The organism is Candidatus Venteria ishoeyi (assembly GCF_030378065.1).
Classification (GTDB): domain Bacteria; phylum Pseudomonadota; class Gammaproteobacteria; order Beggiatoales; family Beggiatoaceae; genus Venteria; species Venteria ishoeyi.
Genome location: NZ_JAUCGJ010000004.1, coordinates 57672 through 115342, shown reverse-complemented (window position 1 = coordinate 115342; position 57671 = coordinate 57672). Strand labels below are relative to the sequence as shown.

The following is a 57671-nucleotide window of genomic DNA, read 5'->3' as shown; positions in this document are numbered from 1 at the left end:
TAATATTGTCTTTTTTAACCCCCAGATGAACCACGGACAAAGGTGCGTATTGAATCCCTGTTAACAACTCAGATAAGGGTTTATCAAAATATTTTAATAACTGAGCAGTGGCAGGTGCGGGGGTGGTTAAAATCAGATTTCTAACCCATAGCGATTTTTCACCTGTTGGGGTTTGCGCCACTACCGACCAACCGTTATGCTCAGGACTCACCGCCACCAGCTTATGCTGCAAATGAATCTTTGAAGCAATGCCAACGGCTAATTTTTCAACCAGGGCACTCATACCGCCTTGAAAAGAAAATCCCTCCGTTTCACTGGCCTGTTTCTTATTTAAAACCTTATGCGCAAAAACCCCGGCGGTTAAACTGCCGTAACGCTGCTCCAAAGCCGTCAGACGTGGCAAAATTGCCTGCGCGCTGGCCTGTTCAGGGTCTGAAGCCAGGGTGCCGGAAATATAAGCGCCTAGCGCCTTATCCAATATTTCCGATCCTAAACGTCGGCGTACAAATTCAGCCACCGTTTCGTTGGCATGGCCCTGTTGCATAATAAAAGGCTCAAGCAACAATCTTAATTTTGCAGGCCATGACCATAGGGGCGTCAACAGTAAACCACTTAAAGTCATCGGCACTTCACGCAACTGCCCTTGATGGATTAAATAACGTTTGGTGGTGGGGCTGCGAATTAATTTACAGGATTCCAGACCCGTTTCCTGTAAAAAGCGTGATACTTCAGGGCGAAAATTCAGCACCATGGAAGCGGCCTGCTCCGTGGTATAACCCGATACCGGATCATAATCTGTGGCGATTTTACCCCCTAAACGCGCACCACTCTCCCAGACTGCTACGGAACAACCCGCTTGCGCCAACTGCCAGGCAGTGCTTAAACCGGAAATACCCGCGCCGATGATAAGCGTTTCAACTGTCATGATTACCCGGCTTGCCACCAAAACGGCGTGCGGATAAAATGCTTAAATGCGTAGTGGTTACTTCCGTTTCCCCCTGCTCTGCCACATACGCTTCGGCCCGTTTTTTAACCATTTTGCGTAAAAACTTCGGCACATGCTGTAAACGGCTGTGCGCCTGCTCACTCCAGGTGACTTTATAAGCATCGTCGCTTAATGCCTGAATCATGCTGCCACCTTGCGGCACGTAAGCACAAAAATTATCTTCATCCATTAAGCTTTTACCCACCGCCACCGGACGGGCGCGGCAACCGCCACAAAGCTGCTGGTATTCACAGACACCACAACGCCCGCTTAATTTGGGCTGTCTTAATTGTTGGAAGTCCTGTGCCTGCTGCCAGATTGTGGAAAATTTCTGCTGGCGAATATGCCCGACTTCATTTTCAATATAAGGGCAAGCCGTCACCCCGCCATCCGCTTTAACTCTGGCGTAATGAATTCCGGCAATACAGCCATCGCCTTCACGCCCACTGATTTGATTCAGGGGGCTATCCGGGTTTTGTTGCCAGGCGACGCGCTTAAAATGTGGTGCACAGCGCGGACGAATAATCAAATCAGGAAAATCAGCCTGTGCCTGAATAATTTGTTTTAAGCTTTGCTCATAACGGGTAGGGTTAATGTTAGAAAACGACTCGCCACGTCCGGTGCAAACCAGAAAAAAGATATTCATCACCCGCGCCCCGCTGAGCTGGGCAAACTCAATCATCGCCGGCAGTTCATCGGCATTATCATCGGTGATGGAAAAATGTATTTGAAAAGACAAACCAATGCGGCGGCAGTTTTCTATGCCGCTCATGGTCTGCTGCCAGGTACCGTTTTGTCCGCGAAACTTATCATGGTATTCCGGGTTCAGCGAGTCCACGCTGATACCCACGCCCATCAACCCCGCCTGTTGCAGGCTTTTTGCCCGTTGCCGGGTTAATAAAGCACCGTTAGTGCCCAGCACAATCGCCAGTTCCTGTTTCGTACCATGTTCTACAATGGCTTCCAAATCCCGCCGCAGCAAAGGCTCACCACCAGTTAAAACTACCATCGTGCCATGATTTAAGGTGGCAACATCATCCAGCAAATCGCACACGGCTTGAGTGCTTAATTCATCGGGGTTATGCTTGCGCAGGGTATCGGCATCCAGGTAACAGTGCGCGCAGGCAAGATTACAGCGGCGGGTTAAATTGATGGCGAGTAGGGATAGCTCAGCATGTTTTTGATTCATAGCTTTTACACTCACACATTTCTCATTGCCGCTCCAGCGGCAATAAACAACAGGTATACACTACCACGCTGGAGCGTGGGAGCGAGAAATTATTCTGCTGGGCTAGATTGAATGAGAGCCATCAATTCTTTTCCAATTGTCTTCCTCTCGTATCACTTGATGCTTTGCCCAGCGTAAAAAATCATTTCGTGAGGAATAAGCAGAACTACGCCTGCCATGACCCGCAACAATTTTGTATATCACAATATCATCGGCTTGCCGCTTATTTTCCGGGCTGTCAACAATTTGCCGCACTGCCCAGTCATTACCATATTGACCATTGCTATAGTACCCCCCAACAAACAGATTTTCTGGTTTTAAGGCGTGTGCTTGTGGCTTCCCCATAACCAATTCATAGATGTGTAACAAGTCCTGTTCATTGACATCAATGAATGAATCAATTTCAGTCAGCGCGTAAACAAAATCCTCATGTGTAATATTGGCTCGGACTTTGTTGCTGGCCTCTTTTTCTGTTTTTTTATCAAACCAAAAAGCCGGATAGCGTCGCCAGTGAAAAAAAGCATTAAACAGTACGCCAAAAAAAAGAATAATCAATACATTTAATAAAACAGGCGTTACTGCATATTGATAGCCAAGGGCATGTATTGATTCTCCCCCCATGACAGCCGATAAAGCGGTAGCACCACCTGGAGGATGGATACATTGCAAATAATACATGGCAGCAATGGCAATACCAACCGCCAGACTGGCTGCAAAAATTTCATTGCTAATAAATTGAGCGCAAGTAATCCCAATAAGCGCTGAAATGACATGTCCTCCCAGCACCGGCCAGGGTTGCGACAAGGGGCCATGCGGCACTGCGAATAATAAAACAGCGGATGCACCCATAGAGGCAACAATGATTGCAGCAGCATAAGCACCCACTAACCATTGGCTGATGATCAATATACTCAGAATGGCTAAAAAACCGCCGATAGCCGAAATTATTTTTTCTATATGGCTGACTGGTGTATTTGATAGACCAATAATTTTGTATAAAATTTTCATATTAAAATTTATACGGACAACGCATCATACTCAAATTGTTTATCGCCTAATAAAAATAACATAATAATTGACCATTAGAATCCCTAACCCAACTCTAAACCGCAAACTACTCTCATTTTTTCAACCTGGGATTCCCTAGCATAACATCTAAAAATCGTTTGCCACCGACAATAGCAGTGATTTTTGGTTTAGCCCAGGGGCCGATAAGGATGGACCAGAGTAAACTGCCAATAATAAGCAATAACAGCACGGGTAGTATGATGATAAGTGTGATAAACCAGTTGGAGTTCAAATAATCGTCTTTGCTCAGAATCAGCTTGAAATCAACCGGTAGTTGTTTAACATCATGGAGATTGGTGTTTAGAAAACCGGCATTAAGCGGATTGTTGGCATAGGCATGACAATCGCTTTGACCGCAGCTTGTGGCTAACTGATTTGGATGGGTGCTGGACTGGTGGTTTTGTGCGGACAGATGATTGTGATGTAAACCTTGAGGTGCGTGGCAGTCGTTGCAGCTTGCGCCTTCTGCATTGTCTTTGGCGATTAAACGACCGTGCAAGGTCATGTCGTAGGTTTGGCTGGCATGGATGAAATCAGCTGATGGTTTTTTCTCCTCACCGGTTTGGGCATCCTTGCGGGTCAGGTTTTGCATTTTTTTAATGTCACCATGACAATTTTGACAAACCTGATTGGTTTCGGCCTTACTCCAACGCGCGCCGATAAAACGCCGCAAGATATGCCCCCCGATACGATCCCGCCAGGCAATACCCTGGTGACAAGTACCGCAAGCCTGGTCATGGTGATCCAGAGCGTGCTGGAACTGGGTGATTTTATCCGGCTCAATGTAAAGGCTGTTATTGTGACACCAGCGGCAGGAAGGGCTGGTTTCCTGCTCGACTTCTTCAAGGCGGTTTTCAGCGGTAAGATTTTTGCTCCAGCCCTGAGCGTGGGCGGAATGTTGAAATTCTTTAATAACATCCTCGTGACTATAGGCTTTTTGGTCAGAAGGCTCTTCAAGATGGCAACTGGCACCACAATCCACAGCACCATTTTTTGGGTCATGGGGATATTGGGTGATTTTACGATGACAATCACGGCAAGGCACGCTACCGTGCAGGGAGGCGTAATAGTGTTCATTATCGATACTGGCATTGCGCAATAATCCTTGTTTATCCCGATAGGCTAGATTGGGCAGGGCATGGCAGGTTTGGCAGCCATCCGGGTCCGGGTAGCGTTGCGCGGCAATGGCTTCGGTGATAATAATAAAGCCCAGCATTGTGAGCATAATAATGCTGAATATAACCCGTTGCCAGTTGATTTTCAGGCGGCTTGGCGGCGTATGTTTATGAACGCTGATCCAGGTGGGCTGAGGATGGAAGTCTATACCTTTTTTCTTACGTTTTGGGGTTTTATCAATGGGATTGTGGCGCCAGTCGATAGCACTCCAGTCACAGACATCCACACATTCATGACAAGACATGCAGGAAAGCTGATCCACCACCGCAATCTTGTCCACCATTTTAATCGCCCCACACATACAATTTTTAGCGCACTGATTACAGCCGGTGCAGCGATTGCGCTCCACCCGGATACGGCGGGTAAAATGAAATTTGGCAGCAACGCGATTGACCAGCGCGTCAATCGCGCCGATAGGACAAAGAAACTGGCAATAAGCGCGGCCTTTGCTGGCAAAAACCCCCAGCAATAAAAACAAGCCCAGATTGGTCAGCCCGATAGCAGAGAGAATATAGAGAAAACCGCGAATTTCACCACTGAACGCTTCAAACATGCGCGGCACGGTCATGAAGTTACACAGGGTGCAGGCGCTGACGCCCAGCATGGGAAACAGCACCAGATAAACGCTGAAATAACCATAGCGAATAGGGACTTGCGGCAAAGACCGGTATTCAATTTTCCAGCGATCATTGAGCATCCGGCTGAGCAGTTCTGGCAAGCCACCCACCGGGCAGATATAGCTGCACCAGATACGCCCAAAAAACAAGGTGCTGACAAGAATAATCCCCAGAAATCCCGCGCCGATAAAGGCCACTCTGATGTGTTGCCACAAGTCTGCCAGATCCATGCCGGGGAAATAGAGATAAAAACGTCTCAGGCACAATGGGCCGCACAAATCGTCATTGCCAACGAGTTGCGGGATAAACAGCCAGGGGGAGAAGAATACGCCGATAGATAACACTATCAGCGCATAACGGAATTTTTGCGCGTTGGGGATTTGGCGTAATTTCTTAAACATAATGGGTTATGGTTGGTGGTTGGCGGTTTACGGTCTTCTTTTGCTCCCACACAGGAGTGATGGAAATGAGAAAATCAAGCAAACCAATTTTCCACAGTCAAACCTTCAAATTTATCAAAGTCACTTACATTACGGGTGACTAAGATTAGATTATTCACTTTAGCAATGGCTGCAATCTGTCCATCGGTAAAAGGTGGTGTTTTGCCCTGTGCTGTCAAGCGGGCACGTTCCTGGGAATGCCATAATGCGGCAGCCGTATCATAGGGATAAATCGGTAAACCAGTTAATACAATCCGGTGGATATAATCATGGAGTTTGGCACGGCGTTTAGATTCGAGCGGCAGGCGTAAACAACCAAATAAGAGTTCATGCACAACCACACTGGTTGTTGCCAGTTCAGCTTTATAGTGGTTTATACGCTCAAGCACCGGTGATGATGGCTGAGGTTTAATGACTTCTGAAAGAATATTAGTGTCTAATAAATAATATGAGGTCATAGTTCTACCGTTCTACCCACATCTTTGTCACGTACATTGGCAAAAATCTCATCTATATCCCCCAGTTCTGATAAATCAACCGTACTGCGAAAGTGTTGTAAGTGTTCCCAAAAATCAATTTCTGATGCTGTAGAATCAGCTTTTGAAGTCGCCTGAGATTGCTGTACTTGCAGCAATGAACGTAATGCATATTCCAGCAATATGCGCTTATCTGTCATCCCGGTTATATGGACAGCTTGCTGAAAAAGCTGATCGTCTATTACAGTGTGAATATTCATAATTTATGACCTCAATATAGGTTGTTGCTTGCTCGTTAGAATTAGCATAGGTTGTTTCTAATAGGGTAGCAAGTTACCTCACTCCTGCTCATATGCCGCTGGAGCAACACAGTATGCATTCTCACGCTGTAGCGATGAGAATGAGAAAGCATCAGCCATTTTCTAGTCCTTAAAACTGTGACAGACACGACACAAGCTCCCATCCTTAGCTGTTAAGCGCAGTAACACTTCGGTGCTTAAACGTTGATAAGTCAATTCATGAACCGACCTGCCAGCTTCTTCCAGGCGTTTTTGTTTATCCTGCTGGTAAACTTCATTCCAGGCATGAGGTTGGTAACTGATACCTGTGTCCAAATCCGTATTGGCAATCTGTTTGCCTGCTTCCGAATCAGCATCCAAAACCCCGTATTGATGGCTGTTGTGGCAGGTAATGCAAATCACTTGCTTATCCTCACCCAGAGGAAAACGAATCTGCTGCTGGTCTTGCGTTTTTTGTAATTGTTCCAGCATTTTGTCAGACAGCTTTTGCTGGTGGGTTATGGCGTTCAAATGCGGGGTTTTGAGGTGACAACCCCAGCAGAGCTTGGCTTTGGGCAAGCGAAATTTAAGCACTTCTTTACCGGGTGGCTCAGCGGGATCGGGGATTTCAAGGTGACAAAAATCACAATGATCCTGGTTCACTTGCTGTTGTTTATTCAGCATTTTATGGATATTCAGCTTCTGATTGTCCTGTTTGTCATGACAGGCATAACAAAAATTTGTCAGTTTTTGATAAGGGCCACCGTTGAGAAAATCTGTTGCCTGGGGATCAATTTCTTCTAAGGGGATATTTTCAATATCCGCTATGCCATGACAAGTTGCGCATTGCAGTTGTTTGTTTTTATCCAGTTTAAAGTTTTCAGGAATCTGCATGTCTGCGGGAATAGTCACAGCAACCTGATGATGTACGGCTGGCAGTTTATATTCTTGTGCCATGACCGGGCTGATACTGAAGCTGAGGAGAATTATAAAAACCAACACCGCTATAACCCCGCCTGCACCGCTTCGCCGTGAGTATGGCAAGGTCGGCAGTCACCATTTACCAGATGTACCCCGGATAAGCCATTACCCGCGTCCATGTCACCCTGTACGATGCTGGTTTCCATCTGGTGACAGAGCACACATAATTGAGCGTAGTTACCCTCATGAATGCTGACTGGGTAGGTACTGAAATCAGGGCTTAAACGGCTCGCGCCCTTGCTCGCCTGGTCAATAATCAGATGTTGATTGGTGGTGCCGTGCATGGCGTGGCAATCAGTGCAGGCGACCAGGGTTTGATAGGTATAACCCGGCCTTAATCCGCTGTAAGTGCGTTGACCAATCCCATCAACCCAGCCGTGTTTATCAATAAAATGATAATTATCTGCCATTGCGATCAAGGGTGAATCATAATCCTGCTGATTAAACTCAAATCCGGCCTGATGATTATCCCGGTTATGACAGCGCAGGCAGAACTCACTGCTGTTGTTATAGGCATTTCCACCAGCATAGTGGGTAAGATCAACCTGGGGTTCAAATACCCCATCCATATCTGAGGCTTGATGGCAAGTAACGCAATCTGCATCACTCAGGTTGCCATGATCTTGAAATAAATGGGCATATTGACCAGATAATTGAGGCGATTGCGGTAAATCAGTGGCATTGTGACAAATCAAACAGGCGCGGGGTTCGTCCGTGCCATTGTCGCCGTGACAGCCCGTGCAACTGTTAAACCCCTTGGCAGCAACCATGCCGCGTATCTGTGGCGCTTGTTTGTGGATAACGGTGAGCGCATGACAAGCCCCGCAATCACTCAGGCCATAAGCCGCGCCATCAACGCCGTGCTCAGCTTGCAAAATAAGATTACCTGTCGTTGTGGAAATGGGCACTTGTCCGGTTTCACCGCCGCCGCAGCCGTAAAGCATAAAAGCCATGAGGCTATAAATAAAAATTCTCATCGTCCGCCTCCCAGGTGACAACGCTGGCAATAAGAACCGCTGTGACATTTGCCGCAAGCAAACGCCGAGCCGCGCACATCCAGTCCGTGCCAACTGAGATAACCCAGAGGGTGAATCTGATGGCTCAGATTGCTGGACTTAAAATGGCAGTCGGTGCAAAAACTGAGTTCAATATGACACTCACGACAGCCGCTTTCATCGGCCCTGGCATCTGCGGCATGGTTATAAACATAATCAATATTGTGATCTTCAGGCCAGATTGTGGTTTTGTCCGGGTGACAGGTTTTGCAATCCCAGGGTGCGGCAATATTTTCCTTATGGCATTCATGGCAAATCGCCGCCAGGGGTTCATTGGCAATCAGGGTTAATGGTTTTAATGCTTTGGGATCGGTGAGCTGGGTTTTAGCAAAACTGTGACACAACAAACAGGAATCCCCCAGGTCTTGCATCACCTGATCGTGCTTGTCATGGGGATAATAAATATCCTCGCGTTGCTGGCGTTGTTCCCACCATTTTTCCTTTTTTTGTGCTTCAGCCAAAGCATTGCTCATAAAAAGCAGCAGAAACATTAATATGTAAAACCCTCTCATGGTCGATACCGCTTGGCATAAAAGTCATACTGGATTTGAATACCCAGTTGATATTGGTTATCCATTTGGGTTTGAGCAATATACTCGGCAAAAAAATTAATAAACATATCGCGTTGATATTTATATTTAAGATTCACAGATGCCCCGGTCGCCCAGTTGGGTTTGAGTAATTGGCTGTGTTTCCATTGGATAACGCTGCTGAAAGTTGCCAAATGGCGAGAACTTAACGGTTTTTCCAAGGCGACAAACCAATTGATGGCTTTTTCATCAGCCAGGGTCAAGCAATCAAGGCGGCTTTGCCAACGTTGGGGTTTGTGGGATTGCCAGTCGATGCTAACGGCATAACCGCTGTCACCAAAATCACGCCACAACTTACGCCCTTCAACCCGCCACAAGTCATCCTTTTGGGTTTTGTATTGAGCGCGCGCGCTCAACCCGGATTGTCGTCCACGGGCATAGAGGCGATAAAAACGCTGGCGAAAACTGAGTAAAGGATTCAAGGGTTGATAAGTTTCATAACTGAATGTGAAATGAACCGGACGTTCCGCCCAATCCATCGCACTTTGGGTGCGGATCAAAAAATGCTCAATCTGGTGATGATGCACATCCAGACTCGCTGCGGTAGATAAATGCAGCTTGTCAAATTGACGATTGATATCAAGATTAAATAAATCACCGGAAGGATTAGTGGCATGATGCTCAAAGCCCAATCTAGCACTTAAGCGTTTATGTTTATATTCAGTTTCCAGCCCCAATAAAGCATGGCTTGGTTCATCGGGCTTTTCTGTCTGTGCCACAAAATATTCAATTTGACGGCGCACACCCGCATAAGCGCGCCATGACCACTGCTCACGCTGATGCTCAAGCCGTGCGCCATCCAAAGCATAAAAACCGCTCAAGTCCGCTTGTTCAAAGCGTCCTGCCAGCAGGCTGTATTTTCGATGAGGCCAGGTTTTGCGCAACCAGGCTTGTTGTAACTGGCCTTCAATGCCTGCAATACCCACTCTGGCGGCAGCAGCAATACCCAGTTGGAGATTATCGTTATGTTCATAACTGAACTCCCCCCAATGCTGGATAAACTGATCATGCTCACCATAGTGATTATCGGCTTGAACCCGGCTTTCCAGATGCCCCAGCCAGCCTGCGGCCTGTACCGATTCCAGCAGACAAACCAGACATAAAGCAGCCAGCCAGCCACTATTTTTCCACAAAAAAATGTTCCTTATCCTGCTGCTGATTTTTGTACCAGGCCCAACCTGAAAGCGTTGCCAAGGCAATGACGCAACTGCCGCAAGCGGTGCAAGCCCCCTGCTTAGGCAGAGAGCAATTGCTGGATAAGGCGATATGACTGCCGGCAATGCCAGCACCTATGGCCCAGGGGAGTATTTTGGTTATTTTTGGAGACATGGTTATATCAGTTATCAGTTGTCAGTTGTCAGTTGTCAGTTGTCAGTTGTCAGTTGTCAGTTGTCAGTTTTTTTCTCACTCCTACGCTTCTGCGTGGGAGTGTATATCGCCTGGTTCAGCAGCCGCAAAAATGGCGGTTGTTTTGCCGGCTTTTTGGCAAAACAAGTGACAGTTTCCGCGGTCGGTTGCAGCCACTTGTTTACACGGCTATATTCAGAATATATGTATTTGTTGTGTCATCAAATACTAAACCATCAAGATATTTTATAATATTTAGCAAACCTTGATACTCTTGATTGAAGTTATCCATTGTCTTTCGATTCGTATTGTACCAATCTCTTGGATCTTCGTTTGCATGAACATTTCGATGCCTGTTTTTACAAATTTCATTTAAGAATGTAATGTCTCTTGGTAAATAACCAGTATTAAGATTACTTGATATATCATACCCAAGCTCGTCCTCTACCAACTGCTTAATATTCGTAAATTCAGGGTTATTAAATCTCTTTAGCCGACTTGATAAGTCATCTAAATCTTGCTGACTTGCTCCTCTCATAACCATACAGTTGTATACAATATGTTTTACCGAAGCCTCTAGAAACCTGCAAGCCATTACATATACGGTTATATCTAGCAGAGCTTGAACCTTTATAGCTGCGTATGAATTAGGCTGATGCTGAACCGCTGAACTAATACTACCATCCAAATTACTTTTTAAAGTTTGGATTTCAGGTGAGTTAAAATTCATTTTTACTCCCTGAAGATATCAAGAGCTAATTGAATTCTTTCTCGTATTACAGCAGTTGAAGTAGTTGCTGTTCGTAAATTTCTATTCTCCTCAATAACCTGAGAGAATTGTTCTATTCCAGATTTAACGTCACCAACTCTATAATTATTCCTTACGCATACCCCCAAAGCTACGAATACTGTCTCAAGTAAATTTCGCTTTACAACTCCTTTATTTTTAAAGGGAGTACCATCTATGTCTATTGTGAGAAGATCAGAAACTTTTTCAAATAATGAAGCGTACTCGCTCATTGTATTGTCCCGATGTTCAGATTGAAATCTACTGAGGAATCTATGCATTGGGGGACGATACTGTTCATGAGCATCGATTAAAGACATGATTCGTAAAACAAGTTCAATGTCAGCTAATCGAGCATGGGGCTGAGATGTCCCCAACAACCGTCTCCAAGCTGGATAAGTATTTACATAGTGGAGAGTCCGATTAAACTCACCAATATACACACAATTTCTGACCTCTTGATTAGTCAGTGGAATGCCACCGGTATTAATTCTATAGAAAAGCTCATGAACAATATCTGGGTTGAAATCAATATCGTCAATAACAGTTGCATTTTGAACAGAATTTTTTAGCCTTCGCTGTAAATTTAGAGGAAGTTCACTAAAGCTACATCCATCCCATGACCGTCCATCAAGCTCAACAAGTCGAAATCCTTCGCCTGTTGAGAATTGTTCGGTAATAAAAAAATATATAGTTTTAAGACGTTGTAAGCCATCAATTACAATAAAATCTTCTCTCGATGAATTTCTACCAAAAAATAGATTTGGTGTAGGAAAACCAATAAGTAATGAATCAATAAATAGACTAGCCATTCGTTTGTCCCAAACAAAATTCCTTTGGAACTCTGGCTCCAATTCTAACTCTTGGTGCTGAATTAGATCTATTAGAGTCCAGATGCTATATGAAATTGAATATGATGTTATTTTTGAAAATGCATCTTCCGAAGAAAGTACAAACTCTTCGTCATAGTCATTGTCAAACTTAAAGCTATCTTTCATTCTAAATTAATCCCTTTTTTAGAATCCATGAGATTGTGCATACTAGTTTTGCCGTGTAACGCCCGAATTCAGCGGCGTGCACTTTTTGCGTGTCCGCTGGATTTGATTGTTAGACCTTTTTGGATAGTTGCAACTGCTTGAATTTTTTCAGCTCATCAAATGCTTTAAGATTTGCTGAATTTCTTTTTATGTTCGACTGATACCCCGGGAATGGGTTAAGACCATTTGACATTATCACGGAGGTTAGCTGGTGATACCATTTATCAAGTGTCATTTCTTCACCATTAATGACTTTCATCTCAACGAATGACAGCAATTGGTCATAAAGTATATCGAACCTTCTGAATGCTTTCTCATCCAGGTAATTTTTACCGACCTTTACATCTGCCTGTGTAATGTGATTCGAGTCTCCAGCGTATGATTTCATTCCTGCATTTGACTCATTGCAATCAACATTGTGAAACACAAGCTCTGCCGCTGTGTAGCCAGAAACTGCGAAGTGGAAGCTATCTTGTAGTTTTGAAAAGAACTTTCCAAGCTCTTTCCTGTCCTTGGATTTATAGTCTACGCATGTTGCTGATATTGCATCTGTCAATTTTCGATATAAATCTACATCGGAAACACGTAGTTTACGAAGATCGGCAGATAATTTGTCACGTTTCTCTTGATCCGTTTCTAGTAGTTTGTTATTTAGACTGTATCCATAATTAAAGTAGTCGTGTAGTGCAGTAAAGCATTCTTCTTGGTACAAGATTACTTTTGTTTTTATTTCTGACTTGACTTTGTCGGGGTTTATTGAGAATAGATATCCATTTAGCTTTTTCAGAGGAAGACATAAAGATGGTTGAAGCCCACCTTTTGAAGGGGTTGCGATATCGCAACACCTAAATTTCTCCTGATTATTCCGTAACTTGACAGACTGAGAAGCCCAGTTAAGCCCTATTCCCTCAACAATCTGGCGCATAGCAACATATTCAGCACCATCTTTCTTGACTGTCGATATTGGTTGCCCATAAAAATCTATGGTTGCTATATTTGTGTTTTCTGTCATAAATCTGACCTATGAAGATATGAATAAGGTTGTTGTTTGGAGCCTGACTTATGTATAAGGATGAGTGCTAGGAGCCTGTCGGACTCAGGATAATCTACTGCGAAAAACCGGATATTGGTCGGATTTTCCGCTCATTGTACTGGAGGTTCATCCCAATTATCAGTTTCTCGTTCCCACGCTGGAGTGGTGGGAACGAGAATCAACTGTCTATTTACTTACTGATAACCGCCCACGAAAGCGCCATCCCAGCAATAACAGAATTGGCAATAAGAACACGGAGCCACCGCCCCCACCGCCACTGCTGGTGGTTTCTGTGCTGGAATCCGTATCCACTGCCACAGGCTGGGCACTGGCATTCTGACTGGCAACGCTGAAATAGCCGAAGTGTTCGGTCAGGAACAGGGCAAAGCCTGTTTCACCATCAGTTTGAGCTTGAACAAAAACCAGTTTGGCATTCAAATCATTCCAGTCATTACCATTATCACTGTGAATCAATTTAATCTTGCTTTCATCGGTAATATCGCTGTAATAAGGCAGTTTAAGCAACATTTGACCACCCGTGGTCAACTGACTCATGTTTTGACCGTTATCATAAGCCGCTTGCAAGTTGATGACGCTGCTGATCAAACCACCAAAACCCGCATTCTGGGCGCGATTGAACTGCTCATTGCTTGCCAGACTTGCCTGAATTTGAGCGGTGGAGAAAATGGCATCGGTGGCGGAATTGGCTTCCAGCAACAGCGCCAGATGGCGTAGTGCATCGTCCCCATAATCGCCCTTAAAGACATAAGCTTGCGGGGTGAAGATTTGCTCGCCCAGGCGACTGCTGTAAGCACCCAATTGCGCCTGGTTAGCAGCATTATCCAAAGCATATTTGTGCATGGAACCCGTCATCACCCTGGCTTGTTCCGCGTTGAGAATAGACATGGAAGGATTGATTTTGCTGTCATACAAAATATCTGCAATATTTTCCGTTACCACGCCGCTGTCATCAACCTGCATATAAGGTTTATCAAAAATAACCAGCCCCTCATCCACCAAACGTTTATCTGGCAGGGTTGTGACCTGTTTGATATTTTCTTTGCCTAATACGCCTTGTTCTGAAACCAGAGCGCTGAAAGAACCGTTTTGTTTGCGTTCATGACATTGTTCACACTGTAACGAATCAACCGCCAGCCGGGTATTGTGCGACATGATGTAATAATTGGATTCTGTCCACACCATAACGGCATCGGGGTTAGCCAACCCCTTTTCAGCCAATACGCTGTCATAAGCCTGTTTCAATGCCTTAAAGCTATTGTAATCAGCGGGATCGCTGAAACGCCAGCTACCATGAGACATGCGCGCCCCTACTGTGCCGAGTTGCTCGCCACTCACCGGATTGATCAAAGCACCGTATTTGTTGCCATCGGCATCGGTTTCCAGGCGGAAAGCGCGGTTGCGTTCGGTTTGGTTCATTACATAACCGCTGGTTTTGTCTTTCCAGTAATAACGCAGGCGCGGGTTATAAGGAATAATTTTAAGTTTGTTATCTTCGCCGCGACGATAGCGATACAGAATCTGCAAGGGTCGGCCCCGAGATTTTTTATTTGTAATATGACAGGCCTGACAGGAAATTACATCCAGATGAGTCTGGGTAATACGATCCAGACTGCCTGCGGTATAACCCTGTAAATCACTGCTGGCTTTCCAGCGTTCTCTATGCGCATCTAACATAGTGTCATGCCCGGAAGGAATGGCGCGATTCGGTGAGGTTTCGTGACAATATTCACAGCTCTTGGGCGCAGGATTGAAATCCAGATCATTACGCACGTCCATATCTGAATTCCCCTTCAAAAACTGATGGGGACTGTCCAAATCCACATTGCTGTAACTTGGTTTGAAATAGGTTCCAGAGTGGCAACTGTTACAATTTTCAATGGCGCGGGATTCACCGTTGGTTTCCGTCCAGACTTTGCCATAATGCACATCATCCTGATAATCTTCCTCAATGATCCCTTCAGCATCGGCTTCCATCGCCGTATCTTCGCCAAAACCATAAAAACCCCGGCGGGAATTACTGGTACGGTGACACATCATGCAGTTGTCATTATTTGGATAACGCAACATGGGAATCACCACCTTGCCATTTTCATCAAAGGCATCGGGATTCCAGTTTAACAGTGGGTTGCCATTGTCATCCAGATTCAAATGACCATCAGTGCGGCTGAAATTAAGCAGCGATTTATCGCTGGTGACACCATCGGGATGGTTTAAGTTCATGACTTCGAGAATAGCGCTATCCACATAACGGAAAAAACCTTTTTTGGCTAAATCAGTGCCGCGTACGCTGCGGAAATGATCATAACCCGATGTATCCGCAGATACTTGATCATCAAAGACTTTTAAGTCATCAAATTTGAAATGACATAAAAAACAGTCGTTTTCGACCACGCCACTTTTTTGCCAGTTCCATTGACTGACCACGGAACTGTCTGCTGATTGGTTATTTTCATCCGTGCCGCGATTAAAATAATCTCCATCCAAAGGATTCACCGTATCAGGATTCACTTCATCATAACGGCGGTTATTGCGGTCTTTCTCCATCCAGCCGCCACCGGAATGGCAACTGATACAGCGTTTAATCAAGCCCGCAGAGCCGTGATCAGCAAAGTCGCTGACTTGTGCATTGTTCTTTTTGGCGAGGTTATCCGGATTACTGCCACCCATGCAGTTATAACCCCCAAAATAACCGGGGGAAACCAATTGCGGCAATTGACGCAAGGCACCAAAATCATCCCGCGCTTCATCACGCCCGGTTTCAAAATGGAAGGAATGGGTGATCTGCTCATAATCATGACAGCCGCCCGTGCCACAGGTTGTTTTGGGGCTGTAAGGCTGACCGGAGTTTAAAACATGAGCGCCGCTTTCATCGAGAACAGGAATGGCAGGGTGGGCAACGGGTTCATCCAAGGCTCCAGCCCAACTTAATGAACTGAAAACAATGAAACAACAACAAACAAGATGGTGAAGTAAGTGTCGATGGGCATGGCTTATTATCATGGTTTCTCCTGCGATTCCCTTTGCCAATTAAAAAAATATTAAAGAGCTAAGCAACAGCAAAATTCACACCATAATTATTTCTTATTAAAAACAAATAATTAGTTATTTTTCAGCAAAAAATAAGTGTGTGATATAACGCAGATATAGGTGATATACCTCGATCAATATCTGATAAACCCCTGTGATGGGGCTATCGTTTGGATTTGATGACAGGAAAAAGCAGCACAAGCAGCCAACCCGTAATGGCACCATACAAATGGGCATCAGTCACCACTGTGCCGCTGATAAGCTGAGCCGTCATCCCTAATCCACCCCATAACCATTCCCCAAGCAACTTAAATGCTAAGAATGCCAGCAAGCCCAAGCCCAGCATGGTATTTTTTTGCAGCCAGGCAATTGCCATCCACAAAGCGTGCAAAATACCGGACAAACCGACATACCAACTGATGTGAGGTGAAAACAGGCTTAATCCGGTGCTGATGCCAAAGGCGGACAATATCAACAAAGCGATTAAGGCATAACAGTTAAAGCCAACGGGCCTGAATGCCCAAAGCAAAAATAAGCCAAGCAGGTTAAATAAGAGATGAAGCCAGTTTAAATGCAGCAGATGCCCACTTAAAAAACGCCAATATTCCCCCTCAGCAATAGGGTTACGTTCATAACGCAGGATTGGAAATAACTCAGTATTATTGAATTGTATGAGCAGACAAAGACTGGCAATGAGAGTGAGTACAATAACGGAACAGGATAAATTTCGGTAAGGCATGGTTTACGCAATTATTCAATTTATTTCAAGCCATGTGAATACCCATGTTAATACACGGCTGAATTTTTACAAAATCTGGAAACAGTTTTTGGAGATTGACTAAGTGTTACAATAAGGCAACTCGCAAGAAATAAGGTAACTCGCAAGAAATAACGCCCCCGTAGCGCGCAGGATTTTTATCCGTTTTCAAGGCGTGAAAACCGGCGCATAGTGAGCTATGTAACGGTTTTTACAACGCAGAAAACGGGGGAAAAGACCAGCGAAATGGGGGGTATTATTCGCTGCGAGTTACCTAATATACATGGAAAATAAAAACCGTATGAGTCAAACACAAACAACTGCAACAACGCCAGAATTTAAAAAATATCTGTCATCGCCCTTATTCCATCTGTTATTGATTGCCATTGCAATTGTCGCGGTTTATTTCCATACCCTGGATGTACCGTTTTATATGGATGATTTTTCTTCCATTAGGGAGAACCCGGTGATTTACCTGGGTCAGGGATTGGAGACAATCTGGCATTACGCACCGCCGCGCGTGGTGGGTTATCTCAGTTTTGCCTTGAATTATCAGGTGCATCAGTTTGGTTTAACTGGCTATCATCTGGTAAATATTTTTATTCATCTGTTGGTCAGTCTGGCTATTTATGGTTTTTTACACCGTCTGCTGCGCACGCCGCGCCTGCAAGATAAGCTGCCACCACTGGCGCTGATTGGCATCCCTGTGTTTGCCGCCCTGCTGTTTGCCTTGCACCCTTTGCATACGCAGGCTGTCACCTATATCGTGCAGCGTCTGGCGGCGATGGCGGCTTTATTTTATATCCTGACCATGCTGGCTTTTGTGCAGGCGCGACTGGCAAATAGCATCACCCAGCGCAGTTTATGGATAGGGTTTTGTCTGCTATTTGCCGCACTGGCATTTTTTACCAAACAAAATACCGCCACCTTGCCCTTTGCCTTGTTATTGATTGAAGGTATTTTTTTCCGGGAAACCCTGAAACGCTTTCTAATTGAAATCGCTCTGGTGTTACTGGCTTTACTGAGTCTCTGGCTGATTCTGGCTTATGGCTTTGAATATCGTCCATTTTCCCTGGAAGCCATGCAGGCAATGAGCCGGGAGACCACCAGTATTTCACGTATGGAATATCTGGCAACCCAAACTACGGTAATCTGGCATTATGTCAAATTATTTTTTATCCCGGTGGGGCTGCACATTGATTATGATCTGATTGCGCTGACAGGGTTTGCCAATGCTAAGGTGGTCGCCGCTTTGCTTGGGCATGTTGCCATGATAGGCATGGCATTATGGTTAATGCGCAAAATGCCGTTGCTGGCTTTTGCGATTTTATTTTATTATCTGGCGCACAGTGTTGAGTCCAGTCTAATTCCCATCCGTGATGTGGTGTTTGAACATCGCACTTATTTACCGGATTTAGGTCTAAGTTTATTAGTGGCAATCGTCTTATTATTATGGCTGCCGCGTTTACTGGATAGACAGGCTATCACGATTCTGGGGCTGGTATTATTAGTGTTGTTTGCCATGCAAACCTGGCAACGTAATGAAACCTGGCGTAACCCGGTGGCCTTGTGGCATGATAATGTGAAACACGCGCCTAATAAGGCGCGTGGCTGGTCTATCCTGGGCAAGCATTATTTACAAACTCAACAGCCCAAACTCGCCATGCAGTCTTTGCAGCGTTCCATGCAGATACAACAAGCCAGTGGCAAAGGCATTATTAATACGGTGGATGTCATTAATCTGATTGTTGCCTTAAAACACCTGGAACGTTATGACGAAGCGCTGAAATTGACCAAAGATGTCATGGCCTATCCCATGCCGCCTTTACTGCGCTCCAAATTTTTAATTAACCGTGCCAATATTTATTTTGCACGTAAAGATTACCCAAGAGCTGAAAACAATCTGAGGCATGCCATTAAAACCTATCCTAACAGCATCACTGCGCGCGCCAACCTTGCCAGCTTGATGGGATCAACCGGGCGTTTTGATGAAGCTGAAAAACTCTATAATGAGGTGCTGGTATTAGATCCCGATAATGCGGTGACTCAGGATAATTTAAAAAAGGTACGGGCATTGCGTCAGCAATCACAATAGTACATCATCAGCTTTATAATAGTGAGTGCATTTTTTAGAGGAGTAACAAGACAGTATTGAAGCAAAAGCTGGGAAGTTTATTGTGATTGGTATTACAATCCACCACTACTCTCATGTGCTAAAATTCAAAGTTTACTCAAAACCTCAGAAGTCTTGAATATGTGTGATTATCTTTCGCTTGCCACGCCTGGCGTACAAAAACTGACACCTTATCAACCCGGTAAACCGCTGGAAGAACTGGAGCGTGAATACGGTATTCAGGAAGCCATTAAACTGGCTTCCAATGAAAACCCGAGCGGGCCTGCGCCCAAAGTTTTACAAGTGCTAAGCCAACAGCTATCAGCAGACACGATTGCGCGTTATCCTGATGGCAGTGGTTTTGCGCTGAAAGCCGCGCTGGCAAAACACTATGCTGTCATGGATACACAAGTGACCTTAGGTAATGGTTCTAATGATGTGTTAGAGCTGATTGCACGTTGTTTTGTCCAGGCAGGTCAGGGTATTTTATTTTCACAACATGCATTTGCAGTTTATTCACTGGCAGCGCAAGCCCTGAGCGCAGAAATCCAGAAAGTACCCGCAACCGCCTATGGTCATGACTTAGAGGCGATGGCTGCCGCCATTACCGACAATACCCGGGTGATTTTTATTGCCAATCCCAACAACCCCACTGGTACCTGGCTGAAAGCTGGCGCGCTGGAAAATTTTCTCAAACAAGTACCCAAGAAAGTTGTTGTGGTGCTGGATGAAGCCTATTTTGAATATCTGCAAGCCGATACCGGGCATGACAGTATTCAATGGCTGCCACATTATTCCAATTTAATTATCACCCGTACTTTTTCCAAAGCCTACGGTCTAGCGGGTTTGCGCGTGGGTTACAGCCTGTCTTCCCCGGAAATTGCAGACTTACTCAACCGTATTCGCCAGCCATTTAATGTCAATAGTTTGGCCTTGCTCGCCGCAGAACATGCCTTGCAAGAGCAGACTTATCTGCAACAGGTTGCACAAGACAACCAGGCCGGTATGCAGCAATATGAAACAGCCTTCAAACAAATGGGGCTGAACTTTATCCCTTCTAAAGGTAATTTTATTGCAGTGGACACCGGCAAGGCCGCAGCGCATGTTTATGAAGCATTGTTGCGGCTTGGTGTGATTGTGCGCCCGATAGAAAACTATGAATTACCCGGTTTTTTACGCATCAGTATTGGCTCACCTGCTGAAAATGTGCGCTGTATTCAGGCATTGCAACAAATCCTGGCATAGACTGCATGGTCTTAACTTCCAGCTTGTTATTTTATATGTCGCCATTATTGTTAGTATAATTTAGTTAATCTGAATTTGACGTAAGCTTCTTTCATCCGCTATGCGGCTGAAAACCGCTTCCGCCTCACGTTGTTTATTGATAGTGTGTGCTGAATTTAAGTGGTTTTCATTAAAAAACCTTACGTCGAGTCCAGATTAACGACTTACCTCTCGTTCCCACGCAAAGCGTGGGAATGCATATTCATATAAATCCTCACCTTTTTTATTTAGAGAGACACAGCCATGAGTGCGATCCCCAAGGACGTGATTAACCAGACTGACCTGCTGAGCCATGAGGCGTTGGAGCCTTTTCCAAATTCCAGAAAAATTTATGTCGAAGGCAGTCGCCCGGATATTCGCGTGCCCATGCGGGAAATTCGTCTAAGCGATACGCACACGGATGCGGGTATTGAGCACAATCCGGCAGTCACCGTTTATGATCCTTCCGGGCCTTACAGCGACCCTGATGCCAAGCTGGATTTACACAAGGGCCTGGATGCGATACGCGAAAGTTGGATTACAGAACGTGATGATACCGAACAACTCGGTGGCCTGACTTCCGATTATGGCGCGCAGCGTTTAGCAGATGAGCAATTGGATGAATTGCGCTTTCAGCATTTACGCCAGCCACGCCGCGCTAAAGCAGGAAAAAATGTCTCCCAGATGCATTATGCGCGTGCTGGCATTATCACCCCGGAAATGGAATATGTTGCCATTCGTGAAAATCAGCGGCGTGCGGCATTAAAAGACACCGGTCAAGATGAGATTTTATTACAGCAACATCCCGGTGAGTCTTTTGGTGCCAACATTCCCGATGTGATCACCCCGGAATTTGTTCGTGAAGAAATTGCCATAGGTCGCGCAATTATCCCCGCTAATATCAATCACCCTGAAGTGGAGCCGATGATTATCGGGCGCAACTTTCTGGTGAAAATCAATGCCAATATCGGTAACTCCGCACTGGGTTCTTCTATTGCCGAAGAAGTGGAAAAAATGATCTGGTCACTGCGTTGGGGTGGCGATACTGTGATGGATTTATCCACCGGTAAAAACATTCACGAAACCCGCGAATGGATTATTCGTAACTCTCCCGCGCCCATTGGCACAGTGCCGATTTATCAGGCGCTGGAAAAAGTCAACGGTAAGTCCGAAGACCTGACCTGGGAATTGTTCCGCGATACCCTGATTGAACAAGCTGAACAAGGCGTGGATTATTTCACCATCCATGCTGGTGTACGCCTGGCTTACGTGCCCATGACCGCAAAACGGACTACCGGCATTGTCTCGCGCGGCGGTTCTATCATGGCAAAATGGTGTCTGGCGCATCACCAGGAAAGCTTCCTCTACACCCATTTTGAAGAAATCTGCGAAATCATGAAAGCCTATGATGTTGCTTTCAGCCTAGGTGATGGTTTGCGCCCTGGCTCCATTGCTGATGCCAATGACGAAGCACAGTTTTCAGAGCTGGAGACACTGGGTGAGTTGACTCAGATAGCCTGGAAACACGATGTACAGGTGATGATCGAAGGCCCCGGTCATGTGCCCATGCAAATGATTAAAGAAAACATGGATAAGCAACTGCGGGAATGTGGTGAAGCACCATTTTATACCCTCGGCCCGCTGACCACCGACATCGCACCGGGTTATGATCACATCACTTCCGGCATTGGCGCGGCGATGATAGGCTGGTATGGCTGCGCCATGTTGTGTTATGTCACGCCCAAAGAACATCTGGGCCTGCCCAATAAACATGATGTACGTGAAGGCATTGTCACTTACAAGCTGGCAGCACACGCAGCAGATTTAGCCAAAGGGCATCCAGGGTCGCAAATCCGCGATAACGCACTGTCCAAGGCACGCTTTGAGTTCCGCTGGGAAGATCAATTCAACCTTAGCCTTGACCCCTTAAAGGCGCGGGAATTCCACGACGAAACCCTGCCCAAAGATTCTGCCAAAGTCGCCCATTTCTGCTCCATGTGCGGCCCACATTTCTGCTCCATGAAAATCAGCCGGGATGTGCAGGAATATGCTAAAAATAAAGGCATTAAGGACATTGAAGTGGCAGTAGAAAGCGGAATGCAGGAAAAATCTGAGGAATTTAAGCAAAAGGGCAGTGAAATTTACCAATAAATAATCATGCCTGTTCCGGGAGTCTTAAGGTTTTCCCGGAACGCTGAGCTGAGAAACTTGTTGTGATTTTTATTTTCCATGCACAAGGTTAAAACCTTCGCCTTTCAGGCGAACAGATTTATCTCTAATGTTTAACGGTAAAACTTAAAATATGGGTTTTAGCGCTAACACCCCCAAAGGGGTATTTTAATATAGCTTGGGGCAGCGCCCCACTGCCATTAACTTAAGAAAGTATTCAAGCCCCAAAGGGGCAAAACATACTAGCCCAGGGCAACGCCCTGGGTGTGTAATGTGATGATACCAGAGCCCTGAAAGGGCGATACATAAATGATGCGCCCTCTGATGTATCACCCTTTCAGGACTCTAATTCAACAAAATAACCTGCCTGGGGCGCTGCCCCAGGCTAGTATGTTTATCCCTTTCAGGGATATACTTGCTCACCCAATGAGAATAAAGCAATAATTTTTAACCAAAAGTCTAAACTTAATACTGGCACAAAAGTTTAAAGGAGGTCAAGCCTTGGCTTGGGTGTGCTTTTTAGGCTCCCAATCCGAGGATTGGGCTCTTTAAGTTAATGGTAGTGGGGCGTTGCCCTTGGCTATATTAATGCGCCCCGTTGGGGCTAAACAACAGGGCTTGTCTGCCCTGTATCTCGGCTTTCAGCCGCCAAACGCTCTAACCCACCCGTCTTTTAGCGAGTGGTTGTTTATTCAGCTTTTAAGGAAATTCATGCAATGGCAGCGGGCCAATATCGCCGGGCCAATATCACCGGAAAAACTTAAATTAGACAATATACGCAATTCCCATTAACAAGCCATACAACAATTGCAGCTTGCCTGTTGATGCAAGTAATGAGTTCAGATTTGGCCCTACTGGTTCAATAAAAAGGCGGCGAATCAGATACAGTGCCATAGGCAGCAATAGCATAATAATCACGGTTTCAACAGGTAACAGCGCAGGCACTGAAAAAGGCAATAATAATAGCGCACTATACAGCCAGCGACTGTATTTTCTGCCCAGATAATAAACCAGTGTTAAACGACCAGAATCTTGATCTGTTTCCAGATCACGATAATTATTAACCAGTAACACGGCGGCGGCAAAAAATCCCAGCGCAGCACCTGACCAGACTATATCCACTGATAATTGTGAGGTTTGCAGATAATAAAAACTGCCTGTGGCAATCAGCCCAAAAAAACTAAAAACAGTTACTTCGCCAAACGGTGTGTTGGAGATAGGTCGCGGCCCGCCGGTATAGCTGTAAGCAACAAATACCGTAAACAATGCCATGGGAATAAATAACCAACCACCGATCCAAACCAGATAAGTCATCGGCAACCAAAATGCTGCAAAACAAAACCGGGCTGCATTTTTGATCTGATGCGCACTGAACCAGCCTTGAGCCGCAGCCCTGGCAGGCCCGATACGCGCTGCGGAATCAGTGCCACGTTCAAAATCAGCGGCATCATTATGGATATTGGTCGCTATCTGGATTAATAAAGCGGCTAATGCCAGCGCCAGTATCACGCCCCCCTTAAGTTGCCCGGTATCAGACCAGGCTATGCTCGTTGCAACCAACAACGGCGTGATTGCCAGAGTTAATGTTTTCGGGCGAATCATTAGCCAGGCATAATTTAACCAGGCAGGGATCATGACTCATCCCGAAATTTAGTAAAATCAACCGGGCGTTTTTCCAGAAAGGCATCCCGCCCTTCCTGCGCTTCTGCGGTTGTGTAAAACAAGCCTGTGGCATGGCCTGCCAGTTCCTGAATACCTGCCATGCCATCAGTATCAGCATTAAAAGAGGCTTTCAGCAAGGCCAATGAGGTAGGGGAATGGGATAATATCTCATGGCACCAGCGTACTGTTTCCTGCTCCAGTTCTGCCAGTGGTACTACGGTGTTCACCAATCCCATATCCAGTGCTTGCTGCGCATCGTATTGGCGGCATAGAAACCAGATTTCCTTGGCTTTTTTCAAACCCACAGTGCGTGCCAGTATGCCCGCACCAAAACCACCGTCAAAACTGCCAACCCGTGGCCCGGTTTGACCAAAGCGGGCATTATCTGCGGCAATACTCAGATCACAAATCAAATGCAGTACCTGACCGCCACCAATTGCGTAACCCGCCACCATTGCAATTACTGGCTTGGGCAGGCTGCGGATTTGTTTTTGCAATTCCAGAACATTCAGGTATTGATGCCCCTGCTCATCCCGGTAGCCTGCATCGCCACGCACTTTTTGATCACCACCTGCACAAAATGCCAAATCACCGGCCCCTGTTAAAATAATGACACCAATGTGATGGTCATGTTGTGCGCGTCTGAAAGCATCACACAATTCCATAATGGTTTCAGGGCGAAACGCATTACGCACCTGAGGTCGGTTGATGGTGATTTTTGCAATACCATCCGCCTGCTGATAGAGGATGTCTTGATAGTCAACGCTTGATGGCGTTTGCCAGTTTATGCCGGGCATTTTAAAGTCCTGAATGTTGCGTAGTGAACAAATAATTGCTTATTTGAGATAAGATATTTTATCCAAAAATACTGAAATCCTGCGCATACTATCAAGAATTTAATGTGAGACGTAAGCAGTTTTTTGTGCCATTAGCACAAAAAGAAGCTTACGCTGAACTCAGGATATTACGGTGAGAATCGATATGAAAATGGTGGCAAAGGCTTAAAATAACAATAAAGAGAATGAAAATGACTGGATCAGGTATTTGAATCCTGAGCGCTAATCAAACGCAGTTGCTGCTGAACTTCTGCCAGTAAATCATCACGTTTATAAGTGCCTTTCTGAAAAATGGTATGCACTTGACGTTGCAGGCGGGAGCGGTCTTCCAGCGTGATATCTTTTGCCGTCAGGACAATGATCGGGATGTTGGCCCAGGTATGATTCTTATTGGCTTCTTCAACGAATTCAAAACCATCCATTTCCGGCATCATCAAATCCAGTAAAATTAAATCAGGATGCGGAATATGCTGCGCGTCGCGCGCGGCTAATACCTGAAGTGCTTTTTTACCATTTTCCGCACTGCACACCTGCCAGCCTGCACGATTGAGCATGACTTCCATCATGCCACGGGTGATGGCATCATCTTCAACGATCATCACCAGGTGTTCGTTGCTGTTTGGTTTGCGGTAACGTGCCAGGACGGTGCGCAGTTGTTCCTGATTGACCGGTTTAATCAGATAATCCGCAGCACCCAGAGAATAGCCTAAGGCCTTGTCTTCTATCATGGAAATCATGATCACTGGCGTGTTGGCAAGCTGAGGATCGGTTTTCAGCGCAGATAGCACCATCCAGCCATCCATCCCCGGCATCATCACATCCAGTGTAATTAAAGCGGGTTTGCTTTCCCGCGCCAGTTGCAGACCTTCATCACCGCCTGAGGCGGTCACCACATGATAGCCCAGACGTTCAATATAGGACTTGAGCAACTCACGAATACTGGCGTTATCATCAATAACCAGTACCGTGCTGTCAGTATCGAGCGAAGCAAAAGTGGCTTCGTTGAGCATCATGCGTTTTTGCAGACGTACTTGATCGGCTTCTGTCAGATGCTGGCTGGGCAGTTTAATGGTAAAACAAGTACCCTGACCATATTCGCTGCTAACATCGATATGACCATGCATCATTTCTGTAAAACGCTTGGTAATCACCAGCCCCAAGCCTGTGCCACCGTATTTGCGGGTGGTGGAGGCATCTGCCTGGGTAAATGCCTGAAACAAGTTATTCAATTGTGCGTCAGTCATGCCGATACCGGTATCACGCACAATAAACTGAATCCACTCTCTGTCTTCCTTATTTGTGGTTTGGATTTCACGGGTGATTTCCAGCGTAATCGTACCATTTTCAGTAAACTTGGCGGCATTACTAAGCAAGTTCAGCAGCATTTGACGAACTTTGGTCAAGTCCGCATACATATTACCGAGGTCTTCATCAGTGATGAGCTCCATGACATTGCCATTGTCTTCCAGCATCGGACTGATAGTGGCAACAATTTCGCCCTGCATTTCTTCCAGGCTGAAAACCTCATTATAGATTTCCATCTTGCCCGCTTCGATCTTGGAAAGATCCAGCACATCGTTAATAAGGCCCAATAAATGTCTGGCGGCACTGTGTATTTTAACCAGATCCTCCTCAAACCCCTTCTCTTCCATATCTTCTGCATCTTCCCGCAGCATTTCGCTGTAACCGATAATCGCATTTAAGGGGGTGCGCAGTTCATGGCTCATATTGGCAATAAACTGACTTTTGGCAAGGTTAGCAGATTCCGCCAGTTGCTTGGCACGGATGAGCGTTTCTTCTGAGCGTTTTTGCTCGGTAATATCTTCCACGCTGGACCAGATAAAAGTCGTGCCTTGTTTTTCAATCAATAAACCAGAAACGCGCACCGGTACCAGATGTCCGTCACGATGCAGGTATTCTTTTTCAAAAGGGCCATAATGTCGGGAACTTTCCAGTAAACGCATTTGCGAGCGTTCGATTTCCTGATAAGAAATCGGGGTTAAGTCCCAGGTACTGAGCTTACGAATCTCGGCAATGGGCAGCCCGACAATTTGCGCATAGGCGCTGTTGACTTCAAGAATATTGCCATCCATATCGCTGAGCATTAAACCAATAGGCGAGCCGTCAATTAAGGTGCGGTTAAAGTGCTCGCTCTCGCGTAATTTTTCTTCAGCGGCTTTCTGCGCGGTGATGTCCTGGCTGGTGCCCACCATGCGATAGGGATCACCGTTTTCATCCCAACTGGCAATGCCACGGGCGCGTACCCAGATATAATGACCTTCTTTGTGTTTTAGACGATGAATATTGTTATAAAACGGGGTATTTTTATCAAGATGAGATTTAACATCTGACATCACCTGATGCAAGTCATCGGGATGAATACGTTCAAACCACTCATTAGCATGATTATCAATTTCTGTATCGGCATAGCCACACAAGGCTTTCCAATGGGGGGAAAAAATAACAATATTGGTTTCTATATTCCAGTCATAGACACCTTCTTCCGTTGCCTGCAAGGCCAGTTCAAAGCGTTCTTCACTTTTACGGATTTTATTATAAGCGCCTTTTAAATGTTGGTGGGTTTCGGCAATGGCTTCCACCAGCGTAGACCATTCTTGGGATGTGCTGTGTAACAGCGTTTGCAGGCTTAAGCTATTTTGCTGATCTTCAGGCTGGTAATTGCGAATATAATGAATAATATACGATAAAGGGCGTTGAAAATGCCGATGTAATAACCAGGAAAATAAAACAAATAACAGCAGCAATAAAATACTGCCACCAATGAAAACCTGCAAAATACGCTGGCGGCTTTGTATTTTAAGTAAGCTGAGATCAGCACCAATTAATAAGTTCAGTGATGGTTTGCTGCCAAGCTGCTGCTTACTTAGCAGGGGATATTGCCAGATGCGCATATCGCTGCGCTTGCCAGTCGCCTGCCAGTGAGCCAACAGGGTTTGCGCTTGATGAATTTCCAAACGCTGTAAACCGCTGATTTCTCCAAGCTGTTGTAAACGTTTCTGGCTGCTTGCATTTGCTGATGAGAAGGTTTGCAGATCTTGCTGTATCTGTTGCTGCACCGTAAAAATACGTTGCTCAAGTTCGCTTTGTTGCTGGCGATAAAACAGCCAACCGTCTGCAAGACTTAATAAAGCCAGCAGTAACAGTCCTGATAACAATAAAAAAAGAAAACGTCGATTGAACATCATATTAATTTAATCTGAGTTCGGTATCAGCTGTTTTCAATGCTAAAGACACTGAAAACTGCTGACACCTCCCGCTAAGCCATTGATTCAGGCTCTAAATGCATCCTTAATCCAATGCAATGTCGGTTGTTTTTTCAAACCTTCAATGGTGATAATATCAAAGCGGCAAGCTAAGTTGATTGCCGCCTGCTTATGACAACGCAGATAATGGGCGCTGCATTTTAAGATTTTTTGTTGTTTGGCGCGATTGATACTGGCTAAAGCACCACCTGATTGACGATAACGTACTTCGACAAAAACCAGGGTCTGTTGTTGGCGCATAATCCGATCAATTTCACCACCTGTGCATGAAAAATTACGTGCCAGTAAAATCAAACCTTGAGAGAGCAAATACCGTTCCGCTTGTTGCTCAGCCCACTGTCCATCAGATAAATGTTTTGCTATTTGTCTTTTTGTCGTCTTGGTTTTGCTTAAGCAGTTAAAAAATAGTTGCCCATAAGATACCAGCTTACGCCACCAAATCCGATATTTTTGAGCCGATTGCCAAGGACCATGATACATGGTTTTTGCAACTTATTGTATTGTCTTCAAAGGTAAGGCGCGACCGGATTTAAATATCGCACGTAATAACTGACGTTGCACAATACCCAGATTATTCAGTGATAATAAACCACTGGCTCCAGCCTGCTGCACGGGCGTATAACGATTATTACCAACACGTTTCAGATAATTAATCACCTGATAGGCATCAATGCCAAAAGCAAATAAACGTTTACTACTGCCATACATACGCTCAGACCATTGTTGTTGCAAACTGTCATACATGGGGTCGGGTGTGGGTAAAAAGGCTTGTGCCTGATTATTCTCTCCCGCTGTCACCAGCCAGTTAGGTTCTTTCCAGAAACCTTTAAGTAAAACCCAGGGCATATCGACAAAAACAATCCCGTTTAAATCTTTATCCATTCTGGGGTTGTCTTCGGCTTCATAAAGGTGAGAGGTGGCATATAAGGGTAAGCCACCTGCGCCATAATAACGAAACTGGGGTTTAATGCGCCGCCCCTGACTGGCAAATGCACCAACAAACACCATATCCGCGCCACTGCGAGCGATTGCGCGCACTGGTGAAGCTAAGTTCTTTTTATTATAAAATTGTGAATCGACAATGCTGCCACCCAAACTTTGCCATTGGATGCTGAATGCCTGTGCCAGACGCTCGCCCCAAGTGCCTTCCGGTACTAATATTGAAGCTATGCGATGCCCATCAGACCAGGCATGTTGCGCTACAATCTGCGCTTCCTGTACAGGAGATAAGCTGAACTGGAATAAGTTATTGGGAATGCGGGTACCGGGCTGCTGCAAGGCTTCGGGTTGATACAATAATAAAGTGGGTACTGGAAAATCATTATAATGGCTAATCAGGGCCGCTGTGGCCTTTTTTCCCATTGGGCCAACCACCATTTGCGCACCATTACTGACTGCCTGCTGATAAAAATCAAGTACATTATTGTCATTCACATCATACAGTTTAACTTTGGGTTTGCTGGTTTTTTTATCGGCGTACCAGGCAGATATAAAACCATCGCGAACTATACCCGCAGGGCGGGCGAATTTACCGCTTAAAGGTAAAAATAAAGCAATATGTGAAACCTGGCTGAGGTCGGCAAAACGTGGTCTTTGTTGCGGCTGATTGTGCAATTGTCCGACAATATCATAATTTGCCGGATGCTGTGGATGCTGTGCGCGCCATTGCTGCAAGGCTTGTTGGTATTTTGCAGCGGGTTCACGGCTTGTCAGGCTTAACGCAATCCAGCCCTGAAAATCAGGGGGCAGGGGTACGGGCCATTGTTGTTGGCGGGTGATAGACAGATTTTGCAGGCTTTTCCAGATAGCGGTATGATTGGCTTGAATTGCACTGGCCTGATGCAGCAAAGGATCCAGTGTTAAACGCGCATATAAGGCAGGCACATTTTGTTTCAGTGCTTCCAGGCTCAATGCTTGCAGGTAATAATAACTGATTTTGCCATTGGCACTTAATAAATGTATCTGAATTTGCGCCAACAGGCTTTTGGCTTCTTCCGGCTTGTGCGCTAATAAAGCCATTTGTGTCTGTATCAATTGTACTCTGGGGCGCGATTGCGGTGTAGGCGCGGTTATCTGGCTAAGCCAGTTTTGCACCTGTTCTAGTTGCCTGGATTGCAAAGCGTACTCAATGGCGGTGAGCTGGTAGCTTTCCCGCATTGCGGCCTGTGTGCTTTGTGCTAACTGCCAATAGGCTTGTGCCGCACCCTGATAATTACCGGCTGCCACCTGCTGACGTGCGTAAGCATCGGCTGGCTGCCTATCTGGTTTTAAGTAGCTGTTACAGGCGGACAGTAAAGATAATACAATAACGACGGAAAAAAACCGCCATAAACGAAAAGGCATGGAATCAGCGTCCTTGATTAAAAAATTAACCGCTATAATGATTTTTATTATGTCATGTTTCTGAATACCCGTTATTAAAAAATATCAGAAACTATCTGGGAAAGTGAGAAACCAAATATGATAAAACTGAGCTTCCTCATCATGCTCGGCCTGTTAAGCACGGGTTGTGCCAGCAGTTTATGGTCACCTTATCCACAACAAATACAGCCGCAGTTACAGCAACTGGATCAAGGTCAGACACCGCAGTTGTTATATACCCAAAGCAGTGCGGGTAATGCAGATTTATTGCTGAATTTATTGGAAAAAGCACGCTTTGCGCAGATTCGTGGGGAAACCGCCTTAAGTATGCTGACTTTTGAGCGTGCGCTGGCGGAATTTGATGATAATGATACGGGTGCAATTTTTCGTTTAAGCGATATTGGCAGCCAGGGGGTCGCGCTCGTTACCAATGATAACGTGATGCCTTACCGGGGTGCGATTTTTGAACAGGTTTTTGCGCACCACTTTCAGGCACTGAATTATTTATTCTGGAAAGACCTGGAAGGCGCTGGCGTGGAAGTGCGGCGCGGCAATCTGGCGCAACAACAAGCCAATACCCTCTATGCCAAAGAATTGGAAAAACTGGAAGCCAAACGTCAGCAGGTGCCGGTGGATTTTGAACGTGCCAACCATTATTTTAAGGCAATGGACAGAGAGGCCGCGCAGGTACGCACATCTTTCCAAAATGCCTATAGTTATTATGTTTCCGCGCTCATTTATGAATTACGTGATGAACTCGATGATGCCTATATTGACTATCGCAATGCCTTGAAACTGGCACCGGATAATAGCGTGATTCAAGCCGATGTATTACGTCTGGCAAAACAATTAGGTGATCAGGAAACCGCAAAGACGCTGCAACAGGATGCCAGCCTGTCAGATAATGTATCCGATGCAGGAGGCAGTGAACTGATTATTTTTTATGAAAACGGTTTTGCACCACCAAAACAGGAAGTATCTTTTCCGATTCCTTACCGTTATGGCCTGGTCGCCATCAGCTTTCCTATTTACCAGGGTTACAGCATACCGGGCAGCTTAATCGTTTCCCGGGATCAGCATAGATTGGGGCGAACCCAAATGTTGACCAAAGTTGCCAGTATGGTTGCCAAAGCCTTGCAGGAACAACGAGTGGGATTGATTATACGTCAGCTTGGACGTGCCGTGGCAAAAGCAGAATTACAACGATTCAGTTATGATCAAGGTGGCAACGCAGTGGGTCTGCTGGTTAATCTCTACAATTTATTCAGTGAACATGCTGATTTGCGCAGTTGGTTGTCACTGCCTAATAATGTGCAACTCCTGCGCATTCATGTGCCTGCGGGTATTCATCAGTTACAATTTCAGGATAGCGCATCAGGCCTAAGACAAAATCTGTCGATTGATGCACCTGCCAGATCGCGTAATATATTAAGAGTGATTAACACTGGCAGCCGGTTTTATCTGCAAATGGCACAGTTTTATTAATCGGTGTTACGCAAAAGCTTCTTTTTCGCAGGCTTGGAAGGTTTGAAATGTGAAAAAACCGTTTTTGCTTCATGCTGGTTTTCATTTGCATTTTGCCAAACACCGGTGTTACGCAAAAAAAACAAGCAACCCCGTAACATCAGTTCATCAGGATGGAGCAACAGCATGGCAATCATTGATACCGACAATAATCGGGTAGTGATTCGTATTATTTATGAAGGTGCCAGCAAAGCTGGAAAAACCAGAAGTTTATATGCCTTACAAAAAAAATTAAAAACCCCTGGGGGCGTTTTTGATCCGCAACAGCGCAAAGATGACGGTGAAGATTATATTGCCACGCAAAGTTTTGAATGGCTCAGTTATATCGGCGGTTTGTTTGAAAACAGTAAAATTGAAGCCCAGATTATCAGCCTGCCGGGGGAGCTATGCTGTCGGGCACAACGTGAAGCCTTGCTGAAAACCGCAGATGCCATTATTTTTGTCTTAGACAGCCGCCTGGAAAATCTGCCGCTTAATCTTGAACATCTCAGGCGTTTGCAAAGCTGGCGTGATAGCCGTGATATTGCACCGGGTTTAATTATTCAGAATAATTTTGAAGACAGCGCCGAGTGTTTATCTAATCAGCAACTTCAGCAATTGCTGAACATATCTGACAGACTGGAAAAAGTCATGAGCAGTGCAGCCAGCACTGGGCAGGGTATACGTGAAATTTTTGTTGCCACAGTACGTCTGGCACTAAATCATTTAACCACCTGCCGTGAGCAGGGGCAGAATTTATTTGCCAAGGTTCCCATCAATAACGGTGAGAAATTACAACACTGGTGGCAAAATGCGGACTTAGCAGAAGCCACGCAAGATGGTTTTACTGCGCTGCTAAGCGCGCAAGTTGACAACAATGATAGCAGCTTGCCGACAATCGCAGATACTGCAAGCCCAACATTGTATCCGCTACGTTTAGAGCGTCACCTACCCACCACGCCTACGCCGGATGTCCCCGTTACTTGGCGTAACCCGCCACTGGCAACCCGGCAAGCGCTGCAACAGCTCAATGCCTGTAATCTGACCCTGGTGGAATATGCCGAAAATCTCTGGCGCGCCACAGACAGTGCGCAACAATGGTACTGCTGGTCACATAATGAATGGTTGCATGACACCCTGGATAATGCGCTGCTGAATTTACAAAACCATACCCGTCTGCGCTTATTGCATCAGGATTATTTACCCACTGCGCATTATTACACGATTTCTCATCAGGCCAGTTATCGCTGGCGGCTGTGGCAAATTGTCAAAACCTGCAAAACCCTGGGACAGGAACAGAAAAAAATGCACCAGGGTCTCAGTGCTGAAGCCTTTATTGAAAAGCTGCTGCAACAAGCCAACACGCTATATGCCACATTTCAAAACTTAAGTTCAGTCATGCATTTATCTGATTTACACTGGGATAATTTCCAGAAAAATCCACAAGGGCATTATGAATATCTGGGTCCCATACATGAGCAGTCAGAAACTGAAATAATGGATAAAACAATAATTTTAGATCATATTCAGCATATCTGCGGTCAAGCGGTCATAGCCGCGATGGATGATAATTTGGATTTGTGCGCGGCTTTAGAGCATCTGGAAAAATGGGAAATTGAGTGTGATGCGCAACAATGCACCGAAATGGCGGTGCGTTTAGCTGATTTATTAAGGTGAAACCAGGATTTTGTAAGGAGACAAAGCATTGTCTCCAAAATAACTTATTGCCTTTCCATAAACTGCTCAGGACTGGCGCGTAACGCGGCACCTGTCGGGCAGGCGCGGACACAAGCAGGCCCCGTATGCAGATCCTTGCACATATCACACTTAACGGCTTTTGGTTCACCCACAGCCTCAATTTTTGCATATTCAACACCAAACAATAAACGCAACCATAAGCTGGTGTGTTTTTGTTTTTTACCCGTCATTTGAATCACGCCATAGGGACAGTTTTTCTCACAATTACCACAACCTATGCAATTATCAGCAATATAAACTTCGCCGTTATCCGCGCGGTGAATCGCATCAGGTGGGCAGTCTTTCATACAACGCGGATGTTCACAGTGACGGCAGGATGTGGGTACGTGTAAAGATGCGAAAGTAGGGCCGGCCTCACGATCCAGGCGCGAAGTGCCTTCATGTGTCGCGGCACAAGCTACTTCACAATTATTGCAGTGTATACATAAAGATTCATCAATCAGTAACACATCACTTGCTTCTCCTAAGCCCTGTGCCACCAGAAAAGAAATCATATTACCCGTCTGCGGCTGGCTTTCCGCCATAGTCTGTTGTGCCAGATTGGTGCGAAAGCGGGTTTCCAGACGTTTACGCAAGGCGGGAGACTTATCCAGTAATGCCATAAATGCAGTACCATCCAGGCGCACTGTTTCGGTTGCCACTGCCGCACGTACTGTAACGGAGCGCGGACTGTTACTGAGCAACGCGGTTTCTCCTACATAATTCCCCGCAGCCACATAGGAAGAAACAACTTCATTGCCAGCATTTTCCCGGGAAACAGTGACCGAACCACTGCGGATCAGATGCAGGCAATCACCGGGATCCCCCTCACGAAAGATCACATCGCCAGGCGCGTAACTTTCGATGCGTGAAGAATATACAACGGCGGCAAGATCAGAAGCGGGGATTTCTGGTGCAATACTGGTTTGAATGGCGCGTAATACAAAAATCTGATCAATTTGTGCCTTGGCAACCGGGCTGGCATTAATCAGCTTGAGCATGGTAGGGCGCGGTGTTTCAATCAGTACACACTGTTGCCCTGAACCTGCATAAACGGTAGAGGTGCGGCGACGCCCGGAAATCAGGCCCAGTTCACCAAAAAACTGCCCCTGACGCAGCGTGACAATCTGACTGGCATCCTCGCGATTGACTGAAATCCGTACTTCACCATAGATAATACTGAAAAAGGTATTGCTGTAATCATTATATTTAAAAATGACTTCACCCGGTTCAGGATAGTGTACTTCACTGGTGCGTAAAAACTCCCGTAGCTGCGGGTTGGTTAAACCGGATAATAGCGGCATATTCAAACGAATCATATCCAGTGTGGTATCGACTGAATGAAATGCGGGTAAACGCCGGAATTTTTCAATTAATAAGGGTTCATCAGCAGGCGCAATATCATGACCCAGAATAAATTCAATGACTTCATAGCCCTGATTTAAGGCTTGCTTTATCAGTGGGTATGCTGCGACTGCGCCAATAAGGTATAACCCGGGTACTGTTGATTCATAATGCCCGTTTAATATCGGTGCAGAGGCTTTATTATCATCTGGAAAACCAATCCCGCAAGCTTCCAGAAAAGCGCGGGGCGGGGTCGCGCCCAAGCGGGCAATCACCCGGTCACAGGTGATTTTTGCCTGACCCTCCGGGGTTTTCAGCGTGGCTTGTATGGCATTGCCATCATGTGGATGCGGAATAATGGATACCGGCCTGGTGCTGTAATGGCACTCCAGTTTTTCCTGGCTGATGGCTTGTAGTATGGCATCATTATTAGCTTGTTTCGCGCGGGTAAACTCGCCACGGCGGTTGATAAGCAATACTTGGTTTTGTTCTGCCAGTGCCAGCGCATTTTCAATAGCAGAATCTCCAGCACCGATGACAAGAATTGTTTCACCTTCAAAAGCCAGCGGATCATCTAATTGGTATTCCACCAGAGGGCGTTGCTTATCACTGCTGCGGGTTGCAATGCTGATTTCAGGATCACAGATTTGCGCGCTTAATTGGCGCAGATTGCCTTGAATCCCGATACTGAGGATCACTTGTTCTGCGTAAATTATTGTTTCATCGTTATCGGCTTTCAGATGTAAGGCAAAATTGCCTTTCTGTCCACTGATGGCAGTCACTTCTGCATTATAGTGAATATTAAGCTGTTGCTCTGTAATATGCTCTTGCCAGGTGTCCAGCACAGCTTCGCGGGTGTTCGCATGAAACGGTAAGTCACTGCGCAACGGTAGAACCGCAGGCTCATCCATCACCCATTTACCTTTCTGGTAATGTTGCACCGTGTTGGCAAACTGGGGCTGAGCTTCTAATAAAATACAAGACAAGCCTTGTTTTATGGCATTCGCGCAAGCACTTAAGCCTGCGGGTCCAGAGCCGATAATCGCAATTGCATAATGATCAGACATAAAATTAATCCTTGATGTTACGCAATCCTTTTGTTTTTGCTTTTGGTTTGAAATCTGAGTTTTTCAGGCACAAAAAATAAGCTTTTGCGTCACGCTTGTCTAATCTATCCGACGCAGTTGGTATCCCTGTTGTTGTAATAAAGAGATAAGACCTTCTTTGCCAACCAGATGCAAAGCACCCACCGCAATAAAAGCGTTGCCTTCCTGTAACCGCGCCTGCATTCGATGCACCATAACATGGTTACGCTTACTTAACATATGCTGCATTAAACGCAGGTTTAATGCTTCAAGCTCAGGATCTTCCGTTTTCATCATCTCATTAGACAGTTTTTCCATGCCTGCCAAATCCTGTGCCAGATACAAGGTATGCATGTTTTCCAGATATTCAGGGATATTATCCAGATATTTTACGGTTGCACGTAATAGGCGTACTTGTTTATCAAGACTTAAGCTATCAAAAATGGCCAGTTGTTCTTCAACACTTTCCAGGCTGTAAATCGCCTTATTTTGCACCTTGGCTTGCTCTTGCAAATATTTGTCCAGAAATAAACCTGTTTTGGTTTTTGGCATTATCACGATCATCATCGCCACCCAAGGCTTCAGGCGCATGGCGATATTAACTAACATCCCGTGTTGACTCATAGTCTGGAATAATTTTTTAAAGTCTTCCTTGCCTAACAACAATATCAGGTTTTCCGAATCAGGCAAAAATAACGTCCCTGCCAGTTTTTCAATAACCTCATCACCCATCTGAATTTCCAGGCTTAAACTGCTTGCCTTGTCAAATTTCTGACGCACGCTATCAGAAAGTTGCAATACGCGTTGATCTTCAGAATGTATGGTGCCAAATAAATAACTGCTTGCCTGTCCAGGTTTACTGATTTCCCAGCACAAACCTTTTTCTGGCAAGCTACCTTTTGCAAGCGCTGCAAGTGGCAAAGATGTTGCTTTAATTACTTGAGTATCGGTATCTTTTGCCAATAACGGCGATAGGCTATAAAAAAACATACTGATAAATAATATCAATTGTGTCATATATTGTAATGGCATGGTGGCTCTCTTTAAATGTTAGATGTGTTCTATGGTAACAATATTTCAACAGTCTTATAACATATTTGTGTATACTGTATACCCTTTTCAGAGAAATTATTGGTATGAAATCAGGTCGCATTATTACTGAAGACTTGTTCAGTTCATGGCATACCTCAAGCTGTTTGGGATTGCTGTTCATTTTTTATATCAGCACCTCTTCTCCTCTGTTTGCAGAGGTTTCTGACAACACCCAACTCACACATATCCATTCACTAAAACACAGTGTTGCTGTATTTGATGTGCCTTATGAGTTATTTGCTGCTTTAAGCGAATATCATGATCTCACGCAGTCAGAAGAAAAAAATCACCAACTAATCGATACAGAAATGATCCCGGTTATTGAAGATATTATTTATTATTTTGAAGAAGAACGGAAAAAATATACTAAAATTGAAAAAAAACAACAAACTCTGGGGATGGAGAACGAGCACATTATATTAAATAAAGTAAAAGAAAATCTTAAAAAAATGGATGCGCACTTATTGGATTTTAGAAATGAGCTATTATTTAGAAAAAAAGCAATTGAGTTTAGATTATTAATGAAAAAACAAAAAGCGCTTAAAGATAAATATTAAATTATTAGCCATAATCTATTTCATTATATTACTGGAGAATAGGTAAATGCCTGTTTATTTTATAAAAATATATCCACTTATCTGGATGTTTTTTTTATCTTTATTATTATCTGCCTGTACTGTGTTAAGCACAAAACAGGAAAAAACAATTGTAGAACTTGAAGCAGATGTCCAGAGCACCTTATATCGGGTACGTGAAAAAGTTGAGATAAATCCAGACTCTGCATTACAAGGTTCTATTTCTGCCTTAGATAGTATTTTAGAATATACAGATAATGTTAAGTCTAATCCTGGGAAATTTAGTTCTGACAAAATCAATGATTATATCCATAAAATTAATATTATTAATGAAAATATGGATCGTCTTTCTGACTTAACATTACAAATGGATATTTCTTTCCCTTTGGGAACCTATAAATTAAAAAACCTGGCTAAAAAAGGCCAGCAAAAAAGTAATGAATTAGTTGAAAAAATGATTTTTTCCATCCATAAATTAGTGGAAAAATACCCTGAAAAAGCAATGAAAATAATGATTAAAACCACAGGTTATACAGATGAAACAGGGATACTTCCCGGAAGTCGTTTAGAGCGGGAGCTTGACAAGGCCATGACAGCACCGGTTTCACGAAATATTATTAAACGACGTCAGCAATACAATCAGATGCTATCCCAATTCCGCGCCAACACCCTAAGTCAATACGTTAAACAGCGCTTGCAACAACAATTGCCAACAGTTTATAACGTTGAAATACAAACAGAAATTGTGGGACGGGGCGAGCAATTGCCCAGCCAGAAAAAAATACACCGACCTTATAAAAATACAGACTCCCGGCGACGCATTTGTGTGATTTCCCCATTTATTGAAATTGTTCCCTGAGGAACGAGAATGAAATAACTGGTGTTATAACCCGGATAAAATCCTCGTTCCTAAGCTTAATTTCGATTAACCGGTATTCTTATTGATGGACAAAGGACAGTATTTCTTGCTCAGAAAAAGTTTGTTTTTCCTGATTTTTTGCCTCGTTTCAAACAGTAGTTTCGGCGATCCAAGTACTGAAAACAACCCTGCACTCTGGCATAAAAAAAAAGCGGGGGTCTTATATAATCTGAGTAAGTTTATCGACTGGCCCGACACAGCTTTTGGCAAAGAGCAAACCTTTAATATCTGTGTTTTTGGGGAAACACCATTTTTTGCGGCCTTAAAAACCTTTGAAAAACGCCAAATAAGAGGAAAAGCCGTACGCATTCATACCCAGCGTTTGCAAACATTAAACACATTGTCTTGCCAGACACTGTATATCAGTGCTTCCTCTGCTGCGTCATTTTCTACGATATTATCATCAGTGCATAATAAACCGATACTGACTATCAGTGATATGCCTGATTTTATATCGCAAGGTGGTATGATTGGCCTTATTCAGGCTAAACAGCGCGTACGTTTCATGATTAACCTGGATGCGGCAAAGTCCGTCAAGCTGCTAATCAGCGCGCCCCTGTTGCGCTTGGCAAAAAGTGTAAAGTATCGTAAAACACGTCTCGACAATCCTGAATGAATTTCTATTCTGAGGTTTTTTCTGGCGTATTACAGCGCACCTGTATATTTTGATGATGATAAAATAGACTCATGATGCATATAAAAAACAGGTTTAGCCGCCTGCCTATCAGCGATAAATTAAAATACATCATCACAACCGTGAGTACACTGGTGTTATTAATTTCATCACTGGCTTATGTTGCAGCTGAAGTATTTTCATTTAAGCGTGTGCAATTGGCACACATATCCAGTATTTCAGATTTAATCAGCGACATTGCCGCACCTACATTGGTGCTGGGAGAGTCCGATTCTGCCCAAACGTTATTGACCAGCTTAGCTAAAAAACCTGATATTCTCAGTGCTTTCTTATACCAAACAGATGAGCCAGAGCCTTTTGCTCACTATTTTACGCAAAAAAATATTGTCAATCAGGACAGTTTATCGCCTTCTCTGGGGAGTGATTGGTGGCGAAAAGCCTTGAATCAGTCTTCAGCGCAACATGATTTTCAGGCTGACAGGCTTGAATTTACCAAACCGATTTATTATGACAATGATTTAATTGGACGGATTTATATTCAGGCGAGTTTAAGCGGCTTGTATGATAATTTATGGTGGTTTTTTAAAATTGCCCTATTCGTTATTATTACAACAATAATCAGCGCATTTATACTTTCAGCCAAATTACAACACTATATTTCACAGCCTATTATTTATCTGGCTGCTGCCATGTCTAAAATTTCCTCCAGCAAAGATTACAGTCTGCGCGTTATTAAAACGGATGAAGACGAAATTGGCAGTTTATTTGAGCGTTTTAATGAGATGCTCCACCAGATTGAAGCCCGGGACAGTCAGCTGGAAACTTATAGTGAGCAATTAGAACACCAGGTTGCAGCGCGTACTGAAGAACTATCAACGGCTAATGCTGAGCTTAAACTTGCCATCCATGAAGCCAATAAAGCCAAAGAAACCGCAGAGTCCGCCAATCGTGCTAAAAGCGAGTTTCTTGCTAAAATGAGTCATGAAATCCGCACCCCGATGAATGGCATCATGGGCATGACTGAATTATTATTTGGCACACCGCTAAATGAACGCCAAAAAAAATATGCCGGTACAATTCAAAATTCTGCCGAAAGCCTGTTACAAATTATTAATGAAATCCTTGATTTCTCTAAAATTGAAGCTGGTCGCTTAAAGCTGGAAAACATCCCTTTTAATCTGCATAAAGCCATTGAAGAATCCAGCCAGCTATTCAGTGAACAGTTGGCTACAAAAAATCTGGCCCTTTCCTGTTTTCTATCACCAGAATTACCCAGCATGATTATTGGCGATCCCCTGCGTTTACGCCAGATATTGAGTAATCTTATTTCTAATGCCGTTAAATTTACGGAAAAAGGCCAGATTATTATCAGTACTGCTATTATTGAGGAATATGACAGCCAGATATTATTACGTTTTGAAGTGCGCGATACCGGTATCGGCCTGGATGTACAAACTCGCAGTAAAGTATTTGAGTCCTTTACTCAAGCAGATGGATCAACCACCAGAAAGTATGGGGGAACGGGTTTAGGCTTAACCATATCCAGGCAGTTGGCACAGATGATGGGCGGAGAAATCGGTGTGGAAAGTCAGCTTGCTAAAGGTTCTTTATTCTGGTTTACCGTCTTATTTCAAAAGATAGAATCTGCAAGTTACCCACTCCTTACAACCGGGCTTGCAACTGAAACTAAAAAAAATATGGAGACTGTAGAAAAACCAATTACTGAACAAATTGTTAAAACTAAAGAAAAACAGGCTGATTTTACTGAACAGCAACTGAATATTCATGTGTTATTGGCAGAAGATAACCCGGTTAATCAAGCCGTTGCTGTTTATATGCTGGAACTGATGGGCAGCAAGGTGACTGTTGTTGAAGATGGCTCCATGGTATTTGATGCCCTAAAAAAACAAAATTTTGATATTATTCTAATGGATTGCCAGATGCCTAATATGGATGGATTTGATGCAACACGCACGGTTCGCACCTATGAAAATCGTCACCCGGAAAAAAAAATCACCCCGGTGATTGCAGTGACGGCAAATACAATGCCCGGCGACAAGGAAAACTGCCTGGCCGCAGGTATGAATGATTTCTTGAGTAAACCGTTTAAACAGCAAACTTTATATGAAATTTTAAAAAAATGGTTGCCACAAAATCATTCCAGTAAAAAACAAATGGCTTTGCTGCCTCAGGGGAAAACTCATCAGCCTGTAACGATAAAGGATAATCAAAAAAATACAGATAACGATCTTGCTGTATTGGATCTGAACATATTGGAGCGCCTGGGTACGATCAATTCATCAAAAAAATCCAATATACTTAAAAAAGTAAGTACTTTATATTTGGAAAAAACCCCGGTTTTACTTCAAAAGCTGAATCATGCTTATCAGGAACAAGATGCTGAGGTACTTTACAAAATTGCACATAACATTAAATCAAACAGCGCAACCATTGGTGCGATGCAGTTAGCAAAAATGGCTAAAGAAATAGAGCTTTCAGGTAGAGAAAATAACTTTCAGGGTATTGAAAAAATAATTAAAGAAATGGAAAAAAATTATCAGCAGATTGAACCCCAACTACAAAAACACTGCAAATAATAAAACTAATGATAAATTTATCTGAAAAAAAACCAGCGAAAGTTTTGGTGGTTGATGACGATGAAATGATTCGCTTCCTGATTCGAGAGACCTTGCAGGAATCCCATTTTCACGTTGATGAAGTAGAAAGCGGTGAAGCCGCTATCGAATATTTTTTACAAACGCCCCCCGATATTGTATTACTTGATGTGATTATGCAGGGTATGGACGGGTTTGAAGTTTGTGCGCAATTGCGCAAACAAGCTGGTGGTAAACATGTCCCCATCGTGATGATGACCGGTTTGGATGATATTGATTCAATTCATCACGCTTATAATTCCGGGGCAACAGACTTTACAACAAAACCAATTAATTACACGATCTTAGCGCATAGGTTGCGTTATATGTTGCGAGCCGGTCAGCTTTTTGAACGCTTGCGTCGCAATGAAACCCGTTTAAGCAAAGCCCAGCAAATTGCGCGTTTAGGTTATTGGGAATGGAACACAAGCCAAAACCGGTTGCATATTCCCAGTCAAACCCTTGCCATCTTGGGTTTAGAGCCAACAACCCACTTTACCAGCCTCCGCCAGCTTTTGCATTTTATCCCTTTGGAAGAGCGACCACTGCTGCGCAAAACTTTTTTTAAAGCACTACGCACCAATCAGGATTTTGCGATTGAACATGAAATTATTACACCCAACAAACAGGTTAAAAGCATTCGTCAAGAAGGTGAATTACAACAAAAAGACAATGGTCAGAAACAATGGATAGTGACCATACAAGACATCAGTGAGCGCAAAAAATCTGAAGAGAAAATTATCCGCTTAGCTTATTATGACAATCTGACAACCTTGCCTAATCGGGTATTTCTCCAGGAATACCTCAATAAACTAATTGAACAGGCCAAGCGTCATCACCGTTTATTTGCCATTTTATCACTGGATTTGGATCACTTTAAACGTATCAATAATACCTGGGGACAAGGTGTTGGCAACCTGTTGCTCCAGGAAGCAGCCAGACGTTTAAATCAATGTGTGCGTACCAGTGATTACCTGGTGCGTGGTAACTGGGCCTTGCCCACAGATGCTTATGCTCAGTCTATCACCAAAAATGACACATTGGTCAGGCTCGGTGGCGATGAGTTTATTCTCTTATTAAGTGATATTAAAGACCTAACGGGTGTACAACATGCCATTCGCCGCATTCATAAAATCTTAAATGCACCGTTTATACTTAAAAAAGAACGTTTTTACCTGACTGCCAGCATTGGTATATCCATGTTTCCAAATGATGGACAAACGACTGATGTCTTATTGGCACATGCAGAAATGGCTATGCAACATGCCAAAAATGCCGGACGTAATACCTTTGAGTTTTTTCATCCATCAATGAATGTACAAGCGCACCAGCGTCTGATGTTGGAAAATGAATTACGCAAAGCACTGGAAAATGAAGAACTGGAAGTTTATTATCAGCCCAAAGTCGAACTCAAGCAGAATAAAACGATTGGCATGGAAGCTTTAGTGCGTTGGCAACATCCTGAAAAAGGCATGATTTCCCCCGCAACATTTATTCCTCTGGCGGAAGAAACTGATCTGATTTATTCTTTAGGGGAATGGGTATTAAGACGCGCCTGCAAGGATACAAAACAGTGGAATAATGCAGGGTATCCGCTTAAAGTCGCCGTTAATCTTTCAGTGCTACAATTTAAAAATACAGAATTATTAAACACTGTTCGCAATGCACTGGAAGATAGTGGTTTAGGTGCACAATATCTGGAGTTGGAAATTACCGAAGGCGTGTTACTGGAAGATTCAGACAATAGTAAAACGATACTCTCTAAACTCAAAAATATGGGGCTAAAAATTGCGCTGGATGACTTTGGCACGGGCTATTCCTCATTAAGTTACCTGAAAAAATTTCCTTTTGACACCTTAAAAATTGATCAAAGCTTTGTACGTGATGTCGGCACTGATCAAGACAGTTCTGCCTTGGCATCTGCAATTATTGCATTGTCCAAGTGCCTGAATCTTAAAGTGGTCGCAGAAGGCGTGGAAACCAGTGTTCAACTTGAATTTATGAAAAAACATCAATGTAATGAAATTCAGGGCTATTTTTTCAGCGCCCCCTTATCCCGGCAAAAATTTGATGCCTGGCTGAAAAGTCATTAATTACTGGCATTATACAAAAGCTTCATTTTTGATAGGCCTCAAGAAAGCATAGACTTCAAACCAATAACAACTGGAGTGCGTCACTTCAGTTCATCATTAAAAACATAAGGCATAAAACATGTCCGATACTGAGAATACAGAGCAAAAGGGATTGTTTTCCCGCTTAAAAAATACCCTGACCGGCAATAACAAGGATACACAAGCAGATTCAGAAACGGTGATTGAACCCCGTGACAAACCCAGTCAAAATGGTGGTTTCTTTGCGCGTTTAAAGCAAGGACTTAACCGCACACGCACAGGTTTAACCAAAGGTCTGGCAAGGCTAGGCATTGGTAAAACCGGCATTGACGATGAACTGCTGGAAGACATTGAAACCCTGTTATTAATGGCTGATGTGGGCGTGGAGGCCACCAGAGAAATTATTTCAGATTTGGAAAAACGGGTTTCACACGCCCAGTTAGAAGATTTGGACATGTTGTTTCAAGCCTTGCAGGAAGACATGCAAAAACTGCTGGGGCCAGTAGAACAACCTTTAGTGATTCCAGAAAATACTGGTAAACCTTTTGTATTATTGATGATAGGCATGAACGGCGCGGGCAAAACTACCACTATAGGCAAACTGGCAAAACGTTTTCAGGGTGAAGGTAAAAGCGTCATGCTGGCAGCAGGTGATACCTTCCGTGCAGCGGCGGTTGAACAGCTCAAAGTCTGGGGTCAGCGTAACGATGTGCCGGTGGTTGCACAAAAAACCGGATCAGACTCCGCCTCTGTTATTTATGATGCCTTGCAATCTGCCACTGCCAAAGGGGTTGATGTCTTGATTGCTGATACCGCCGGACGTTTGCATACACAAGATAATCTCATGTCAGAACTTGAAAAAGTGCAACGGGTGATGGGGAAAATTGATGCCGAAGCCCCTCATGAAACCATGATTATTGTGGATGCCAGCATTGGCCAAAATGCCTTAAATCAGGTAGAGCAATTTCATCAGGCAGTGGGCTTAAGTGGTATCAGCGTCACCAAACTCGATGGCACGGCAAAAGGGGGAATTTTGTTTGCCATTGCCAAAAAAACCGGCCTGCCCATACGTTATATCGGCATTGGTGAAGGCATTGATGACTTGCGGGTGTTTCATGCGGGAGAATTTGTTGAAGCCTTGTTAAGCCGGGAGGAAGATTGAGTTGATGTTGTTACGCAAAGGCTTCATTTTTGTGCTTTGAGGCACAAAAAAACTGCCATTGCTTCACGCTGAATTTCATTTGCACTTATGTCCAATACAACTGAAACCTTTTTTAACTGGAACCTGTTTCTCCCGCAAAAATCTCCCTTGAACTTACTCTCCGACGGTGTTAGCACCACAGGTGAGCTTAGCGCCCTGTTTATCTGGGTGATTGTTTTTTCATTTTTACTGGCAAGTTTCTGGTTATTTTTTCGCAGTTTTCAGGCACGCCAGCATTTGCGCTGGCTGACGCGACTGCTGACAGCGATTAAACCTGAAAGCCTGCCCATGCAGCGGCGGGAGCTACGCAAACAAGCGACCAGCCAAGGCGTGGCAGGTGCTTGCTGGCTGCAATTTGACGCCAGTTGGGTGGAATCCAGCGATGGTAAGCATTTTTACCAGACCAGCGATGCCAGTGTATTTTTTAACAAACAAATTTTATCACGCGGTGTTTCCGGCAACCGCCTGTTAATGGCAATGCCCGGTATACTCACCGCTTTTGGCATACTCGGCACCTTTGTCGGTTTACAAATTGGTTTAGGCTCCCTGGATTTAGGCTCGCCGCAAGTCTTGTCAAAAAGTATTGTACCTTTGATTCAAGGCGCTGCGGTTGCCTTTGCCACATCCGTGTGGGGCACTATTGCCAGTGTTTTATTTAATTTTCTGGAAAAATCACTGGAACAACATTTAGAGCGTGAAATCAATCAGATACAAAGCCGCGCCAATACCCTGTTTCAGATACACCTGCCAGAACAAACCTTGGTCAATATTGAGCAATCCAGCCGCGAAAGTGAAAACATGCTCAAGGGACTGGCTGAGCAGATCGGCGATAAGATGCAGGAAGCTTTGCTGGAAGTGCCGCAGCAAATTCAGGCAGGTCTTGAAACTGCCATCACCCCGGCGGTGGAGAAACTGGTTACCGCCACTGAAGCCCTCGCAGAAAAACAAAGCGACAGCGGACAGGAAGCCCTGTCACGTTTGATTGAACAATTTGTTGACAGCGTTTCAGAATCCGGGGAATCCAGCCGCGAGCATATGGAATCGGCATCCTCGCAACTGAGTGATGCCATTACCCAATGGAGCACCAGCATGGAAGGTTTTCTTGGGCGTCTGGAACACCGCGCAGGTGATTTTGACCAACAGGTCGGTAATCTGTTAACCCAGGGACAAACCCTGCAACGTGATGCCAACAGCAGCCAGCAAGCTCTGGCGGATGTTACCGGAGAAATCCAGAAAGGCAGTATTTTACTCAATCAGGCCGCGCAAAACCTGGGCAAACTGGGGGAACAACTGGTACAAGGTAGCCGTTTATTGAGTGAATCGCAACTGCAAACGGCAAAACTGGCAGAAACCAGCAGCCGTCGCCAGCAGGAAAGTAATCAGGTCTTAGAGCGCATTACCCAAACTCTGGATCAAGCCAATGACGGTTTGCTGGTTTCCAGCCAAGCCCTGAAAGAATCAGCAGAAATCAGTCAAAACAGCTTTGAAAGTCTGAGCGAGTCACAAAAAACTTTCCTGGAGCAACAGAAAAAAACCTTGACCGCGCTGCGTAAGCAGGTTGGGCAGATGATGAATGATTATGCCACAGATGTTGAAGAACAAACCCGCCATCGCATGGATCAATGGAATGCACAAACCCAGGAGTTTTCCAAAGGCATGGTGCTGGCGGTGAATGCCATGAATGAAATTCTGGGGGAAATGGATGCCAGTTTGTCCAAGTTGCGTGATAAGTGAGAATGACGGATGACGCTTATCCCTCTTGCAAGTCAAAATCCCAATCATGCGGCATCCACAAAAGCCCATATTCCGGTCTGCGGCTATGCACGGCATACAACTCACTGCGCTGCTCATGGATAATACGCAAAACAAACTCATCCACAATCATCGCAGAAAAACGGTAAACCCCAGTCGCCAGAGGAAATGAAGGCAAGGTCAGCGTCATGCTTTGCTCGCCCGGTTGTAATTCTGGCGATAAGCCGGATTCTTTGGTACTGGCAACAAACACTATTTGCTCATCTGGACGTAATAATGCAATACCGATATGCGCTTTCATCGGCTTGTCTTGCAAGCCTTTCATTTTCAGGTGGATGACCACATCCTTAAACTGCTGTAACACTTCCAAAGCCTGATTATTTTTATCCGTAACCTGAAACTTCGTGATCATCGCAGGGGGTAAATGCGCTTCAACGCTGACTTGCGCATTGCTTGCCGTTTCAATCTGCTGATACTGTTTGCTTTCCAGATACTGGGTATAAGCACCGATTACCTCTTCCGTGGAGCCATAAGCACGCATGACACCTTGCTCCAGCCATAGCGCCTGTTGGCAGATCTCCTGTACCAGATGCATACTATGGCTGCAAAATAAAATTGTTTTATTGGCATCCTTAAATTGCATCATACGTTCGATACATTTTTTCTGGAAATTATGATCACCCACGCTCAACGCCTCGTCAATGATCAAGATGTCAGGATCGATACAAGTAGAAACCGCAAACCCCAGACGTACATACATACCTGAAGAATAGGTTTTAACCGGGCGATCAATGAAGGCTTCCAGTTCGGAAAAGGCGATAATTTCTGCTTCACGCTGGTTGATTTCTTCAGCGCTTAAACCCTGCACCGTGGCGCTTAAGCGAATATTTTCCCGACCGCTTAATTCCGGGTGAAAGCCCGTGCCCAATTCCAGCAGCGCAGCAACCTTACCATTGCGCTGAATATGCCCTTCCGTGGGTTGCAAGGTGCCGGTGAGTAGTTTTAACAACGTACTTTTACCCGCGCCGTTATCACCGATAATACCCAGTCCTCCGCCTTGTGGCAGGGTAAAAGAAATATTCTGCAAAGAATGGAAGGCCTGATGACAAGGCCGCCTTAACAGGATTTCTTTCAGTCTATGAACAGGTTTGGCATAAAGTCGATAAACTTTAGATAAATTAGTGGCTTCAATGGCATTCATAACTATCAATAGGTTAGCGTGAGGTGGCAGCGGCTAAAAGAAGCTGACATCAAACTTATTATTCTTAAAATTGTGCAGCGATGGCAAACATGGTACCGGGCAGCCAGAAATTCAGACCTGCCAACCGGTTTGGTATTTTCATCCCCAGTTTTGCGGCAATTAAACCCAACGGATAAGCAGCAGGATAGGGTAAAACTTTTAATTGCTTAGCCCCTGCCTGATGAAATAAATAACTCAGGGTATCAACATCGTAATACGTGATATGCTCAGGAATTTTAAATGAAGACCAGCGTTTACCCATGAGCTTGAACCAAAAACCGTTAATTTTAGGTGTGGCAAACACCATCCAGCCTTCTGGACTGAGATGCCCACTTAAGGTCTTCACAAAGGCAACGGGATCATAGACATGCTCAATCACGCTCATGGAGCTAATACAGTTATATTGTTCACCTTCAGGAATGGCTTCCAGACCGCCGCGCAAGCCCTGAAAGCCAAGTGCTTGCACTTGCTTCACCGCTTCTGCATCAAAATCTGTACCACTCAATGTATCAAAAAAACTGGCGGCTTCCTGTAGAAAAAAACCATAACTGGTACCAATTTCCAATAAGGAACCCCCCTCTATGCCTGCTTTTTGCATCTGTCCTAAAAAAGCATGAAAAGTGGGTCTTAACGCCGTTTCCTGATCCCGGTAATGCCCATCTTTATCAGCATAGCCGGAATCACCGCCCCCTGCAAAATAACTGGGATCCGCATAAACATCCAGCATGACGGATTCCTTCAGGCGCGGCGATAAATACCAAAGCTGACAGTTGGCGCAACGTACCACCTGAAACGGCGGAAATTCAAAAACATGACCGCTGATATGCTGTTCACTTTGACACACGGGGCAGGCACAGGATTCCAGGTCATTTTTCTGCCAGGAAGGCAGCGCAGATTTTTGTTTCATATATCAACCTTATTTGGGTATTCCCCTTATTCAAATTTCAGTTTGCACAATCAAACGCTGTTGCTTGCTATACACTGGTTCAATGACTTTATGCCGTCCATATGCTGAACTGGTACTAAATTGAATTAATCCCAATTTTGCCAACAAATTGATATTTCTGGATACCGTAGTGCGCGCCAGACCCGTGGCCTCACTCAAAGATTCCAGTGTTGCTGTGCCAGTATCACGCACATAGCGTAGCAGAGCCAATCGTTTACCTGACATCAGTAAATCAAACGCATCAGGCTCGAAAGTAACCACTTTTTCAGTGGGCAATATTGGCAGAGCCTTGTCAGCAGCCTCTGCAATTTCAGTTGCTCGTTTGAAAAAATCCTCAGTACTTGCTGGTTTAATGACAATACTCATGAGCAATAGCCCTCCATTCCTGCTCGAATTTCTCTAATGTATCTTGAAAGGATACAAATTCCACTGCGGTTACTTGACCAAAATAATGCCGATGATGGTAATTATGGGCATCATCGTAGCCTAATACCCTGCCATTATCACCAGAAAATAGCAGTGGGTTGATATAAGTCAGGCTATAACGTTGTACACGTTGATGCTTATCCACCCATGCCTGCAATCTTAAGATTCCACCGCCTTGTTTTTTAGAAATGTGGTGTTCTTCATCTATTGCAATGGATAAGCTAATGGATGACTTAGGAGCGAGAATTTTATAACTTCAGAAACTGGGCGGGTCTTTTTCTCCATTTTCTACGTTGTGAAAACAGTTACATAGCTTGCTATGCGCCTATTTTCACGCCTTGAAAATGAATAAAAATCCTGCACCCAGTTCCTGCACTTATTTCATCTTCACTCCTTAGAAATTTTTTTCTTCATTATTTTCCAGCGTCATTGTTTAATACCTGGTACAGCGACCAGCAAATACCGGTAATAATATTTGGATAAAAGGCTAAGCTCTGCAACAGTTTTTTATTTTCCATGCACAAGGTTAAAACCTTCGCCTTTCAGGCGAACAGATTTATCTTTGATGTTTAACGGTAAAACTTAAAATATGGGTTTTAGCACTAACACCCCAAAGGGGTATTTTAATATAGCTTGGGGCAACGCCCCAAGGTAGATAATGACACGGATACAATTCCAGGGATGTTACCCCTGGCTATATTAATGCGCCCCGTTGGGGCTAAACAACAGGGCTTGTCCGCCCTGTATCTCGGCTTTCAGCCGCCAAACGCTCTAACTCACCCGTCTTTTAGCGGGTGGTTGTTTAGTATTTGTTGTTACCGGCTAGGAGGCTGTCCGAGAATAGCAAAATCAACAATTTTGCTAAAATTAACTCATTACTTATCAATGAGTTAAGAATCTGATTTTTTGAAAAACCGAGTTCTCGGACAGCCTCCTAGAGGGATAACACCCCTTGAAGGGGTGTTATCCCCTGGTTAAACTACACGCCATGTTTAAGACTGGCTTTAAGGAAAGCATCCAGATCGCCATCCAGTACCGCCTGGGTATTGCCGGTTTCATGTCCGGTGCGCAAGTCTTTAATGCGCGATTGATCCAGCACATAGGAGCGAATCTGACTACCCCAGCCGATATCGGACTTACTATCTTCCACCGCCTGCTGCTCAGCATTGCGTTTTTGCATTTCCAGCTCATATATCTTGGCTTTTAACTGCTTCATTGCTGTGGCTTTGTTTTTATGCTGCGAGCGATCATTCTGGCATTGCGTCACCAACCCTGTCGGATTATGGGTGATACGCACGGCGGATTCAGTCCGGTTCACATGCTGCCCACCCGCGCCGCTGGCGCGATACACATCAATACGCAAATCTGCGGGATTGATGTCAAGATCCAGGTCATCATTGATTTCCGGCGCGACAAACACAGCAGAAAAAGAGGTATGGCGGCGATTACCGGAATCAAACGGCGATTTGCGTACCAGACGATGCACCCCGGTTTCTGTGCGTAGCCAGCCAAAGGCATGCTCACCTTCCACCTTGATGGTCGCACTTTTAATACCCGCGACATCGCCTGCGGAAACCTCAATCAGTTCGGCCTTAAAGCCGCGCCGCTCCGCCCAGCGTAAATACATGCGCAGCAGCATTTCCGACCAATCCTGCGCCTCCGTGCCGCCAGAACCGGATTGTATATCCAGAAACGCATTTTCAGCGTCCATTTCCCCGGAAAACATACGATTGAATTCCAGTTCCGCCAATTGGCTTTCCAGTTCATCCAGATCCAGCGTCACCGCTTCCACGGTGTCGGCATCGTCTTCTTCTGCCGCCATTTCCAGCAAATCCTGGCTGTCAGTCAGCGTATTGCCCAGCTTGTCAAACAAGCTGATGACTTTTTCCAGGTTAGAACGCTCCTGCCCTAAAGACTGCGCTCGCTCCGGTTCACTCCACACTTCCGGCTCTTCCAGCTCGCGGGAAACCTCATCTAAACGCTCGCGTTTGCTTTCATAGTCAAAGATACCCCCTCAGCACATCGCTACGTGCCTGCATATCTTTGATTTTTTCAAATAATGGATTTAATTCCATTGCGCTGTCCTTATCACAGAATACTTGGGAAAACCCGATATTCTACCATAACCAATCTGATGGCGGATAAAAGCAAAAAAATCCGCAATTCTCAATTTAGGATTTTATAGGTTAAACTCTACTAAATATTATCAATATTAAATGAGTTAAACGATGTCATACCCCTTTGAGTCAACAGATAAAACTACCTATAAATTTACCCACACAACAATGATAAAGCATCTGAGACAAAGTTTTGAAAGCTTACCAGATTATCGAAGTGGTACAGGTACTTATAAGAAATATAGTGTGTTAGATGCAGCAATGAGTGCATTTTCAGTTTTTTTTATGCAATCATCTTCATTTTTGGCGCATCAAAAAACCATGAAAAAACAGCAAGGTGGTAATAATGCGGAAAGTTTATTCGGAGTACACCAAATACCGAGTGATAATCAAATTCGTAATTTACTTGATGGCGCTACACCAAATGCACTACATCCCTTGTATAGAGATATTTTTAAGGGACTGGAGCAAAGCGGTAAACTAAAAGAATTTCATGTACTTAATGGTAGCACATTGATTGCAATGGATGGTGTGGAATATTTTAGCTCTCAGAAAATTTATTGCAACTGCTGCTCAACAAAAACTTTGAAAAATGGTAAAGCACAGTATTTTCATACGGCGGTTACTCCTGTCATTGTTTCACCAAATCAATCAAGTGTTATTCCATTATCTCCCGAATTTGTTACTCCTCAAGATGGTAGTGAGAAGCAGGATTATGAACTTGCTGCATCGAAACGTTGGATAGAACGAGAAAGCAGCTACCAGCCGGTTAATACTACTATTCTTGGAGATGATTTGTATTGCCATCAGCCATTTTGTGAACACATCCGTGATAAGGGATGGAATTTTATACTGGTATGTAAACCTGACTCACATAAAACCCTGTATGAATGGGTAGCCGATTTTGAACGTGAAGAAAAAATTGAAGTTATGGAGAAACGCCGTTGGACAGGTAAACAATATGTTGTAGATCGATATAGATTTATGAATAAAATGCCCTTACGTAACAGTAATGATGCATTATTAGTGAACTGGTGTGAGTTAGAAACCACAGATGAATCAGGCAAGGTACTTTATCATAATGCTTTTGCTACAAATTATACTTTAGATAAAAATAATGTAGCGAAGATTGTCAAAGCCGGACGCACTCGCTGGAAGATTGAAAATGAGAATAATAATACATTAAAAACAAAAGGATATAATTTTAAGCACAACTTTGGACATGGCAGTCAATATCTGGCATCGATACTTGCCAGTCTCATTATCCTTGCCTATTTGTTTCATACTGTATTGGAGTGGTTTGATGTCTGCTATCAATTACTCAGAGAGTATCTACCCAGTCGAAAAATTTTCTTTGATGATCTCAGGGCTTTGACACGTTATATGCTCTTTGATGATTGGCAATGTTTGATGGAATTTATGCTAGATGGATTAAAAATACCTATACCGATATCTAATAAATTGATGAACGTAAGTCTAAATTGAGAATTGCTGTAGTAGTAGCGTCCCCTTTTCCCTTTTGATGTCCGCTGGAGCTAATTGTTAGCACCATTTTTCTTGCTGGTTAACATCTCTATTCTCTTAAGACTTATTGGCTTCTTGGATTTTATCCGCAGATAATAATTTGAGCGCTCGTCTGCCTGAAATTGCAGACTCAGTTTTTCACTCTCTCTATTCACTGTCTTCTCAACAAAATATTCAAACTCACCATTGATAATTTCAATGCAATAATTGGCATTATCACCAAGCCCTTCAAGCAGTAACTGGTACAAACCAAGTTCAAGGTAACCAAGAGGCACGAAATAGGCATTATTTGAAGGAGACCGCAATTTACTCAGCTTGTCACTGCCCCATATTTGATCTTGTGAAAGAGCAACCGATAATGGATAGAAACTACACTCTTCCTTCATATAGCGCAAAAGTTCAAACAATTCCTGAATCATTTTCTTTGATAGCTCGCTACCATGACGGCGAATATGCTGATCAGTGGCACTCTTTGGCAAGTGGAAAGCCATCCTTCCACTACACTCACCTTCATGGCATTGTGCACATGAAGTATTGAAAATAATCACTGACTCAATTTGAATGCTATCAGTTGCCAAAGCAAATGGAGGCAATGTGATAATAATTACTACTAGAATTGTGCGGTAAAATATATTTCTAAGATAGTTCATTCGAATAAATTAATTAATATTTTATGCTAATGGTGAGTTGAGGTATTTCATCTTACGGCGTCTTATTCATTGTAACCAATTGAAATTATTACCTAACCAGGTAAAGTCAGGTATCTAATTACTCTTTCTGGTTCTGAATAGCATTTTGATATTGCAAGCGTTTATGTTTTACATCGCCAGCCGCAGAAATGCCGCCAAGCTTAAGACCGTGATGACTTTACTGCGATATTGCCAGATATGTTACCAAGGAATGGGTAAAAGCACACAAAAAAAGTAAATATTATCCCAGCCGGGGTTTCATGAAGTTCGCAGCTTGGGGGTTTCAATTTATGAAGAATCAAAATCCAAAGCGATTGTTCAAGCTTTACTTGGGCATACCCGTGAGAAAATGACAGGGCATTATTTGCAGGGGCATAAAATAAACCGGGTTGAGTTAGAGCTTTAGAAGATTTTTGCAAATGAAGGGGGGGGGAACTTGTAAGCCATTGTTTAATTGGCTCCCCGGGACGGATTCGAACCGCCGACCCAGTGGTTAACAGCCACTTGCTCTACCTGCTGAGCTACCGGGGAATATAAAAACTGCTCATTGCAAGCAGAAATCAGGCTGCGCATAATATAAAACCCCGCCATACTTGTCAAGAATGTTTTTGATATTCTGTATAAATAAGCTGTAATAACTGTTGCGCCAACTGGGTTTTATGCATACGTGGCAGTTGTTTTTTGCCTGCTTTCCAATAGACGCTTAAACAATTATCTTCCTGATCAAACCCCAGATTTTTACCCACGGGGTTGGCAGCGATCATATTGAGTTTTTTACGTTGCAATTTATCCAGGGCATAATGTTCCAGATCCTGGGTTTCCGCAGCAAAACCTACCGTAAACGGTGCTTCTGGCAAAGCAGCCACTGCGGCTAAAATATCCTGGGTACGTTCCAGTTCCAGATGCATTGTATCGTTATGTTTTTTAATTTTATGCACTTGTGCCTGTACAGGGCGATAATCAGCAACGGCGGCGGCAGCGATAAAAATGTCAGCCTGAGTGATTTGTTCTATCACGGTTTGATACATTTGCGCAGCACTTTCTACCGGATAATAATCAATGCCAGTGGGGCAGCTTAAAGCGCTGGGGCCACTGATCAGAATAACTTTTGCTCCCATCATTTGCGCGCTGCGGGCAATGGCGTACCCCATTTTCCCGGAACTGCGGTTGCTGAGAAAACGTACCGGATCAATAGCTTCATGCGTTGTCCCCGCTGTAATCACAAGACACATCTTGCTGAAGATTTTCTCTTGCCAGAATGCGTTGATTTTCTCAATGATTTCACTGACTTCCAACATACGCCCCGCACCTGTTTCGCCACAAGCCTGAACACCGGAGTCCGGCCCCCAAATCAATGTGCCGCGTTTGTCCAGGCATTGGATATTGTCCTGCGTTGCAGGGGCTTTCCACATTTGTTGATTCATTGCTGGTACTACAGCCAAAGGCGCATCACTGGCAAGACACAGGGTGGATAATAAATCGCTGGCAAAGCCATGAGCCAGCCTTGCCATGCAATTTGCGCTGGCGGGTACAATCACAATTAAGTCTGCCCAACGTGCCAGTTCAATATGTCCAAAGCTGGATTCCTGACTTACGGGCTGCACCGTATCAGTAATCCACTGCTGCTCAACCTGGGAACCGGATACAGCTTGTAAGGTCAGGGGCGTGATAAATTGCGCCCCGCCTGAGGTCAGCACAATGCGGATTTCTGCGCCTTGCTCGCGCAGCCTGCGTACCAGTTCCGGTACCTTATACGCTGCGATACTACCCGAAACACCCAATAAAATACGTTTATTTTTTAAAATCATCGCTATAAACTTGTATGAAACAACATTGTGTATATAATAACAATATGTAAGGAAATATTGGAATCCAAAATGACTTCTCTCACAGAAAAACAAATACAGGTTTTGGTTTGCATTGCCAGCGCAATTCGGCAAGGTGGGCCGCCAACGCGCAAAGAAATTGCTCAGCAACTGGGATTCAGTTCCGCTAATGCCGCACAACAACATTTACGTGCATTAGAGCGCAAAGCCATGCTGAAATTGCGCAGTGGCAAGTCACGCGGTATCAGTATTACCCAGGAAGGCTGGAATGAAATCAAAAAATACCTGCCGCCTGCTGAAGAGTTTGAAAATCAACCCGTGATAATGGATGAAGGCTTGCCCGTTGTGGGGCGGGTTGCAGCCGGTAAACCCATTCTCGCGCAAGCACATATTGAAGATCATTATCGTATTCCCGCAGAAATGTTTACCCCGCCAGCAGATTATTTACTGCGGGTTCAGGGCGACAGTATGCATGATTGTGGTATTTATGACGGTGATTTACTTGCCGTAAAAGCTTATGACGGCGTACCGCGTAAAGGTCAGCTTGTGGTTGCCAGAATCGAGGATGAGGTCACGGTTAAGCGTTTTTTCCGTGAAAGTGAAAATGTGCCTATTGTACAATTATTACCTGAAAATAGTGACCCATGTTATCAACCAATTACTGTGGATCTGCGTTACCAGCAACTGAATATCGAAGGCTTGGGCGTGGGTATTATTCGCAGTGGTCGCAACAAACCGCTTTAAAAACCTTTCAGGTTTTTAAAGCGGGTTAAATTGAAATAGATTTCCTGCAAAGAGGATGAGACACCAAAGATTTTGCTTTTGCTTCAAAAATGAAGCTTGGCAGATTTTCCGAGTCACCTGGCTTAGGAGGCTGTCCGAGAACATAACACGCCTTGTTATTCCCACGAACTTCTGCACTTTCTGCGGCTAAAAAATTTCCTTTTAATAAAGCCGCTGAAAATGCAAAAAAATACTAAATAGGCAATACCTACCGAACTTGAGTTTACTCATCATCCGGGAATTCGTCTTCCCCGGCAATTAATTCATCCAGGCCCAGTAACAATAAGTCACCTAATAAGGCATCACGACCTTTCAAGTCTGAATTCAGGCTCTCATAATCTGTCCCTTGCTCTGCAACCAGCGTTTCCAGACGTTGCGCTAATTCATCAGGAACTTGTATTTCCAGTGTTTGCATCTTGCTTCCTCATTCAGGATTCGTTCAAAAAATCATTTATGCCTATTATATACACTCTAAGCCTACAGTCTATCCACTTCTGCTACTTTTCCAAACATAAGCAGCCCAAATCATGAGCCATATTGTGCTAAATATCAATGCTGGAAGCCAGGGTGCATACAATTGGACAAAAGCGTATAACAGTAACAGCAAGCCTGTAATCAATAAGATAACCCCAATCTTTTCTGAAATATCAGGTACTTTGCCAAGCATGGCAAGTAAACCCAGCAGCACCAGGAAACTGCCCAGCAAACTTATCCACAGGCCACGATCCTGTGCTTCTGCCGCCACATAAGGAATTTCTATCCAGGTATCCTCTTTGGCCTGGTTGGCATAGAGCTTTTCAAAGGCAAAATGAATACCGCGTTTGGGTACCTGTAAATGTAAACCTTGCTGCTGATTGCTGTTTTGTTTGCGCAACTGCATCGCGGTTTGTATGCTTTTGGCAGCAACCAATCTGCCCACAGC

46 protein-coding genes and 1 tRNA gene (2 of these 47 cut by a window edge) are annotated in these 57671 nt (G+C 44.4%); 14 read left to right on the top strand and 33 right to left on the bottom strand.

The genetic code is table 11. The features are described from left to right. The 16 genes from hemG to rrtA all read right to left on the bottom strand — a co-directional run. A protein-coding gene (gene hemG / locus QUF61_RS02295; protein WP_289680274.1) for a protoporphyrinogen oxidase crosses the window boundary here: on the bottom strand, nt 1-925 show its 5' portion. It extends 491 nt beyond the left edge of the window; only the first 925 of its 1416 coding nucleotides appear in the window; it begins with the start codon at nt 923-925; its stop codon lies off the left edge, out of view. Beyond that, complete coding sequence (locus QUF61_RS02290) at nt 915-2174, bottom strand: radical SAM/SPASM domain-containing protein (RefSeq protein ID WP_289680273.1); 1260 nt, start codon at nt 2172-2174, stop codon at nt 915-917. The genes hemG and QUF61_RS02290 overlap by 11 nt, the downstream gene beginning before the upstream one ends. A gap of 102 nt (nt 2175-2276) precedes the next feature. Next, nucleotides 2277-3221, bottom strand: a complete 945-nt coding sequence (locus QUF61_RS02285) for an HPP family protein (protein WP_103921528.1) — start codon at nt 3219-3221, stop codon at nt 2277-2279. A 112-nt stretch (nt 3222-3333) separates the two neighbouring features. Next, nucleotides 3334-5475: a 4Fe-4S binding protein gene (locus QUF61_RS02280; protein WP_289680271.1), complete on the bottom strand. Its 2142-nt coding sequence runs from the start codon at nt 5473-5475 to the stop codon at nt 3334-3336. A 74-nt stretch (nt 5476-5549) separates the two neighbouring features. Then, nucleotides 5550-5972: a type II toxin-antitoxin system VapC family toxin gene (locus tag QUF61_RS02275; protein WP_103921530.1), complete on the bottom strand. Its 423-nt coding sequence runs from the start codon at nt 5970-5972 to the stop codon at nt 5550-5552. Further along, nucleotides 5969-6250 carry a type II toxin-antitoxin system VapB family antitoxin gene (locus tag QUF61_RS02270; protein ID WP_103921531.1) on the bottom strand — a complete coding sequence of 94 codons (282 nt, stop codon included), beginning with the start codon at nt 6248-6250 and terminating at the stop codon, nt 5969-5971. Before QUF61_RS02270 ends, QUF61_RS02275 begins: the two co-directional genes overlap by 4 nt. A 162-nt stretch (nt 6251-6412) precedes the next feature. Next, complete coding sequence (locus tag QUF61_RS02265) at nt 6413-7225, bottom strand: hypothetical protein (RefSeq protein WP_146066843.1); 813 nt, start codon at nt 7223-7225, stop codon at nt 6413-6415. A 47-nt stretch (nt 7226-7272) separates the two neighbouring features. Beyond that, entirely contained in the window at nt 7273-8226 is a 954-nt protein-coding gene (locus QUF61_RS02260) for a cytochrome c3 family protein (RefSeq protein WP_289680270.1), read from the bottom strand. Beyond that, nucleotides 8223-8795, bottom strand: a complete 573-nt coding sequence (locus QUF61_RS02255) for a hypothetical protein (protein WP_289680269.1) — start codon at nt 8793-8795, stop codon at nt 8223-8225. Before QUF61_RS02255 ends, QUF61_RS02260 begins: the two co-directional genes overlap by 4 nt. A gap of 17 nt (nt 8796-8812) precedes the next feature. Then, nucleotides 8813-10027, bottom strand: coding sequence for a hypothetical protein (locus tag QUF61_RS02250; RefSeq protein ID WP_289680268.1), 1215 nt, complete (start codon nt 10025-10027; stop codon nt 8813-8815). Then, nucleotides 10014-10223 carry a hypothetical protein gene (locus tag QUF61_RS02245; RefSeq protein WP_103921535.1) on the bottom strand — a complete coding sequence of 70 codons (210 nt, stop codon included), beginning with the start codon at nt 10221-10223 and terminating at the stop codon, nt 10014-10016. The genes QUF61_RS02250 and QUF61_RS02245 overlap by 14 nt, the downstream gene beginning before the upstream one ends. Nucleotides 10224-10422: 199 nt before the next feature. Next, nucleotides 10423-10971 (bottom strand): hypothetical protein, encoded by a 549-nt coding sequence (locus QUF61_RS02240; protein ID WP_289680265.1) that lies wholly within the window; start codon nt 10969-10971, stop codon nt 10423-10425. A 2-nt stretch (nt 10972-10973) separates the two neighbouring features. Then, entirely contained in the window at nt 10974-12026 is a 1053-nt protein-coding gene (locus QUF61_RS02235) for a DUF262 domain-containing protein (RefSeq protein ID WP_289680264.1), read from the bottom strand. A 109-nt stretch (nt 12027-12135) separates the two neighbouring features. Further along, nucleotides 12136-13077, bottom strand: a complete 942-nt coding sequence (rhuM, locus tag QUF61_RS02230) for a RhuM family protein (RefSeq protein ID WP_289680263.1) — start codon at nt 13075-13077, stop codon at nt 12136-12138. Between the two features lie 207 nt (nt 13078-13284). Next, a complete protein-coding gene (locus QUF61_RS02225) occupies nt 13285-16119 on the bottom strand; it encodes a hypothetical protein (protein WP_289680262.1) in 2835 nt (944 codons plus the stop codon). 190 nt (nt 16120-16309) lie between these two features. Beyond that, a complete protein-coding gene (gene rrtA, locus QUF61_RS02220; RefSeq protein ID WP_103921538.1) occupies nt 16310-16885 on the bottom strand; it encodes a rhombosortase in 576 nt (191 codons plus the stop codon). Nucleotides 16886-17204: 319 nt separating this feature from the next. Between rrtA and QUF61_RS02215 the strand changes: the two genes are divergently transcribed. The 3 genes from QUF61_RS02215 (at nt 17205) to thiC (ending at nt 22430) form a co-directional block, all read left to right on the top strand. Beyond that, complete coding sequence (locus QUF61_RS02215) at nt 17205-18998, top strand: tetratricopeptide repeat protein (RefSeq protein ID WP_177428592.1); 1794 nt, start codon at nt 17205-17207, stop codon at nt 18996-18998. Between the two features lie 159 nt (nt 18999-19157). After that, nucleotides 19158-20261, top strand: coding sequence for a histidinol-phosphate transaminase (gene hisC / locus QUF61_RS02210; RefSeq protein WP_289680261.1), 1104 nt, complete (start codon nt 19158-19160; stop codon nt 20259-20261). Between the two features lie 282 nt (nt 20262-20543). Further along, nucleotides 20544-22430, top strand: coding sequence for a phosphomethylpyrimidine synthase ThiC (gene thiC, locus QUF61_RS02205; protein ID WP_289680260.1), 1887 nt, complete (start codon nt 20544-20546; stop codon nt 22428-22430). Nucleotides 22431-23213: 783 nt separating this feature from the next. Here thiC and menA read toward each other — a convergent pair. The 5 genes from menA to QUF61_RS02180 all read right to left on the bottom strand — a co-directional run bounded on the left by menA (nt 23214) and on the right by QUF61_RS02180 (nt 30573). After that, complete coding sequence (gene menA, locus QUF61_RS02200; RefSeq protein ID WP_289680259.1) at nt 23214-24083, bottom strand: 1,4-dihydroxy-2-naphthoate octaprenyltransferase; 870 nt, start codon at nt 24081-24083, stop codon at nt 23214-23216. Further along, on the bottom strand, nt 24080-24907 hold the full coding sequence (gene menB / locus QUF61_RS02195) for a 1,4-dihydroxy-2-naphthoyl-CoA synthase (RefSeq protein ID WP_103919465.1): 828 nt from the start codon (nt 24905-24907) through the stop codon (nt 24080-24082). Before menB ends, menA begins: the two co-directional genes overlap by 4 nt. A gap of 239 nt (nt 24908-25146) precedes the next feature. Next, nucleotides 25147-28152 carry a hybrid sensor histidine kinase/response regulator gene (locus QUF61_RS02190; RefSeq protein ID WP_289680258.1) on the bottom strand — a complete coding sequence of 1002 codons (3006 nt, stop codon included), beginning with the start codon at nt 28150-28152 and terminating at the stop codon, nt 25147-25149. 84 nt (nt 28153-28236) lie between these two features. Next, nucleotides 28237-28710, bottom strand: a complete 474-nt coding sequence (locus QUF61_RS02185; RefSeq protein WP_103919462.1) for a YraN family protein — start codon at nt 28708-28710, stop codon at nt 28237-28239. 12 nt (nt 28711-28722) lie between these two features. Then, a complete protein-coding gene (locus QUF61_RS02180; RefSeq protein ID WP_103919502.1) occupies nt 28723-30573 on the bottom strand; it encodes a penicillin-binding protein activator in 1851 nt (616 codons plus the stop codon). Nucleotides 30574-30690: 117 nt separating this feature from the next. Between QUF61_RS02180 and QUF61_RS02175 the strand changes: the two genes are divergently transcribed. Then, on the top strand, nt 30691-32076 hold the full coding sequence (locus tag QUF61_RS02175) for a COG3014 family protein (RefSeq protein ID WP_289680256.1): 1386 nt from the start codon (nt 30691-30693) through the stop codon (nt 32074-32076). A 165-nt stretch (nt 32077-32241) separates the two neighbouring features. Next, entirely contained in the window at nt 32242-33771 is a 1530-nt protein-coding gene (locus tag QUF61_RS02170; RefSeq protein WP_289680255.1) for a P-loop NTPase family protein, read from the top strand. A 44-nt stretch (nt 33772-33815) separates the two neighbouring features. On the opposite strand, the gene QUF61_RS02165 is transcribed toward QUF61_RS02170, so the two are convergent. Beyond that, nucleotides 33816-36242 carry a cyclic nucleotide-binding domain-containing protein gene (locus tag QUF61_RS02165; RefSeq protein ID WP_103920776.1) on the bottom strand — a complete coding sequence of 809 codons (2427 nt, stop codon included), beginning with the start codon at nt 36240-36242 and terminating at the stop codon, nt 33816-33818. 99 nt (nt 36243-36341) lie between these two features. Further along, nucleotides 36342-37292, bottom strand: coding sequence for a TraB/GumN family protein (locus tag QUF61_RS02160; protein WP_289680254.1), 951 nt, complete (start codon nt 37290-37292; stop codon nt 36342-36344). Between the two features lie 104 nt (nt 37293-37396). Here QUF61_RS02160 and QUF61_RS02155 point away from each other — a divergent pair, with 104 nt between their 5' ends. The 7 genes from QUF61_RS02155 to zorA all read left to right on the top strand — a co-directional run bounded on the left by QUF61_RS02155 (nt 37397) and on the right by zorA (nt 47180). Beyond that, on the top strand, nt 37397-37909 hold the full coding sequence (locus QUF61_RS02155; RefSeq protein ID WP_289680253.1) for a hypothetical protein: 513 nt from the start codon (nt 37397-37399) through the stop codon (nt 37907-37909). 46 nt (nt 37910-37955) lie between these two features. After that, nucleotides 37956-38786: an OmpA family protein gene (locus QUF61_RS02150; protein ID WP_289680252.1), complete on the top strand. Its 831-nt coding sequence runs from the start codon at nt 37956-37958 to the stop codon at nt 38784-38786. 106 nt (nt 38787-38892) lie between these two features. Further along, nucleotides 38893-39462, top strand: a complete 570-nt coding sequence (locus QUF61_RS02145) for a YfiR family protein (protein WP_289680251.1) — start codon at nt 38893-38895, stop codon at nt 39460-39462. A gap of 71 nt (nt 39463-39533) precedes the next feature. After that, nucleotides 39534-42077, top strand: coding sequence for an ATP-binding protein (locus tag QUF61_RS02140; RefSeq protein ID WP_289680250.1), 2544 nt, complete (start codon nt 39534-39536; stop codon nt 42075-42077). Between the two features lie 8 nt (nt 42078-42085). Next, nucleotides 42086-44227, top strand: coding sequence for a two-component system response regulator (locus QUF61_RS02135; RefSeq protein WP_289680249.1), 2142 nt, complete (start codon nt 42086-42088; stop codon nt 44225-44227). Between the two features lie 118 nt (nt 44228-44345). Further along, nucleotides 44346-45407 carry a signal recognition particle-docking protein FtsY gene (gene ftsY / locus QUF61_RS02130; protein ID WP_103919493.1) on the top strand — a complete coding sequence of 354 codons (1062 nt, stop codon included), beginning with the start codon at nt 44346-44348 and terminating at the stop codon, nt 45405-45407. A 147-nt stretch (nt 45408-45554) separates the two neighbouring features. After that, nucleotides 45555-47180, top strand: a complete 1626-nt coding sequence (gene zorA / locus QUF61_RS02125; RefSeq protein WP_289680248.1) for an anti-phage ZorAB system protein ZorA — start codon at nt 45555-45557, stop codon at nt 47178-47180. A 16-nt stretch (nt 47181-47196) separates the two neighbouring features. Here zorA and QUF61_RS02120 read toward each other — a convergent pair whose 3' ends face one another. From QUF61_RS02120 to prfB, 5 genes are all read right to left on the bottom strand, one after another. After that, a complete protein-coding gene (locus QUF61_RS02120; RefSeq protein WP_289680247.1) occupies nt 47197-48399 on the bottom strand; it encodes an ABC transporter ATP-binding protein in 1203 nt (400 codons plus the stop codon). A gap of 64 nt (nt 48400-48463) precedes the next feature. After that, nucleotides 48464-49345 carry a class I SAM-dependent methyltransferase gene (locus QUF61_RS02115; RefSeq protein WP_289680246.1) on the bottom strand — a complete coding sequence of 294 codons (882 nt, stop codon included), beginning with the start codon at nt 49343-49345 and terminating at the stop codon, nt 48464-48466. 30 nt (nt 49346-49375) lie between these two features. Next, nucleotides 49376-49750, bottom strand: coding sequence for an HVO_A0114 family putative DNA-binding protein (locus QUF61_RS02110; protein ID WP_103919489.1), 375 nt, complete (start codon nt 49748-49750; stop codon nt 49376-49378). Further along, complete coding sequence (locus QUF61_RS02105; RefSeq protein ID WP_286019198.1) at nt 49734-49976, bottom strand: toxin-antitoxin system TumE family protein; 243 nt, start codon at nt 49974-49976, stop codon at nt 49734-49736. Before QUF61_RS02105 ends, QUF61_RS02110 begins: the two co-directional genes overlap by 17 nt. A gap of 813 nt (nt 49977-50789) precedes the next feature. Continuing rightward, a protein-coding gene (prfB, locus tag QUF61_RS02100) for a peptide chain release factor 2 (RefSeq protein ID WP_289680242.1) occupies nt 50790-51885 on the bottom strand; the annotation gives its coding sequence in 2 pieces (ribosomal slippage) (nt 50790-51812 and nt 51814-51885; 1095 coding nt in all). A gap of 210 nt (nt 51886-52095) precedes the next feature. Here prfB and QUF61_RS02095 point away from each other — a divergent pair. Further along, entirely contained in the window at nt 52096-53412 is a 1317-nt protein-coding gene (locus QUF61_RS02095; RefSeq protein WP_407080042.1) for a transposase, read from the top strand. A gap of 50 nt (nt 53413-53462) precedes the next feature. Here the strand turns inward: QUF61_RS02095 and QUF61_RS02090 are convergent, their stop codons facing one another. The 3 genes from QUF61_RS02090 to coaBC all read right to left on the bottom strand — a co-directional run bounded on the left by QUF61_RS02090 (nt 53463) and on the right by coaBC (nt 55948). After that, nucleotides 53463-54101, bottom strand: a complete 639-nt coding sequence (locus QUF61_RS02090; protein WP_289680240.1) for a hypothetical protein — start codon at nt 54099-54101, stop codon at nt 53463-53465. Between the two features lie 494 nt (nt 54102-54595). Beyond that, nucleotides 54596-54671, bottom strand: a tRNA-Asn gene (locus QUF61_RS02085). 65 nt (nt 54672-54736) lie between these two features. Beyond that, on the bottom strand, nt 54737-55948 hold the full coding sequence (gene coaBC, locus QUF61_RS02080; RefSeq protein WP_289680238.1) for a bifunctional phosphopantothenoylcysteine decarboxylase/phosphopantothenate--cysteine ligase CoaBC: 1212 nt from the start codon (nt 55946-55948) through the stop codon (nt 54737-54739). A 69-nt stretch (nt 55949-56017) separates the two neighbouring features. On the opposite strand from coaBC, the gene lexA reads away from it, so the two are divergent. Beyond that, complete coding sequence (lexA, locus tag QUF61_RS02075; protein ID WP_103920782.1) at nt 56018-56710, top strand: transcriptional repressor LexA; 693 nt, start codon at nt 56018-56020, stop codon at nt 56708-56710. A 262-nt stretch (nt 56711-56972) separates the two neighbouring features. On the opposite strand, the gene QUF61_RS02070 is transcribed toward lexA, so the two are convergent. Next, the gene (locus QUF61_RS02070) at nt 56973-57164 is read right to left on the bottom strand and encodes a hypothetical protein (protein WP_103920783.1); all 192 of its coding nucleotides are present in this window, start codon (nt 57162-57164) and stop codon (nt 56973-56975) included. A 69-nt stretch (nt 57165-57233) separates the two neighbouring features. Next, on the bottom strand, nt 57234-57671 hold the end of the coding sequence (locus QUF61_RS02065) for an LYR motif-containing protein (RefSeq protein ID WP_289680235.1). It continues 2742 nt past the right edge of the window; the window shows 438 of its 3180 coding nt (coding positions 2743-3180); its start codon lies off the right edge, out of view; it ends in the stop codon at nt 57234-57236.

Coding starts and splice junctions, on each gene's coding strand:
- QUF61_RS02165 (WP_103920776.1), bottom strand. CDS start 36,242: ATGTCTGATCATTATGCAATTGCGATTATCGGCTCTGGACCCGCAGGC.
- QUF61_RS02185 (WP_103919462.1), bottom strand. CDS start 28,710: ATGTATCATGGTCCTTGGCAATCGGCTCAAAAATATCGGATTTGGTGG.
- ftsY (WP_103919493.1), top strand. CDS start 44,346: ATGTCCGATACTGAGAATACAGAGCAAAAGGGATTGTTTTCCCGCTTA.
- QUF61_RS02280 (WP_289680271.1), bottom strand. CDS start 5,475: ATGTTTAAGAAATTACGCCAAATCCCCAACGCGCAAAAATTCCGTTAT.
- QUF61_RS02190 (WP_289680258.1), bottom strand. CDS start 28,152: ATGATGTTCAATCGACGTTTTCTTTTTTTATTGTTATCAGGACTGTTA.
- coaBC (WP_289680238.1), bottom strand. CDS start 55,948: ATGATTTTAAAAAATAAACGTATTTTATTGGGTGTTTCGGGTAGTATC.
- QUF61_RS02260 (WP_289680270.1), bottom strand. CDS start 8,226: ATGAGAATTTTTATTTATAGCCTCATGGCTTTTATGCTTTACGGCTGC.
- QUF61_RS02160 (WP_289680254.1), bottom strand. CDS start 37,292: ATGCCATTACAATATATGACACAATTGATATTATTTATCAGTATGTTT.
- QUF61_RS02235 (WP_289680264.1), bottom strand. CDS start 12,026: ATGAAAGATAGCTTTAAGTTTGACAATGACTATGACGAAGAGTTTGTA.
- QUF61_RS02155 (WP_289680253.1), top strand. CDS start 37,397: ATGAAATCAGGTCGCATTATTACTGAAGACTTGTTCAGTTCATGGCAT.
- QUF61_RS02090 (WP_289680240.1), bottom strand. CDS start 54,101: ATGAACTATCTTAGAAATATATTTTACCGCACAATTCTAGTAGTAATT.
- QUF61_RS02285 (WP_103921528.1), bottom strand. CDS start 3,221: ATGAAAATTTTATACAAAATTATTGGTCTATCAAATACACCAGTCAGC.
- QUF61_RS02290 (WP_289680273.1), bottom strand. CDS start 2,174: ATGAATCAAAAACATGCTGAGCTATCCCTACTCGCCATCAATTTAACC.
- QUF61_RS02095 (WP_407080042.1), top strand. CDS start 52,096: ATGATAAAGCATCTGAGACAAAGTTTTGAAAGCTTACCAGATTATCGA.
- QUF61_RS02225 (WP_289680262.1), bottom strand. CDS start 16,119: ATGATAATAAGCCATGCCCATCGACACTTACTTCACCATCTTGTTTGT.
- lexA (WP_103920782.1), top strand. CDS start 56,018: ATGACTTCTCTCACAGAAAAACAAATACAGGTTTTGGTTTGCATTGCC.
- menB (WP_103919465.1), bottom strand. CDS start 24,907: ATGCCCGGCATAAACTGGCAAACGCCATCAAGCGTTGACTATCAAGAC.
- QUF61_RS02215 (WP_177428592.1), top strand. CDS start 17,205: ATGAGTCAAACACAAACAACTGCAACAACGCCAGAATTTAAAAAATAT.
- QUF61_RS02245 (WP_103921535.1), bottom strand. CDS start 10,223: ATGTCTCCAAAAATAACCAAAATACTCCCCTGGGCCATAGGTGCTGGC.
- QUF61_RS02135 (WP_289680249.1), top strand. CDS start 42,086: ATGATAAATTTATCTGAAAAAAAACCAGCGAAAGTTTTGGTGGTTGAT.
- QUF61_RS02255 (WP_289680269.1), bottom strand. CDS start 8,795: ATGTTTCTGCTGCTTTTTATGAGCAATGCTTTGGCTGAAGCACAAAAA.
- QUF61_RS02110 (WP_103919489.1), bottom strand. CDS start 49,750: ATGAGTATTGTCATTAAACCAGCAAGTACTGAGGATTTTTTCAAACGA.
- QUF61_RS02270 (WP_103921531.1), bottom strand. CDS start 6,250: ATGAATATTCACACTGTAATAGACGATCAGCTTTTTCAGCAAGCTGTC.
- QUF61_RS02150 (WP_289680252.1), top strand. CDS start 37,956: ATGCCTGTTTATTTTATAAAAATATATCCACTTATCTGGATGTTTTTT.
- QUF61_RS02265 (WP_146066843.1), bottom strand. CDS start 7,225: ATGGCACAAGAATATAAACTGCCAGCCGTACATCATCAGGTTGCTGTG.
- rhuM (WP_289680263.1), bottom strand. CDS start 13,077: ATGACAGAAAACACAAATATAGCAACCATAGATTTTTATGGGCAACCA.
- QUF61_RS02070 (WP_103920783.1), bottom strand. CDS start 57,164: ATGCAAACACTGGAAATACAAGTTCCTGATGAATTAGCGCAACGTCTG.
- rrtA (WP_103921538.1), bottom strand. CDS start 16,885: ATGCCTTACCGAAATTTATCCTGTTCCGTTATTGTACTCACTCTCATT.
- QUF61_RS02140 (WP_289680250.1), top strand. CDS start 39,534: ATGATGCATATAAAAAACAGGTTTAGCCGCCTGCCTATCAGCGATAAA.
- QUF61_RS02240 (WP_289680265.1), bottom strand. CDS start 10,971: ATGAATTTTAACTCACCTGAAATCCAAACTTTAAAAAGTAATTTGGAT.
- thiC (WP_289680260.1), top strand. CDS start 20,544: ATGAGTGCGATCCCCAAGGACGTGATTAACCAGACTGACCTGCTGAGC.
- QUF61_RS02120 (WP_289680247.1), bottom strand. CDS start 48,399: ATGAATGCCATTGAAGCCACTAATTTATCTAAAGTTTATCGACTTTAT.
- menA (WP_289680259.1), bottom strand. CDS start 24,083: ATGATCCCTGCCTGGTTAAATTATGCCTGGCTAATGATTCGCCCGAAA.
- QUF61_RS02175 (WP_289680256.1), top strand. CDS start 30,691: ATGATAAAACTGAGCTTCCTCATCATGCTCGGCCTGTTAAGCACGGGT.
- QUF61_RS02275 (WP_103921530.1), bottom strand. CDS start 5,972: ATGACCTCATATTATTTATTAGACACTAATATTCTTTCAGAAGTCATT.
- QUF61_RS02180 (WP_103919502.1), bottom strand. CDS start 30,573: ATGCCTTTTCGTTTATGGCGGTTTTTTTCCGTCGTTATTGTATTATCT.
- hisC (WP_289680261.1), top strand. CDS start 19,158: ATGTGTGATTATCTTTCGCTTGCCACGCCTGGCGTACAAAAACTGACA.
- QUF61_RS02115 (WP_289680246.1), bottom strand. CDS start 49,345: ATGAAACAAAAATCTGCGCTGCCTTCCTGGCAGAAAAATGACCTGGAA.
- QUF61_RS02170 (WP_289680255.1), top strand. CDS start 32,242: ATGGCAATCATTGATACCGACAATAATCGGGTAGTGATTCGTATTATT.